At 63.5% G+C, this 50734-nt stretch carries 48 protein-coding genes (1 of these 48 only partly in view); 31 read left to right on the top strand and 17 right to left on the bottom strand.

Annotation, left to right across the window (positions count from 1 at the left end):
• A partial coding sequence (locus ACYPYD_RS27015) for a transposase (protein WP_459666850.1) occupies positions 1-273 on the bottom strand: 273 nt, incomplete at its 3' end.
• A 225-nt stretch (positions 274-498) separates the two neighbouring features.
• On the opposite strand from ACYPYD_RS27015, the gene ACYPYD_RS27010 reads away from it, so the two are divergent.
• The 3 genes from ACYPYD_RS27010 to ACYPYD_RS27000 all read left to right on the top strand — a co-directional run bounded on the left by ACYPYD_RS27010 (position 499) and on the right by ACYPYD_RS27000 (position 6812).
• The gene (locus tag ACYPYD_RS27010; RefSeq protein WP_459666849.1) at positions 499-3168 is read left to right on the top strand and encodes a RecB family exonuclease; all 2670 of its coding nucleotides are present in this window, start codon (positions 499-501) and stop codon (positions 3166-3168) included.
• Positions 3168-6332, top strand: a complete 3165-nt coding sequence (locus ACYPYD_RS27005; RefSeq protein ID WP_459666847.1) for a UvrD-helicase domain-containing protein — start codon at positions 3168-3170, stop codon at positions 6330-6332. Before ACYPYD_RS27010 ends, ACYPYD_RS27005 begins: the two co-directional genes overlap by 1 nt.
• Positions 6333-6446: 114 nt before the next feature.
• Positions 6447-6812: a 3'-5' exonuclease gene (locus tag ACYPYD_RS27000; protein WP_459666864.1), complete on the top strand. Its 366-nt coding sequence runs from the start codon at positions 6447-6449 to the stop codon at positions 6810-6812.
• Here ACYPYD_RS27000 and ACYPYD_RS26995 read toward each other — a convergent pair.
• A complete protein-coding gene (locus tag ACYPYD_RS26995) occupies positions 6713-6997 on the bottom strand; it encodes a hypothetical protein (RefSeq protein ID WP_459666845.1) in 285 nt (94 codons plus the stop codon). The genes ACYPYD_RS27000 and ACYPYD_RS26995 overlap by 100 nt on opposite strands.
• Positions 6998-7306: 309 nt before the next feature.
• Here ACYPYD_RS26995 and ACYPYD_RS26990 point away from each other — a divergent pair, with 309 nt between their 5' ends.
• The 3 genes from ACYPYD_RS26990 to ACYPYD_RS26980 are packed head-to-tail and all read left to right on the top strand — an operon-like array spanning position 7307 to position 9688.
• A complete protein-coding gene (locus ACYPYD_RS26990; RefSeq protein ID WP_459666843.1) occupies positions 7307-8056 on the top strand; it encodes a multiubiquitin domain-containing protein in 750 nt (249 codons plus the stop codon).
• Complete coding sequence (locus tag ACYPYD_RS26985; RefSeq protein WP_459666842.1) at positions 8031-9215, top strand: ThiF family adenylyltransferase; 1185 nt, start codon at positions 8031-8033, stop codon at positions 9213-9215. The genes ACYPYD_RS26990 and ACYPYD_RS26985 overlap by 26 nt, the downstream gene beginning before the upstream one ends.
• Positions 9215-9688, top strand: coding sequence for a DUF6527 family protein (locus ACYPYD_RS26980; protein ID WP_459666840.1), 474 nt, complete (start codon positions 9215-9217; stop codon positions 9686-9688). Before ACYPYD_RS26985 ends, ACYPYD_RS26980 begins: the two co-directional genes overlap by 1 nt.
• Before the next feature lie 505 nt (positions 9689-10193).
• On the opposite strand, the gene ACYPYD_RS26975 is transcribed toward ACYPYD_RS26980, so the two are convergent.
• The 3 genes from ACYPYD_RS26975 to ACYPYD_RS26965 all read right to left on the bottom strand — a co-directional run bounded on the left by ACYPYD_RS26975 (position 10194) and on the right by ACYPYD_RS26965 (position 13750).
• Entirely contained in the window at positions 10194-11387 is a 1194-nt protein-coding gene (locus ACYPYD_RS26975; RefSeq protein ID WP_459666838.1) for an IS91 family transposase, read from the bottom strand.
• A 3-nt stretch (positions 11388-11390) separates the two neighbouring features.
• Positions 11391-12302 carry a tyrosine-type recombinase/integrase gene (locus tag ACYPYD_RS26970; protein ID WP_459666836.1) on the bottom strand — a complete coding sequence of 304 codons (912 nt, stop codon included), beginning with the start codon at positions 12300-12302 and terminating at the stop codon, positions 11391-11393.
• Between the two features lie 410 nt (positions 12303-12712).
• The gene (locus tag ACYPYD_RS26965) at positions 12713-13750 is read right to left on the bottom strand and encodes an IS110 family RNA-guided transposase (RefSeq protein ID WP_459666834.1); all 1038 of its coding nucleotides are present in this window, start codon (positions 13748-13750) and stop codon (positions 12713-12715) included.
• A gap of 741 nt (positions 13751-14491) precedes the next feature.
• Between ACYPYD_RS26965 and ACYPYD_RS26960 the strand changes: the two genes are divergently transcribed.
• The 4 genes from ACYPYD_RS26960 to ACYPYD_RS26945 all read left to right on the top strand — a co-directional run bounded on the left by ACYPYD_RS26960 (position 14492) and on the right by ACYPYD_RS26945 (position 20775).
• Positions 14492-15043: an RNA polymerase sigma factor gene (locus ACYPYD_RS26960; protein WP_459666832.1), complete on the top strand. Its 552-nt coding sequence runs from the start codon at positions 14492-14494 to the stop codon at positions 15041-15043.
• A complete protein-coding gene (locus ACYPYD_RS26955) occupies positions 15040-16059 on the top strand; it encodes a FecR family protein (RefSeq protein ID WP_459666831.1) in 1020 nt (339 codons plus the stop codon). The genes ACYPYD_RS26960 and ACYPYD_RS26955 overlap by 4 nt, the downstream gene beginning before the upstream one ends.
• A 154-nt stretch (positions 16060-16213) precedes the next feature.
• The gene (locus tag ACYPYD_RS26950; RefSeq protein ID WP_459666829.1) at positions 16214-18694 is read left to right on the top strand and encodes a TonB-dependent receptor plug domain-containing protein; all 2481 of its coding nucleotides are present in this window, start codon (positions 16214-16216) and stop codon (positions 18692-18694) included.
• A 47-nt stretch (positions 18695-18741) separates the two neighbouring features.
• Positions 18742-20775 (top strand): Atxe2 family lasso peptide isopeptidase, encoded by a 2034-nt coding sequence (locus ACYPYD_RS26945; RefSeq protein WP_459666828.1) that lies wholly within the window; start codon positions 18742-18744, stop codon positions 20773-20775.
• On the opposite strand, the gene ACYPYD_RS26940 is transcribed toward ACYPYD_RS26945, so the two are convergent.
• The 6 genes from ACYPYD_RS26940 to ACYPYD_RS26915 form a co-directional block, all read right to left on the bottom strand.
• Entirely contained in the window at positions 20763-22460 is a 1698-nt protein-coding gene (locus ACYPYD_RS26940) for an asparagine synthase-related protein (protein ID WP_459666826.1), read from the bottom strand. The genes ACYPYD_RS26945 and ACYPYD_RS26940 overlap by 13 nt on opposite strands.
• Positions 22457-23143, bottom strand: coding sequence for a lasso peptide biosynthesis B2 protein (locus ACYPYD_RS26935; protein WP_459666824.1), 687 nt, complete (start codon positions 23141-23143; stop codon positions 22457-22459). The genes ACYPYD_RS26940 and ACYPYD_RS26935 overlap by 4 nt, the downstream gene beginning before the upstream one ends.
• Before the next feature lie 61 nt (positions 23144-23204).
• Positions 23205-23339: a benenodin family lasso peptide gene (locus ACYPYD_RS26930; protein WP_285019028.1), complete on the bottom strand. Its 135-nt coding sequence runs from the start codon at positions 23337-23339 to the stop codon at positions 23205-23207.
• A 159-nt stretch (positions 23340-23498) separates the two neighbouring features.
• Complete coding sequence (locus tag ACYPYD_RS26925; RefSeq protein WP_459666822.1) at positions 23499-24134, bottom strand: GntR family transcriptional regulator; 636 nt, start codon at positions 24132-24134, stop codon at positions 23499-23501.
• Positions 24135-24140: 6 nt separating this feature from the next.
• Positions 24141-24563 (bottom strand): helix-turn-helix domain-containing protein, encoded by a 423-nt coding sequence (locus tag ACYPYD_RS26920; protein ID WP_285019032.1) that lies wholly within the window; start codon positions 24561-24563, stop codon positions 24141-24143.
• A 140-nt stretch (positions 24564-24703) separates the two neighbouring features.
• Positions 24704-25120: a hypothetical protein gene (locus ACYPYD_RS26915; protein ID WP_459666821.1), complete on the bottom strand. Its 417-nt coding sequence runs from the start codon at positions 25118-25120 to the stop codon at positions 24704-24706.
• A 313-nt stretch (positions 25121-25433) separates the two neighbouring features.
• On the opposite strand from ACYPYD_RS26915, the gene ACYPYD_RS26910 reads away from it, so the two are divergent.
• The 11 genes from ACYPYD_RS26910 to ACYPYD_RS26860 all read left to right on the top strand — a co-directional run bounded on the left by ACYPYD_RS26910 (position 25434) and on the right by ACYPYD_RS26860 (position 34523).
• Positions 25434-26384, top strand: a complete 951-nt coding sequence (locus tag ACYPYD_RS26910) for a DsbC family protein (RefSeq protein WP_459666862.1) — start codon at positions 25434-25436, stop codon at positions 26382-26384.
• A gap of 196 nt (positions 26385-26580) precedes the next feature.
• Positions 26581-26895, top strand: a complete 315-nt coding sequence (locus tag ACYPYD_RS26905) for a hypothetical protein (protein ID WP_207081237.1) — start codon at positions 26581-26583, stop codon at positions 26893-26895.
• Between the two features lie 132 nt (positions 26896-27027).
• Positions 27028-27294: a type IV conjugative transfer system protein TraL gene (locus tag ACYPYD_RS26900; RefSeq protein WP_008827576.1), complete on the top strand. Its 267-nt coding sequence runs from the start codon at positions 27028-27030 to the stop codon at positions 27292-27294.
• Between the two features lie 5 nt (positions 27295-27299).
• Complete coding sequence (locus tag ACYPYD_RS26895) at positions 27300-27935, top strand: TraE/TraK family type IV conjugative transfer system protein (protein ID WP_459666820.1); 636 nt, start codon at positions 27300-27302, stop codon at positions 27933-27935.
• A 46-nt stretch (positions 27936-27981) separates the two neighbouring features.
• Positions 27982-28758, top strand: a complete 777-nt coding sequence (locus tag ACYPYD_RS26890; RefSeq protein ID WP_459666818.1) for a type-F conjugative transfer system secretin TraK — start codon at positions 27982-27984, stop codon at positions 28756-28758.
• Positions 28755-30104, top strand: coding sequence for a TraB/VirB10 family protein (locus ACYPYD_RS26885; protein WP_459666816.1), 1350 nt, complete (start codon positions 28755-28757; stop codon positions 30102-30104). The genes ACYPYD_RS26890 and ACYPYD_RS26885 overlap by 4 nt, the downstream gene beginning before the upstream one ends.
• A gap of 23 nt (positions 30105-30127) precedes the next feature.
• A complete protein-coding gene (locus ACYPYD_RS26880) occupies positions 30128-30778 on the top strand; it encodes a TraV family lipoprotein (protein ID WP_459666814.1) in 651 nt (216 codons plus the stop codon).
• Positions 30775-33321 carry a TraC family protein gene (locus ACYPYD_RS26875; RefSeq protein WP_459666813.1) on the top strand — a complete coding sequence of 849 codons (2547 nt, stop codon included), beginning with the start codon at positions 30775-30777 and terminating at the stop codon, positions 33319-33321. Before ACYPYD_RS26880 ends, ACYPYD_RS26875 begins: the two co-directional genes overlap by 4 nt.
• Positions 33318-33647 (top strand): hypothetical protein, encoded by a 330-nt coding sequence (locus tag ACYPYD_RS26870; protein WP_459666811.1) that lies wholly within the window; start codon positions 33318-33320, stop codon positions 33645-33647. Before ACYPYD_RS26875 ends, ACYPYD_RS26870 begins: the two co-directional genes overlap by 4 nt.
• Positions 33644-33880 (top strand): hypothetical protein, encoded by a 237-nt coding sequence (locus ACYPYD_RS26865; protein ID WP_459666810.1) that lies wholly within the window; start codon positions 33644-33646, stop codon positions 33878-33880. The genes ACYPYD_RS26870 and ACYPYD_RS26865 overlap by 4 nt, the downstream gene beginning before the upstream one ends.
• Positions 33870-34523 carry a conjugal transfer protein TraW gene (locus tag ACYPYD_RS26860; RefSeq protein ID WP_459666860.1) on the top strand — a complete coding sequence of 218 codons (654 nt, stop codon included), beginning with the start codon at positions 33870-33872 and terminating at the stop codon, positions 34521-34523. Before ACYPYD_RS26865 ends, ACYPYD_RS26860 begins: the two co-directional genes overlap by 11 nt.
• Positions 34524-34555: 32 nt before the next feature.
• Here ACYPYD_RS26860 and ACYPYD_RS26855 read toward each other — a convergent pair whose 3' ends face one another.
• Together ACYPYD_RS26855 and ACYPYD_RS26850 are read right to left on the bottom strand one after the other, a co-directional pair.
• Positions 34556-35086 (bottom strand): GNAT family N-acetyltransferase, encoded by a 531-nt coding sequence (locus ACYPYD_RS26855; RefSeq protein ID WP_459666808.1) that lies wholly within the window; start codon positions 35084-35086, stop codon positions 34556-34558.
• A 15-nt stretch (positions 35087-35101) separates the two neighbouring features.
• Entirely contained in the window at positions 35102-35410 is a 309-nt protein-coding gene (locus ACYPYD_RS26850) for a type II toxin-antitoxin system TacA family antitoxin (protein ID WP_459666806.1), read from the bottom strand.
• A 99-nt stretch (positions 35411-35509) separates the two neighbouring features.
• On the opposite strand from ACYPYD_RS26850, the gene ACYPYD_RS26845 reads away from it, so the two are divergent.
• The 7 genes from ACYPYD_RS26845 to ACYPYD_RS26815 all read left to right on the top strand — a co-directional run bounded on the left by ACYPYD_RS26845 (position 35510) and on the right by ACYPYD_RS26815 (position 42200).
• A complete protein-coding gene (locus tag ACYPYD_RS26845) occupies positions 35510-36526 on the top strand; it encodes a TraU family protein (protein WP_459666804.1) in 1017 nt (338 codons plus the stop codon).
• A gap of 137 nt (positions 36527-36663) precedes the next feature.
• Positions 36664-36852, top strand: a complete 189-nt coding sequence (locus tag ACYPYD_RS26840) for a hypothetical protein (protein WP_459666802.1) — start codon at positions 36664-36666, stop codon at positions 36850-36852.
• Entirely contained in the window at positions 36849-38780 is a 1932-nt protein-coding gene (locus tag ACYPYD_RS26835; protein WP_459666800.1) for a hypothetical protein, read from the top strand. Before ACYPYD_RS26840 ends, ACYPYD_RS26835 begins: the two co-directional genes overlap by 4 nt.
• Positions 38777-39871 carry a conjugal transfer protein TraN gene (traN, locus tag ACYPYD_RS26830; RefSeq protein ID WP_459666797.1) on the top strand — a complete coding sequence of 365 codons (1095 nt, stop codon included), beginning with the start codon at positions 38777-38779 and terminating at the stop codon, positions 39869-39871. The genes ACYPYD_RS26835 and traN overlap by 4 nt, the downstream gene beginning before the upstream one ends.
• 37 nt (positions 39872-39908) lie before the next feature.
• A complete protein-coding gene (locus ACYPYD_RS26825; RefSeq protein ID WP_459666795.1) occupies positions 39909-40733 on the top strand; it encodes a type-F conjugative transfer system pilin assembly protein TrbC in 825 nt (274 codons plus the stop codon).
• Positions 40705-41301, top strand: a complete 597-nt coding sequence (locus tag ACYPYD_RS26820) for a S26 family signal peptidase (RefSeq protein ID WP_459666793.1) — start codon at positions 40705-40707, stop codon at positions 41299-41301. Before ACYPYD_RS26825 ends, ACYPYD_RS26820 begins: the two co-directional genes overlap by 29 nt.
• Positions 41298-42200, top strand: a complete 903-nt coding sequence (locus ACYPYD_RS26815; protein WP_459666791.1) for a conjugal transfer protein TraF — start codon at positions 41298-41300, stop codon at positions 42198-42200. Before ACYPYD_RS26820 ends, ACYPYD_RS26815 begins: the two co-directional genes overlap by 4 nt.
• A 32-nt stretch (positions 42201-42232) precedes the next feature.
• Here ACYPYD_RS26815 and ACYPYD_RS26810 read toward each other — a convergent pair whose 3' ends face one another.
• On the bottom strand, positions 42233-42631 hold the full coding sequence (locus ACYPYD_RS26810; RefSeq protein ID WP_008827560.1) for a type II toxin-antitoxin system VapC family toxin: 399 nt from the start codon (positions 42629-42631) through the stop codon (positions 42233-42235).
• A complete protein-coding gene (locus ACYPYD_RS26805) occupies positions 42628-42996 on the bottom strand; it encodes an AbrB/MazE/SpoVT family DNA-binding domain-containing protein (RefSeq protein WP_459666789.1) in 369 nt (122 codons plus the stop codon). Before ACYPYD_RS26805 ends, ACYPYD_RS26810 begins: the two co-directional genes overlap by 4 nt.
• Between ACYPYD_RS26805 and ACYPYD_RS26800 the strand changes: the two genes are divergently transcribed.
• From ACYPYD_RS26800 to ACYPYD_RS26790, 3 genes are read left to right on the top strand one after another with little or no spacing between them, the layout of a single operon-like run.
• On the top strand, positions 42983-43528 hold the full coding sequence (locus tag ACYPYD_RS26800) for a hypothetical protein (RefSeq protein WP_459666786.1): 546 nt from the start codon (positions 42983-42985) through the stop codon (positions 43526-43528). The two genes, ACYPYD_RS26805 and ACYPYD_RS26800, sit on opposite strands and share 14 nt — an antisense overlap.
• 46 nt (positions 43529-43574) lie before the next feature.
• On the top strand, positions 43575-45014 hold the full coding sequence (locus ACYPYD_RS26795) for a conjugal transfer protein TraH (protein WP_459666784.1): 1440 nt from the start codon (positions 43575-43577) through the stop codon (positions 45012-45014).
• 8 nt (positions 45015-45022) lie between these two features.
• Positions 45023-48757 carry a conjugal transfer protein TraG N-terminal domain-containing protein gene (locus ACYPYD_RS26790; RefSeq protein ID WP_459666783.1) on the top strand — a complete coding sequence of 1245 codons (3735 nt, stop codon included), beginning with the start codon at positions 45023-45025 and terminating at the stop codon, positions 48755-48757.
• Between the two features lie 2 nt (positions 48758-48759).
• On the opposite strand, the gene ACYPYD_RS26785 is transcribed toward ACYPYD_RS26790, so the two are convergent.
• The gene (locus ACYPYD_RS26785; protein ID WP_459666780.1) at positions 48760-49395 is read right to left on the bottom strand and encodes a hypothetical protein; all 636 of its coding nucleotides are present in this window, start codon (positions 49393-49395) and stop codon (positions 48760-48762) included.
• A gap of 393 nt (positions 49396-49788) precedes the next feature.
• A protein-coding gene (rpoD, locus tag ACYPYD_RS26780) for an RNA polymerase sigma factor RpoD (RefSeq protein WP_459666858.1) crosses the window boundary here: on the bottom strand, positions 49789-50734 show its 3' portion. 716 nt of this gene lie beyond the right edge of the window; only the last 946 of its 1662 coding nucleotides appear in the window; its start codon lies off the right edge, out of view — the gene reads right to left on this strand; its stop codon occupies positions 49789-49791.

Below are 50734 nucleotides of genomic sequence, written 5' to 3'. Positions count from 1 at the left end.
AGGTGCTGTCCCCTGCGGCTCGGCGGCCAACTCAACCGGCACGAACCCGGCCATCGCGCCGCGGAGCAATTGCTTACGCCAAGTGTAAAGCTGACCGGTCCCGATCCCGTACCGACGCGCGACCACGGCCATGATGGCACCCGGCTGAGTGGTCTCCTTCAGGATCGCCAGCTTCTCTTCGTCGCTCCAGTGCCGGCGCCGTTCCACTCGAACGACCGCTCCGCCATCTCGGCGTGCGCTCATACGAGGCTCGTTTGACTGCTCGATATCCACTCGCAAGGCCTCCATCTGCCCCGCGAAATTCACGCCCACCCCAATCCGCACAAGGCCGGGTTCCGTCGGCGCTTACGGTTGTCATGCTTCCGGGACCCGCCAAGCCGCATGAATGCACACCAAAATGGAACGAATCGCTATGTTGTACCATCTTCCCGTGCCATCCCCTGCCGTGGCAGGCTGGTTGTTGCATGCGATAGGGCGGGTGGAGGCATCATGCTGACAATGGACATCATTTTCGGCATCCATGCCGATCCCGGTGCCTTTCCAAGCCATGGCGGCGGATCGACGGGCGGGCTTGGCGTGCCTGTCGTGGGACCGCAGGGCCTTCTCGATATACTGGAGACCGCTTTGGGCCTCGGATCTCCCAGAGCGTCCCAGGTGGTCCGTCTTGCCTCGATCCAGGCAAAGCTCCAGCGACTGGAAGGGGCGCCGCCATTTTGGGCATCGTCGTTCGCGGTCGATCCTTGGGCCACTAGCCGGACAATCCTGCGCTGGCGTGACGAGCTTGTGGATGCGGGATGGAGCGGAAGCGGCGTCTGGAACGCACTGCGGCTCGCTGATCTTGCGCGCCTCGAGCAGACGCCAGGTCGCGTGCCTCCCGGAATTGCCGATCGCCTCTCCCAGCTCTGCGTCCGGCTCGCCGATGGACCGCAGCTGCCTGTCGGCCGAATTCGCCTCATCGATCCGCGACCGGAATTGCCTCCTGGCTGGGGCCGCCTGATCGACGCAATCGCTGCGAGTGGCGTCATCGTCGAGGAGCTCGCCACGACGCCGGCGGCGCCGGCGCACACCGCGCTCGGCGCTCTGCAACGATGGATGGTCGAAGACAACGAGGTCAGCGGCGAAGCAGATGGCACGATTACGATCGCACACGCATCCAGCGCGCTGCTGGCCGCTGAAGTCACGGCCCAGTGGCTCAGGGCGCGGGGCTCTGCCTGCGCTTTGCTCATCGCGCAAGGCGGGAATACCCATCTGCTTGACGAAGCGTTGGCTCTCGCGGGCCAGCCGCGGATCGGGCGCAGCGCGGCATCTGGTCATCGCGGTTCGCTGCAGCTCCTGCTGCTGGGGTTCAAGGCGATCTGGTCACCGTTCGATGCCGAGGCACTGATGGAGCTACTCGTTCTTGCAGCTTCGCCGATCCCCCCTCGCGCCGCGCGGCATCTGGCGCATGCGCTTGAGGAAGCCCCCGGTCGCGGAAGCGCAGCATGGGTCACGGCCTGGGAAACCATCGAGGCAGCGGAAGTCGCGGCGGCCGGAGACGATGATGCAGCGATCGCCAAGGCAACGCGGCGCATTGAGACGTGGCGGGCCTGGGCGGACCCACAGCTAGCGCATCCCCGACAAGGCATTCCGGTCGAACAGGCGCTTGCGATCTGCGATCGCACCCGCGACTGGGCCCGAGCGCGGTACAGTATTGCGCAGGATCCCCTTCTGCACGCAACGGCCCGCCTCGCTGAAGAAGTGCGCGATGCTCTGGTGGCGCTTGAGCGCCCCTTCATCGGGCGGAACCTTGTCGACCGCATCATTGATGAAACGCTCTCGATCGGCGAGACCAATCCCGAGGCCATCGCCGAAGCCTCGCAATGGCATTCGGTTGCACATCCCGGCGCGGTCTGGGCCCCGGCTGACACGCTCGTCTGGTGGAATTTCTCGGCAACGAGCGAAGGAGCAGGCCGTCAACCATGGTCGGCTGCGGAACGGCATGAACTTGAACATGCCGGGGTCCCCGTCGCAGACGAGGGCCGAGCCGGACGCGTTGCGAGCGCGGCATGGGATCGCGCCATTCTCCAGGCGTGTGAGCGCATCCTCTTGATCTCGGCCGGGCCGGAGGAAGCATCTGAAGACGCCATGCATCCGCTCGTGCATCGCCTCGCGCCCGCACTAGACCGGCTCACGACCCATATCCGTCTTGAGGACGCGCTGTCCCAAGACAGCCTCACACTCGCCGGAAGCGAAATCCATCGCGTGCCCGTGGAAGTCTCTTCGGTGCCAGCGCCCCAGCCGCAATGGCGGACGCCGGCCGGCTACCCGACCCTCCTCGCTGAGCGGACGCAATCTGCGACAGCATTCGAAAATCTTTTGGCATGTCCGCTGAAATGGGCGCTCAGGCATGTCGCGAGGGTGCGCGCTGGCCATGTCCGTTCGATACCTGACGCAAAACGCCTCATCGGCAATCTGGCGCATGCCCTCGCGCGCGACATATTCACGCCCGGCGCTTCGCCTCCGCCCGATGCCGTCGCAGCGATGGCGATCGAGCGTCTCGACATGTTCATAGACAGGCTAGCAGCCCCGCTACGTCATCCCGCTCTCGCAACGGAACTGTCGGAAGCCCGCAGCCGACTTCCGAAAGCCCTTGCCGCCCTGGCGCAGACTTTACAGGACAATGGACTGGAGGTCGAAGGAACCGAACTCCAGATCAGCCGAGATTTCGAAGATGCGCTTTCGGTGCGCGGCGCTATCGATCTTGTAGCGAGGGACAGACATGGCGAGGTCGTGATCATCGACCTCAAATGGACGGGCTATGCCAAGGGCCGCCTTGATGAACTGCGGTCAGGAGCAGCTGTCCAGCTCGCGACTTATGGCGCGGTCTATGCCGATGGCGCCCCTTACCGGGCCGGCTATTTTCTGCTCAACCAGGCCCAGTTTGCGACGCTCGCAAGCTCGGGCTTGATCGGCCGGTCCGTTGCGGGCGTCCGCAGCCTGCCCGACATCTGGGACGGCGTCCTTCGCGATTGGCGTCGGCTGACTGCGCTTGCCGCCGACGGCACGCTCATCGCTCGCGGCGTCGAGGGCCACGAAGATGTGCTCGGAGCGCCATTGGAGATCGAACGCGAAGCCAATTGCAGATATTGCGATTATGCGAGGCTGTGTCGGCAGAGAGGATTGGGCTGATGACACTTTTCGACTGGACCGGGCACCGCGTCGACACGATTATCGCCTCGGCAGGAACCGGCAAGACGACCACGCTCGTCGATCGCGTGACCAACGAACTTGTCGGCGGTCTTGCGCCACAGCGGCTGCTGGTTACGACCTTCACCAAACGGGCGGCAGCCGAGCTGCGCGGGCGCATTCGGGAAAAGCTGATCCGACAGGGTCGACCGGACTTGGCTGCCGCCATGCTGGCGGCGAGAATTGGTACGGTTAACAGCGTTTGCGGTGGCCTGATCGAGGAGTTCGCCTTTACCCTTGGACGTTCGCCGGTAGCCGAGATCATTCCCGACGAGCAGCAGAAAGCCGTGTTCGCACGGTCGATCGGCGAGGCGTTGGCGCATCATTCGGATGTGATCAGGCCGCTCGCCGCCAACATCGGCATGGATGCGCAAAGTCGGACGATAGGAGGGGTCGAGAAGAAGGGCTGGCAGGACTATGTCCGCCTGATCGTCGACAGGTCGCGCTCGAACGGCATTGCGCAAAACGACCTCGCGCCGTCGGCCAGACATTCGGTCGATACGCTGCTCGCCCTCCTTCCCTCGCGGGAAGACGGCGTGGGCGCCGAAGCGCTGGATGAAGCCTTGCGCGTCGCGGTCGAGCAGTGCTGGCAGGCTCAATCGCCTGGGCGAGAGGGCCTGAAGAAAGGCAGCCAGGACGATCTCGGTACCATTGAGGAGCTCTTGCCCGCCCTTTCCCGCCGCGAGCCGATCGCCTGGTCAGCTTGGGCAAAGCTCAGTAAATTGGGCAAGGTCAAGGGCGAGGCCCATCTGTTCGCCGATGTTATGGCGGCTGCAACAGCGCATTCTGCGCATCCCAGGCTTCGCGACGACATTGCAGGCTTCATCACCGCGATCTTCGCGTGCGCCGCAGCCTGCATGGACGCTTACTCCGCTTACAAGCTTGAGCGCGGGCTGGTCGATTTCATCGATCAGGAAATGCTCGCAGTGGATATCCTGCGCAACCCCGCCAACCATGATGCCTTGCGCGAACGGATCGGGGCGGTCTTTGTTGACGAATATCAGGATTCCAGTCCCGTTCAGATCGCTATTTTCACTGCCCTCGCACAGATATCACCAAAGAATCTGTGGGTCGGCGATCCCAAGCAATCCATTTATGGGTTTCGCGGCGCCGATCCCGATCTGACGCAGGCGGCAGCAAAGGAGCTTTGTGCCACCACCGCAGGCGAGCTCAATTTTCTACAGACATCCTGGCGCAGCAGGCCGGACATCGGCGCCTTCGTCAATGCCGCCTTCGAACCCAATTTTCTGGCCCTTGGCATGACCCGGGAAGAAATCTGTTTCAATCGCTTCGCCCGTCCCGCGGCCGAGGCTGGAGCTTCGGCGCTGTCAGTCTGGGCAATGGGCGGGAAGAACAAGGGGGAACGGGTGGCGTTGCTGGCCGCGCGCGTAGCGGGCCTTCTCGCGCGTAGCGAGGCATGGCCGGTACAAGACAAGGGCCATGCCGCGACCCGCGCTGCGCGCGGCGGGGATATTGCGCTACTGTGCCGCAACAACAGCCAGGTCCTGGAGCTCGCTTTGGCCATGATAGCCAAGGGTCTCAAGGTCACCGTCGGTCGTGATGGCCTGCTCGACCAGCCTGAGGTCGAGCTGATGACCGCTGCGCTACGTTGGGTTTCGGATCCCTCCGACACGCTGGCGGGCGCCGAAATCATGCGCCTAACCGCTGCGGACGCGTCATGGCTTGAAGCGTCTTTCACGCCCGACAAGCGCGAGGCCTTCGCGGCGGAAATGCCCTTTGCCGAGTCACTCAACGCGCTACGGGAGAGCGCCGCGCAGCTTACGCCTGCGGAGATGCTCGATGCGATCATCCATATCCCTGGTTTTCAGTCCGCGACCCTGCGCTGGGGCATAGCCCAGAATCGCTCCGCCAATATCGAAGCCTTGCGTGGCTTGCTCGTTCGTTATCAGGACGAGCGAAGATCGGAACGGCAGGCGGCAACCTTGGCGGGCGCGTGCACATGGCTTGCGAGGCTGGACAAGGCGAGCCAGCCGCAGAGCCGCCATCCCGATAGCATCCACATCCTCAACTATCACCAGGCCAAAGGGCTTGAATGGCCGATCTGTGTCCTGACAGACCTCGACGACAAGGTGAAAGGCAGTCCCTTCGACCTGCATGTCGAGACGGATGGACAGACTGACCCTACCGATCCGCTGGCCGGTCGCCGCCTTCGGTTTTGGCCCCGCCCCTATGGCGCCCAATCGAAGGACATCGCGCTTTATGACGCGGCCGACAATTCGCAGCAGGGCATCGACGCGGTTGTGGCCGAACGCCACGAGCGAACCCGTCTGCTCTATGTCGGCATGACCCGCGCGCGCGATCACCTGTGTTTGGCGCTTGCGGCCGGAACGGAGTGGCTCGATGAGCTTCGGACAGCGCAAGACGCTTCCCTTGTTTCAATATCGCCCGACGCCTGCATTGTAGGGGGCGTATCCATCCCGCTAAGCGCCCAGCCGGACCCGTTGTTCGAGCCACCCCGGACAATCAGCCTGGACTATGCGCCACCCCGCCAGGAATCGGTCGTCCATTTGCCATTCTATATTCGGCCAAGTGCCGCATTTGCGACCGGGGCGGTTAGGATCGGGCACCAGCACCGGCTGGGCGACCGCCTTGCACTTATAGGCGATCCCGACATTACGGCCCTCGGCGAGGCGAGCCATCGGTTTATGGCGTGTGACGACCATCGGGCGGAGGCGCAATGGCGCTCTGAAACAGCCAAGAGCCTGCTCGATCGATGGGCCGTAACGCAGTTTAAACCGGCGGATCTTGTGACGGCCTCGGACCGTCTCGCCAATTTTCTGCAGACGCAGTTTCCCGCGGCGCGGCCGCGGCGCGAATGGCCGGTCTATGCACTACGCGGCGAGCAGGTCGTCACGGGCTGGATTGACCTTTTGCTCGAAGACGATGAAGGCTTTGTCATTATCGACCATAAGTCCTTCCCCGGATCTCTTGAGGTCGACGAAGATCGCCTGCGCAGTTTCGCTGGTCAGGTGACACTTTATGGCGAGGCACTGGATGCACTGTTTGGCCGGCCCTGCAGGGAATATTGGGTTCACCAGCCGATCGCCGGCCTTATCTCCCGAGTGGACATTGGCAATGCGCCCTGAGCCAGGCTGTGCGTTGATGTTGCGAGCTCGTCATTGCGCGCCGGCGTCTGGTCAACCGGTACTGCGCTTCCTCGACCGCATCCGTCGCCTTGTGGCGATCGGCGATGACCGGATATTCGGCAGCTTCCGGCAGCCGCGCAGGGGCTGAATGCTGTCCGACTGGTGACGATCCACGGATCGAAGGGGCTTGAGTTCGATTGCGTTCACCTGCCCGGACTGAACGGCGACACGTTGCCAGGACCTGCGAAGGCGCCACAATGCGTTCCGCCCGATGGGGTCATTGCCGCGGTCTCGGGTGATGTAAGGGAACACTGCGCGCTGGCGATGCCGAGGAGGGGGAATGACTTTTCTACGTGGCGACATCGAGAGCTCGCGATCATCTATTCCTTTATGCGGCGAACGCGGGGAGCTTCGTCGAACTCCGTGAAGTTGCAAAGAAACTGGTGCAGAGTTTCAGGACCTTGCGCGCCGCCCATGTAGCCGAGGCTCCGTCCGCCTTGGTGTTGGCCGTCGGATCCGATCAGATCGTATTTGCGCTGGATGACGTCCTGAGGGACGCTCTGGGGATGAGGAAGTTTCAGCGGGTGCGAACCGGCGTGCACCGCAAGGCTGATACCCAAGATCTCGGCGCTGCAATTGCTCTGCTCGCGGTTGCGGACAATCATCCCTCGTCCGCCATCTAAATTGTGCATCTTTCCAGTGGCATCGTCAGGCCTTTCTCACTCTCGTCAAAGGTGCTGGGCAGTCGGCGCAGCGCTCCGGCAGATGTGATGGAGGACATCCGCGCGGGACAGTTCCCATCTAAGCCGACGCAGCGCGTGTGCCCGCGCTGTCCTGCGTTCTTCGTGTGCGGTGAAATCCCTCCAGGCAGCCTGTCTAAAGTTTTTTGACGCTGCCTTTCCGGTTCGCCGATGCGACCCCGATTGACCTTTCGTAGCCGGTTAAATCGGCCCAGAACGAAAGGATTTCCGACAATGACTACCAACGACCATGGCGACTTCGATGACGTCGGTGACGCCATTCGGAGCGACCGCCCGCTCCGTCCCGCGGCCGCCTACCGCATTCTCTTCGCGCAGGACAATCTCGAATTCCAGCCTCTGCTGATCCCGGACCCCATCCCTGTCGGCAACCAGATCTTGGAAGCTGCTGGGCTCGAACGTCGCGGATACAGCCTCTTCGCGATCCTCGCTTCGGGCGACTTCGAAGACGTTCGTCTCGATGAGCAATTTGACCTGCGGGGCAAAGGAGCCGAGCAGTTCGTTGCGTTTCTCACGGATCGCGACTTCAAGCTCGAAGTCAACGACGACGAGATCAGGTGGGGTAAGCCGAGCATCAGCGGGCACGCCCTAGCACAACTCGCCAAGCCCGGTGAGGGCGAAGGGGTCTATCTCCAGGTTCGTGGCGGCACCGATCGGCTGATCGGGGCGCATGACCTGGTCGATCTCAATGAGCCTGGCATTGAGCGCTTCTTCACCGCAGCGCTGCCGCCCTTGGAGATCGAGATCATCGTCAATACGCGCAAGCGCACGGTTCCCCATGCCAATGTTTCGTTCGAGCAGATTGTAGCGCTCGCCTTTCCGGGCACGCACGATCCGAATGTCGTTTTCTCCATGACCTACCGCAAGGCGGCTTCGAAGCCCCACGCAGGCGAGCTCGGGGCAGGCGGCACGATTGAAGTCAAGAAGGGGAGCGTTTTCAATGTCACGCGCACTGTTCAGTCGTAACTCCGACCTCGCGCGGCTGCGCGAAGAAGGCTATTTCGTGCAGGTGATCGGGGGGTTTCTCGTGATGCGCGAAGTTCCATACGTCGCTGCGGACCGTTCGGTCCGCAGAGGCACCCTCATTTCCAGCTTGGCGCTGGCTGGTGATCAGACTCGGCCGCCGGATACCCATGTCATTCACTTCGACGGTGAATATCCGTGCCATGCAGACGGCACTTCCATCGCGGCCATCGCACACCAAACTCATCATTTTCAGTTTGGAAATGGGCTCACGGCCAAGCATGCCTTCTCCAGCAAGCCGGCCGAGGGGTATAGCGACTATTATCACAAGATGACGACCTATGCGTCGATCATTGCGGGTCCTGCTGCGGTAATCAACGAGACTGCGACTGCGCGAAGCTATCGTGCACTTGACGACGAAGAGGACGCCGATTGCGTCTTCAACTATGTGGAAACGGCATCGGATCGGGTTGGGATCGGCGCGCTAACCGCGCGTTTCTCCGGGATGAGGGTCGCTATCATCGGCCTCGGTGGCTCTGGCAGCTATATTCTCGACATGGTGGCAAAGACCCCTGTGATGGAAATCCGCCTGTTCGATGCCGACGAGTTCCTGCAGCACAACGCATTCCGGGCGCCTGGAGCTCCCAGCTTAGAAGAACTTCGGGATGCTCCGCTCAAAGTCGACTACTACAAGCGTATTTATGAGCGGATGCACCGTGGCATCGTGGCGGTACCCCATGCCGTCACCAGCGCCAACCTCAACTCGCTGGAAGGGATCGACTTCGCATTTCTCAGCCTTGATGCCGGAGAGGCAAAGGCTGCGATCGTCGAACGGCTTAGCCAGCTTGGTGTCGCTTTCATCGACATCGGCATGGGACTTGAACTGGGTGAAGCCGGGTTGGCGGGCGTTCTTAGGGTGACAACGAGCACCCCGGAACAACGGGCGAAGGCGGATTCGGTGCAGCGGATTCCGCTTGCGGGAGGCGGCGCGGCGGATCTTTATGCGTCGAATATTCAGGTTGCCGATCTCAACGCCCTCAATGCTGTGCTTGCGGTTATCAGGTGGAAAAAGCTGTGCGGCTTCTACTGCGATCTCGAGTGTGAGCACCACTCGACCTACACGCTGGATGGCAACATGCTGCTTAACGAAGACCAGTCATAATGCGGTACGACTGTCTTGAACATCGGTTCGTAGAGGCGTTTCCGGAACCATTGGAGCCGGGCATCCTATACGTATCGATAGAATACGGAAGCGTGGCGCACAGCTGTTGCTGCGGCTGTGGCGAGGAGATCGTGACACCGCTTACGCCGACCGATTGGAACATCAGGTATAATGGCGAGACAATCTCGCTTCATCCATCAGTCGGGAGCTGGACGCTGCCGTGCCGATCCCATTACGTTATCCGCGAGAATAGAGTAATCGCGGCACCACCTTGGTCGGAAAGGCAGGTCGATGCGGAGCGAAAGCGCGACCGGCGCGCCAAGGCACGCTATTACGGCACTGAGCCGGAATCGCAGGTTGTAGCCGAAGCTCAGACGCCTGAGGCAGAGGTCAGTGTATTGGTCACTGAGGCAGTTGCGAGGCCGAACTGGCTGCGTCGCTTTATTAATTGGCTAGGCGGGAGCGGCAGCTAAAGGCTGCGAGTGTCGGGAATTCGGGCGGGGGCGTGCAATCCGCTGAATTCCCGGTCCGCTTAACGTTTTCGGGCGGCACTAATAGCCAAGTGCGGGCTCCACGAACAACTCTAAGCCCACACCGATACCGGCGCAAAAATGATAGCTCGTGTGTTGCGAATGTCGGCTTTAGCTAAACTTGTTCGGGTAAGCTGCCATTCTGGAAAGTCGAAGGGTTTCGGGCGCCGTCAGGCGTACGTAAACCCGGACATGTACGACCCGCGGATGGTTCAGAGATGAGCTATGGGGGTTTCAGCTTCGGCGCGGTCTGGAGCCTTCCGGGCATCGTTGTCGGCTCGGGTATTGGGCCGCCATTGATGCAAGGCGATCGTGATCGGTGACGTTCCTGAGGGACTTTTATTCGGCGCCAGGCGACTCTTCTCGCGGCAAGTGGCGGTGGGCGCGAGTGCGCTCGTGTCCCGCAACTCAGGTTTTGCGGGAGGGATGGCAGTCGAGCCATGCCGGGTCATGACACGGTTTCCCGGATCGGTAGAAGCTTTCCCGGTGGCGCGCGCGGTTGCCGCCAGCGTTCAAAGGTCTCGATAATAATCATGCGACCGCCGCAACACGGGCATGGTGGGCGCAGGTCCGCCGGTTCTTGCTCACTGAGATCTTCAGGCTCGGGCGCAACGTTGAGCAGATCGCGAGCAAGGGCCAGGTTGGCCTTTCGGTATGCGCCAGCAAGCATGCCGTAGTGCCGGATGCGGTGGAAGCCGCGCGGTAGGACATGGGTCAGGAAGCGCCGGATGAACTCGTCGACCGGGAGGGCCATGACGCGCTGGCGATCGGCTCCATCGCGGCGGTAATCCTTGTAGCGCAAGGTGACGTTGGCGCCATCGAAGGCCAGTATCCGCCGGTTCGATATGGCAACCCGGTGCGTATAGCGCGACAGATAGGCCAAGACGGCCTCGGGTCCTGCGAACGGCGGCTTGGCGTAGACCACCCAGCGCTTCTTGCGGACCGGAGCGATATGACGCTGGAACGCCCGGCGATCGCTCAGCGGCAGGAGCGTTCCGAAGAAGGCCAGCTTGCCGCTGTCGTGGAGCTGGGTCAGCCGGGTAAGGAACAGCCGGCGGAACAGCTTGCCCAGAACCCGAACTGGCAGAAGGAAGGCGGGACGCGAGGATATCCAGCGCGTCCCGTCTGAGGCCAGGCCTCCACCCGGCACGACCATGTGAACATGCGGGTGGTGCGTCATGGACGAACCCCACGTGTGCAACACCGCGGTGATGCCGATGCGCGCGCCGAGATGTTTGGGATCGGCCGCGATCGTCAACATGGTTTCGGACGCAGTGCGGAACAGCAGGTCGTAGAGCAGCGCCTTGTTGTGGAAGGCGATCTCGGCGATCTGCGCTGGTAGCGTGAAGACGACGTGGAAGTAGCCCACTGGCAGCAGATCGGCCTCGCGTTCCGCCAGCCAGGTGCGCGCTGCCGCACCCTGGCACTTGGGGCAGTGCCGGTTGCGGCAACTGTTGTAGGCGATGCGCCAGTGCCCGCAGTCCTCGCAGGTCTCGACATGACCGCCCAAGGCAGCGGTGCGGCAGTTCTCGATCGCGGTCATCACCTTGAGCTGTATCAGGCTCAGATGGCCGATGTGGGCCGCCCGATAGGCCGGCCCAGCAGCGCGGAAGATGTCGGCGACCTCATGGTCGGTGCGCACGCCTCAGCCGTCTGGCGATGCCTGAGGTCGAGGGGCCGGAAGCACGGCCAGCTTGTCGAGTGGACTGACGACGTTTCTCAAGGTGCGGGTGGCCACCTGGGTATAGAGCGCCGTGGTGTTCAACTTGCCGTGTCCGAGCAACGCCTGGATAATGCGGATATCGATGCCGTCTTCAAGCAGGTGGGTGGCAAAGCTATGCCGCAGGGTATGCGGCCCGACCCGCTTCGTGATGCCGGCAGCACGTGCTGCCTCGGCCGCGATACGATGTATCTGGCGATAACATATGGGCTTGAGGTAATGCTGTCCCGGGAACAGCCAGCCATCGCGGTGCATGACGCCCTGGTCCCGTCCTTCCTTCCACCACGCGCGCAGGAGATACAGCAGGTCCTTCGGGAGCATGGCATTGCGATGCCCGCCGCCTTTGCCGCATTCCACCCGGAGCAGCATGCGCTCGCCATCAACATCCCTGACCCTGAGCTTGGATACCTCTGACGCGCGCAGGCCTGCGCCATACGCGACGGACAGGATTGCCTGATGCTTGAGGCTGGTCGTCGCCCCCAACATCCGCGTCACTTCTTCGCGGCTGAGCACCGTGGGCAAGGATCGGGGATGCTTTACCCGGTAGAGCTTGCGGGTCAGGTCCGGACGATCAATCGTATGCGTGTAGAAGAAGCGCAGCGCCGATACGATGCTGTTCAACGTTGGCCCACCAAGCCCTGCCTCCCGCTGATCCAGCTGAAACTGGCGCAGATCTTCTCCGCTGGCCGTGTCGGGAGGACGGCCCAGCCATGTAGCGAACCGCTCTACGTCTCGCAGGTAGTTGCGCTGCGTGGCACGCGACAGGTGGCGCAGGTCCATATCTTCGACCATGCGCTCGCGCAGGGTCCGGGGCGGCGTCATCACGGTAGTGTTCATTGTTCGACTCCTCAGTTGAAGGAGCCGATAGAGTCTGCCTGCGCTCGCCTGCGCTCAAGTCAGGCGCATCGCAGGCGTGGCCCGCACGACATCAAGGTCATAGGCCAATCCCGCGCAGCGGGTCGTCTAATCGCCCCTCGGTCAAGTCCAACGTATCGATCGTTCATAAAGATGCGCCGCGTGTGCCGGGTACAGGGTCGTCTACGCGGTCGATACAAATTTGATCGCCGCAGGATGGGTTCCGTAGCCGAGATCTTCCTATGTTCGTGACGCAATCTGCTCATAAGAGGCAGTTGCTTCCCGCTTCGCGGAATGATCCCAACCGCGTCCCGGCAGGGACGGCTCGGCACGCCCCGAACGGGCGCTAACTGAGGAAACGATAGATGATGCTGGTTCTGGCGTCCCTCTTCCTATTGGTCAGGCCGGGGAGTGGCCCCGGCATTTGGATCAAACAGCTCGCCCGTCTTCAGCATCGAGTGCATGATTACCGCCAGTTTGCGCGCAAGGGCGACAGCAGCCCGCTTGAATCCCAAACGCTCCTTCAGCGCGAGTGCCCATGTTCGCAACGCGCTGGTCTCTGACGACCTGTTCAAAATTACCGAGGCCGCCTCGTACAACAACGTGCGTAGCTTAGCGTCTCCACGACGCGAGATGTGACCTTCATAGTCAACCTCGCCTGACTGATATCGCTTCGGGGTCAGCCCGACCCAGGCGCCCACCGCGCGCGAGTTCTTGAAGTTGATCGAATCCTCCACTGCTGCTGCAAAGGCCGTGGCAGTGACCGTACCCACGCCAGGTACTGAGGTGAGTAGGCGACAGCGTTGATCCGTGCCGGCCATAACAACCAGCTGCTTGGTCAACTCCGCCACGCGAAGCCGAATATCGCCCCAGGCCTTAAGCAGTGGTAGGATGATGCGCGCCAAATTGTCTTCGCCTCCCAGAAGCGTAACGACGTTGCGCTCAAAGACGCTGCCTGCGCCTTTGGGTATTACGAGACCGAACGTCTTCATCAGCCCGCGGATCTGGTTCGACATCTGCACCCGCATCTTCATAAGTTGGCGTCGTGCTGCAATCAGCGTTCTCATCAGCATGCTGTCGAAGCCTTTGACGCGGATCTCCCGAAAGAAACCTACCTCGGCCAAATGCGCCAGACCGTCAGCGTCGTTCGCGTCGGTCTTGTTCGCAGCCATGTCGAGAGCTGCCTTGGCATGGCGAGCGTCTATGCAGATCGCTGGCAAACCCTCCGCAGTCAGCGCATGAAAAAACCAAACCGAAAGAGGCCCTGTCTCGAACACCACGCGCTTTGCATTCGGCGCGCGTTTGCGGATCACTTCCGCGAGTAGCTTCGGATCCGACGGGCACTTGCCACGCCAAACGCGCTTGCCATCCTGACGAACCGAAATCGAAGTGTCTTTCAGGGAAACATCGAGTCCTATATGCTGGTCCACGGTTGTCCTCCATCTGATGCTGGGCCCGGTCCAAAATCGTGAGCCCGTTCTTCATCTAGCGGGGGGCAACCAACCTTCCAGTAATCTCGAGCCCGTTGCCCATGGCCGGCGCTCCCGCGATTACGTCATGTTCGTACATGTCCCAGTTTCGGAAATGAAAACCGCAGTGCATGGCGGTCGAGAATAGGCGCTTTTCCGGCGGGGTCTCTTACTCAAATCGCGCAATGCCCCCTGCTCTAAGCTGGCTTTCCTCCTTAGGGCCATCAAACTTGGCCGCCCGACCCCGCCATCAAGGTGCGCACACTTCTCACCTCGTTGCCCCGGAACCAGGAAGAGGTGCGCTCGCATATCATACCCCGGGCCAAGGGAGCTCCTCAACGCGAAACGGTGTTCGATACATAGCGTGTCAATTCCTGCTTGCCTCCCTGCCCCTTCCATGTGCAAATGGCTCCGCTCCCGTGAAAGCCGGGAGTTGGGGCGTGGAAACCCTAGCTTAGAGGAACTCGGTCGGTTTTGCGGCCGGGTGGCATGTGCGTATGTCCAGCCGGCAACGGTAAAGGCGCATGCGCCTGTCTCTAAGCAGGTTTCCAACATCCGGCTTCGGCCGTCGCCCCGAGTGGACATAGGTGCGACGGATGGGGCCTCGACGACAATCAGGTGTGAGTAGAATGCCGGCAAGCGGGATAGCGCGTTGCGCTCCGCTTTCACCGTGCTTTGATGGTACGCGCCATGGTGTCTACCATGGCCAATGACATCCACGCCGGTAGCGACACCAATGATGGGTTCGATCGCGCGACGACCGATGAATTCGCGCGCTTCTACCGCGAGGAACGTCGGTGGCTGGTCCGCTATTTCCATCGTAACTCAGTTTGCCGCGCAGAAGCGGATGAACTCGCGCAGGAAACCTTTCTCCGCTTCCTCAGGAGCGGCACCGCGACGATACTACGAACCCCGCAGGGCTATTTGCGTCGCATCGCGATCAACCTGCTGCGAGACCATGCGGATTTATCCTCAAGCCGCGTAAGCACGCTCAAGAGCCCACTCTCCGAGGCAACCGAGCTTCCCACTCCTTTTGATCCGCTTCGTGTCCTTGAGGCGCGAACCGACGTCGCCGCAATCGCAAACATACTTGAGACGCTCGATCCGCTCGATCGGGAAATGTTTTTGCTCAACCGCGTGGAGGGCTATAGTTTTCGCGAGATCGGACGAACGAAGGGGCTCAGCGAATGGGCCGTCAAACGTAGGGTCTTCAAGACGCTGGACCATCTGATGGAGTGCATGGAAGGCCGATGACCCAGACTGATCCCCCGCTTACCATCAAGCAGCAGGCACGGCGCTGGGTGCTGGAAAGTCAGGAAAGCCCGGCATTGCACGCCGCGGCGATGCGCTGGTGTGCCCAGGACCCCGAGCACCGCCGGGAATTCGACATCGTGGAAGCCGCACTGGCAGGCACGATTGACCCCGCAGCCAGAACCGTACGCGCGCGGCAGAAGCATCGGCGTGCCAAACTGCTGAGCAGGGTTGCGATCGCGGCCTCTGTAGCGGCCATCCTCCTTTTCGGGGCGCACATCTTTTCGGGACAGAACCTGCGCCGGCATGCGGATACCGGGCCGCTTGCCTCGTCTGCGCCCCGGAGCGGCGACGGCCCGCTCGTTCTCACCACGAGGACAGGCGAAGTTCGACAGATCGCACTGGCAGACGGATCAATCGTGACGCTCGATTCCGATAGCCGACTGACGGTTTCGTTCCGCAGTGACCGACGTGATATCACGCTCGATCATGGCCGGGCCATTTTCTCCGTTGCCCATGATCGCTCCCGCCCATTTATCGTTGCAACGGAAGAAGGTACGACTACCGCGCTCGGCACCCGGTTCAGTGTCGAACGACGAAGCCGCTGCCAGATGGACGTTGTCCTGTATACGGGACATGTCGCCGTCACACCCCCGTGCCAAGGGACAACGAAGGACACCGCCGGGACAGCGCGCTATCTTAATCCCGGACAGCGAATTCGCTATTCCGCAGCCATCTTGCAAAGCGGGACGGCTACCGTAGAGCCGGCACCGGTCAATGACGAGCAGTGGATCACCGGCGTGAAAAGCTATGACAATGAAACCATTGGCGCCATCCTTGCAGAGGTTAACCTCTATTCGAACGTCAAGCTGATCGCAGCTTCGCCCGATGTCGCCGAGATGCGCGTCAGCGCGGAACTGCACATCCGTAATCCGCAGAGCGTCGCCAAACATCTTTCCCGCGCTCTGGGACTGACGCTGGAGTCTCGAGGAGCAGAACGCATAATTCTCAAGAAATGACGTCGGCGCCGCTCGCTGCGAAATTTCTCCCGTCTAGCTCCACATGGCCGCCATTGGGTGCGCCATCTGGACAATGGGGGATAGAATGCGAGCGCTTCGTTGCAGCTTTCTTGTAGGTGTCGGTTCTTGCGCGTTGGCAACTGGCGTGCCCGTGATGGCTCAAGCCGATCGGGCGGTGGCTTTAGACCTGCCCGCTCAATCCTTGACGGAGACGCTGCGAGCAATCGCTCGCCAGAGCGGCCTTGAATTTTCGGCACCGGCCGATCCACTACAGGACAAATTCGCCAAGCCACTGAAAGGGCGCTTCCTACCGGTCGATGCCGCGAAGCGAGTGCTGCACGGTACGCGGCTGACGGCAGAAGTGATCGATGGAGCGCTCATCATACGCGCCATTGGCAGCCCGGCGCTGGCGGGAAACGACGATGAGATCGTCGTCACGGGAACGCATATCAAGTCGCAGGACAGTGCGTCACCGACCATCAGGCTGCAGGCCTCGGACATCCGTTCGGCTGGGCAGGTCGATCTCGGCGAGGCGATACGTGCCCTGCCGCAGAACTTCAGCGGTGGGCAGAACCCCGGTGTATCGCCCGGCGCCAATGGCATCGCCAATCAGAACATGGATGCGAGTTCGATGCCGAACCTGCGCGGCCTGGGCGGAGACGCGACGCTGGTACTGCTGAACGGACATCGCTTGTCATACGGGTCATTCGTCCAGGCCGTCGATATAAGCGCGGTGCCGCTGGCGGGGGTCGAGAGGATCGATGTCGTCGCCGATGGCGCATCGGCGATCTACGGCTCGGACGCGGTCGGCGGGGTGATAAACGTCGTTCTCAAGCGGGATTACGACGGCGCAAATCTGACCACCACGGTGGGCGGAGCGACCGATGGCGACGATTTCACGAAGCAGTTTTCCGGCGTCGCAGGCAAAACCTGGGCGAGCGGCGGCGTGACACTGGCCTACAGCCATCAGGCCAACAGCGCCATTTACTCGGATGATCGCGAGTATACGGCAGACATGCCCAATGGCGGGACGCTCTATCCCCGCGTCAACCAGGACAGCATCGTCGCCAGCGCGCATCAGGCTATTTCCTCGACGGCGGAGTTTTCCATCGACGCCGCATACAGCAACCGGCAATCCTTCATGTCGCAGGTCACTGACTACGGCGTGGCCTATCAGAACCGGCCCGATGTGACCTCCTATTCCGCGACCCCGTCTGTTCGTATCGACCTCGGGGCCGGATGGGATGCCCATGCCTCGGTCACATACGGCAAAAGCAAGCTGAACTACGATCAGACCACGCTCTTAAATGACGATGTCGCCTCCCGGTCTACCGGCTACTACAAAAACGAGGTCGTCAACCCGGAAGGTTATGTCGCCGGAGCCATCACCGGTTTCGGTCCTCACGCTGTCGATGTCGTAGTAGGCGCAGGCTATCGGTATAATAGCTACGAATATTCGCCCTCGTCCGCCCAATTTCGGTATGGCGGCACGATCGACAGCTATTACGGGTTCTCGGAATTCAGGATGCCGGTCCTTTTGCCAGTCGACGCATCCCCATTGGGCGAACGATTCATCCTGAGTGCAGCGCTGCGCTACGAACACTATCCTCACATGGGTTCCGTTGCGGTGCCCAAGCTTGGCCTCATTTATGGCCCTTCCCCCGATTTCAGCGTCAAGCTGAGTTGGGGCAAGTCGTTCAAGGCACCCACGCTCAGCCAGCGTTATCAATACCGCAGCGCCTACCTCGATCCGACCAGCTATATGGGAGGCGAACGCTTTCCGGCGGGATCTACCGTCCTTACCGACTACGGCGGCAATAGCGACCTCAAGCCGGAACATGCCAACACATGGTCAGCAGCCATAGACATCCACCCTCGCCTTATTGACCAGCTTCGCGCTTCCATCGGCTATTTCCACATCGGATATCGCGACCGCATTATCCAGCCAGTCTCCGGCGCCGCCATGTTCACCGCGCTCAGCGATCCGGCATATGATCCCGCCGTCAACTACTCGCCTACCCTCGCCGACATCGAAGACGTCTTGTCCAATGCCTTGGATTTCTACAACTTCGCGGGAGAGTACGATCCTGCCAAGATCGTTGCGATCATCAACAGTCGATATACGAACGCCGCGCATCAAACGATTGAAGGCGTAGATCTCGCCGTCGATTTCCGACTGCCTGTCAACGGCACGTCGGCGGTGACGTTTGCAGCAAGTGGTGCCTGGCTATGGTCCAACCAGAACTTCACCGGGGATTCTGCGAATATCGCGCTCGCGGGCACGGTCTTCAATCCGCCGCGCTTTCGGTCGAGGGGAAGCGTGACCTGGTCTGACCGGAGACTGACCGTCGGTGCCTACGTCAGCCATCAATCCGGGCTTTCCGACAACAGGCAGAATCCGGCGGCGTGGGTCGCTGCGCTGACCACGCTCGACTTCTCCGCAGGATACAAGATTCCGCGAGGACGAGGTCCACTGGGCGGGCTTGGATTTCAGGTCAATGTTCAGAACGCCTTCGACAGGCATCCGCCATACGCGGCACCGAGCGGCGGCTACACCTATTACGTCAAATACGATTCGACCAATGCCTCACCGGTCGGACGCTTCGTCAGCTTGACGATTTCCAAGGACTGGTAAGGCTCTGCAGCGGCGAGCGCCGCTGCGGTTCTCGATTGGACTCTCCCATGAACCTGCAAGCAATCGCGCGCTTCGGCTGCGCTCTCATGGTGTGCGCCGGTGCTCCAGCGCAGGCAAAATCGCGCGAGGTCGCGCCCTGCACTTTGGCACTCGATTCCCCGAAGCCCTCAACGGGTCGCACCGTTACCGCGAAAGACCTTGTTGATCTGCGGGATTTCGGCGCCATCGGCCTGGGCAGCGCACCGGCACCCTTCAGCCTGTCGGCGAAGGGCAATACGGCTGCATTGCAACTTCGCCAGGCCGACGCCGAGAATGATCGGTATTGCACGGCGATCGTGCTCGTCGGGCTGGATGCGCCTTACACCCCGACGGTGATCGACACCGGAGGCGAGATCGTCGCCGCCAGCTCAACTCGCTACGGAATGACAGACCTTCCCCTCGGCATCCCGAAGCCGGTGCTGCTTCGATGGTCACTCGATGGCAGGCGGCTCGCCTACACCAAGACCTTCACCGACCGTTCCGAAATCTGGATCTACGATCGAGTAAGCCGGCGCACCAACCGCGTGTTGACGAGCGCGGTGGACATACTCGAGATGGCCCTTTCTGACGATGGACAACGTCTGCTCTATTCCAGTCAGCCCGGCTTGGTTGCTGCTCGTTCCGCAATCGCTGCGGAAGGCAAGGATGGCTATCGCTACGACCAGCGGTTCTGGCCATTATCAGCCGACGGACCAATGCCCCCTTCGGACATTCCGGTCATCGACAGTGCCTGGGATATCGAAAGCGGCGGAGCGACCGCGTTGTCGCAGCAGGATGCGCGAACCCTTCATCCATCGCGCCTCTGGCCCAGTGGTGCTCTCGCGGCTGCGATCGCCAAGGAAGGCGGGCTCGTTGCCTGGATCGTTCCGCGCAGTGACGCGCTCGACGCCGTGACCGAGATCAGGCTCAAATCTCACGGGACCGCAGGGAGCATATGCCCCTTTGCAGCCTGCACGGCTGTCACCGGTCTGTGGTGGGCATCGGACGGGAAGCGGCTTATCTTCCAGCGTCGCTCGGGGCCAGCGGACAGCCGTACGGAATTCTACTCCTGGGGGCTGGGCAAAGAGGCACCTGTACGCCTGCTGGAAACGTCGGACGCGCTATTCGGATGCGCTTCGAGGGATGCGGACCTCGTTTGCGCGCAGGAGACGTCCAGCCGGCCGCGAAAAGTGGTCGAACTGGACACGAGTACGGGCAAGCGCCGCGATGTGTTCGACCCGAACCCGGCATTTTCGTCGCTGCGATTGGGTAGTATCCAGAGGCGCACTTGGCAGAATGCCTTCGGACTGACGACATTCGCCGATCTCGTCCTGCCTCCGGGCTGGAAGCCGGGAACACGCCTTCCTCTTGTCGTCGTCCAGTATGAATCGCGTGGATTCCTGCGCGGCGGCACCGGCGACGAATACCCGATCCAGGCGATGGCCGGGCAAGGCCTCGCGGTGATCAGCTTCAACAGGCCGACGTGGTTCGGGCTGACGAGCCATCCAAGAACGGACGCGGAGTTCTACGCCCGCAACAACGAGAATTTTGCTGATCGCAGGAGTAATCTCTCGTCGCTCGAGCGGGTAATCACCCAGCTGGACCGGGAGGGCATCATCGATCCAAACAGGATCGCCATCACCGGGCAGAGCGACGGCGCGGTGACTGCGACCTTTGCCCTTGCCAATTCGTCGCTGTTCTCGGCAGCCATCCTCAGCACGTGCTGCGAGAGCGAGCCCGCGCAGGAAGCCAGCGGACCGGCACTCGACGAATTTTATGTCGCGATGGGCTACCCCGGGACGCGCGATGCCGCGCCGGGGTTCTGGCGCACAAATTCCATAGTCGATGCGCCGGATGCGAGAAAGGTTCCCATCCTTGTCCAGGCCGCATCGAGCGAGTTCAGGATGGGTCTTGCGACATACCGCGACCTTCACCGCAAAGGGTGGCCGATCGAGATGTACGTGTACCCGGATGAGGGGCATGTGAAACTTCATCCGGCCCATCGATCCGCCGTCTACAACCGCAATCTCGTCTGGCTCAGAGAGCGCCTTCAGCACCAGTGACGGCACCACATCTCCACCTCATGAAGATGGAGGGTTCGTATGGCGTGGACTTCGTTGCTCCCATTCCCGCCCATAACCGAACCTACGGCTTCCAGGTCAATGAGGCCCTGGCTCGCCAGCACCCCGTTCTTCAGATCCTCCAGTATAGCGGCGCGATTGAGATCGACGATCTGATATACCAGACCGTCAAAAGCCCCCTTGAGCTTGCGCTCCAGGATGCCGGCCGGGAGGTGAACTTTCATGGCAGCGCGGGCGACGGCGCGATCGCGCCCCCCCTCGAACCAGAACCAGGTCGGAAGAGACAGGCACAATTCGACGAGTGGCTGCGAAAGCAAAGGATAGATTGTCGGCAAAGCGCCCTCGATATGGAGGTGATCAGTGCCTGCCGTCGCACGCGCGATATTCCTGATGAGCTGCTTTTGCGCTGGCCAAAGAGGGGTTTCCGTATAGAGCCAAGGATGCAAGCTGTCGTCACGCATGTCGATCGCCCTGCGCGACAACAGTTCGGTGGCGCCCGGCCATGCCTTGCCGGGCAACCGGCCCGACACAGCCGCCAATGCCTGCCGCAGCACCGAGGGCAGCGAAGCACCGGTCGCGCCGCATATGTCGGTCGCGGTGCGCGGGAGATGTCGGGTCAGTCCTTCATGCAAATACCGATCAGCCAGAGGGTAGGCCGAATGGAGTTTCCCGAACACGTTGTCTCCGCCCCCACCGTTGAAGTGCGCGGCGGTGCCAAGCGCTTCGCCGTGCATCTCGGCATGCCGGTCGAATACCTGGGTAAAGGCCCGGGCTGATGGGCGCGGACGCGCGGCCGAGAGGTTTCGGCTCACCTGTGCATGCCGGGGATCGCAATACTCGGCGTGAAGTCCGAGGCCCAGGTGCTTTGCAACTTGCCCGGCATAGCTCCGCTCATCCGCCAGAGGGGATCGCGCAAAATACACCAGAAGGTCGATCGGTCCCGATTGCGCTGCCAGCGCGGCGATCGACGAGGAATCGAAGCCGCCGGACACGGCAACGAGTGGATGCGGATATCGCTGGCTCCACACCGCGACTGCCTGCGCCAATGTCGTCTCGATAAGGCTGGCAGCATCGCCGAAACGGATTTCCAGGTTGCGCCCCGCGTAATCCGCCGGCTTCCAGATGAGTTCCCGGCGCGCACCATCTCGCCCGACACGCACGAGTTCGCCCGGAAGGACCTCCGTGATGCCGTCCAAGCAGGTCCTGCTTTGACGCCGATCGGGGGCAAGAAGATGATTTGCAATGCTTGACCAGTCGATCGTCGGTCGGATGCCCAACTGCGCGGATATAGACACCGCATCCGTCGCGATCGAGACACGTCTCTCGGAGTGACCGTAGTAGCACGGAACCATGCCCGATGGATCGCGATAGATTGCCAGTTCGCCCGTCTCCGGATTACGGGCAAGACCGACGTATCGCCCCCAATAGGCGCCGGCGAAGGCGGCCAGGAAATCAAGCGGATCGCTGCCGCTGCCTTCGAACGCAGCGACAGACGGGCTCCGTGCAGCGGGAAATACATCGCCGATGATGACGACGTCACCGTGGCACAGGAGCTGGATTTTCAGGTCCGAACTATGCACCAGCCTCCGGCTAAGGGTATGTCCGGGAGATCCATCCTGATCCGGGGCGGCAGTGAGATCCGCCAGGATCGAGAACGTGGTGTTCATGGCGATGCCAGGATGGGGCGAAAGCCCGTCACGACGTCCAGTCCCTGACCCAGCACGACCTTGTCCAACTGGACCCAGCAGTGCGCCTGGAACGGGTCGGCCTGGACGCCGAAAACGATTTTCGAGCAAGCAGTGTGCCGCGAGGCAAGGCGTTGCAACGCCAGTGCATCGGGCAGGCAACGTGATGTGCGAGGGAAGAGCAGTGACGCACAGCTGAATGCCGTGAGGCAGATCATCAGACCAGGGGGACTGGCGCTTGGACTGTGCGCCGTACCTTGCGCTCGATATTGCGCTCGCGCGTTCGCGATCTTCAGAAGGAAACGCAGACTGCGCCGCCGCATGCTCCAGTGAAAGAAAGAGAGCCAGACGAGCGCACGGGCATAATTGAGGACGAAGCGAACTCCGATTTCGACGGGCGCCTCCGTGCCGACGATGGCGCGTTCAGCCAGCCGGCGATCATGGCCATGACGGAGCCCGGCGGTTTCCGAAACGCCGAAAAGGCCGGATTTCATCAACGCCTCGGTTTGCGAGAATGTGAGCTCGAATCCTTCGAGCCACCTGCGGACCAATCCCGTAAGCTCCGGCTTGAGCTCGAAATAACGATCGCGGTCGATGTCGAGGGCAAGGACCCGATCCTGATAATCGCAAAGGCCCACTCCGGCGCGAAGATCAACGAACGGCATTGTCTTCCTCCCCAAAGAAAAGCCTGGCCCGCGGCGGCGCCGCGAGCCAGGCCATCTATGCTCAGTCGTCGAGCATGCCGATCAGGGACTGGCCTTGCGGATTGTCGATCCGCCGGTCCCCGGACCCGTGAGTGACCTCGCTGGCGACTCCCAGTTCGATCACACCGTTGTCGGCGGCTTCATGTTCGCGTTCCATATTTGCCTCCTTCTGTTTGCCACTCGGTTCGTGGCCCACAAAGGCTATGGCTGGGAGCTGATATATTCAGCACCATACGCTTTCAGCATGAAAGTACTCTCGCCGCGCTCTATTGTGATCCAGGTTTTACTACCCTGCCGACGATCTTACTGACGCAAATCAGCAGGGTACGGATTTCCGGACTGCTTCGCATAGTCCTCTGACGGCACGAATTCGCCGGCGGTGATAGTTCCACAAGGCCTCGCGAAGAGCTCGTCCGGTTCCGGATCTCGCCAATGTATTGGCGGCAAGCAATTCATCGCCGCAGTCGGACCAGCGCTCCGTCTCGACGAGTCGTACCACCCGAAGCCGCTCACCGGCGTTTTTGACGGCGGCGGCAAGTTCGTTCGATCCCGAGCTCTCCGCGATACGCAGAAACAGGGTTTCGGCGCTTTCGACGATCCGGGCGGGCGCGCTACAGTCGATGGCAGAGCTTCTGAGGACTGCCGGATCATCGAGCCGCCTGGATTTCCGGGCCTTGACGGCCATGCGGATTAAATGTCCGTGCCATGTGTAACAGTCGCGCAAGGCCGCCTCGCTCCAGCCCATGACGCGAAATCCGCGATGCTCGCCCATCGCGAGCAGCCCCTCTCCGTAGAGCCGGTGCAGCGCATCGCGGACGGGCGAGATACTGGTTCCCATGTCTGCTGCCAGCTGCGTCACCGACAGTTCGCGATCCGCGAGGTAGCTGGGGGAAAGCAGAACCTGCTTGAGCTGAACATAGGCCGCTTCATGCTGGCGGGCTCCCGGCGACATCGTCGTTTAGTCACCCTCCCGGTTACCGGGGAGATGATCGGCATCGCGGGCGAGGAGTTGAAACGAAAGCATGTCGATATTGTGCCGGGCGATCGCATCGATGCACACGGTTTCGATTTTCGAGATATCCCCTTCGAGCAGACCGTGCGGAAATACCCGCTGGTGTTCCATGAAAAGCAGCGGAATGATGAGATGCCCGGTCGAAAGTCCCAGTGCATGAGCGCAGCGGAAATGGTCGTCGAGCCGGGATTTGGGGTTGCCGGCCTCGATCTCGCGCAGCCAGCGCGCGCCAATCCCGACCTGCGCGGCAAACCGCTCCTGGGTGATCTTCTCGGTTCGTCGTTTCATTTCGATGCGCCTCCCCGACATCTGCTTGATCGCCTCGAGTACGGAAGGATCGCGTGCGTTGGGTATCGCCCGAAGCGGCATGACCAGGTCTCCCTTGCCAATGGCTCAAGCTCCCACGCGCAGCCCGTATGAGGAGGATGTTGTTGATAACGCCAGGGGTCAAACAGTAATGCTTTCATGATGAAAGTATTTAATCCGAAATCGAAGATCTCATCGTCGCTTTACCGCGTTCTTTTTGCCGGAATGATCGCCGAGGCACTTTCGTAGATGGCCTGCAACTCGGCATCGTCCAGACTCAGGAGTAGGCTGAGTCCCGCATTGTAAAGGCGCCATGTCGCAACCGGACGCCCGTATTGCCCACTCTCGGCAAGACGCTTGCCTGTACGTTCCACAAGTTCGGCAAGCCGGGTTGTCGCCCCGACAAAACGCGTTGATGTCCCGCCCAGCACTTCACAATCGGGCGATTCCAGTTCGGCCGCGATATCGGCCGGATCGCTGGAATCGAGTATGCTCATGGCGACGTAAAGCGTCAGTCCGTAGGGAATGAACTCGCGCGTCAGGCGCGCAAGCCGGCAGTGGCAGGCAAGGAACGCATCGACGCCTTTCCCGGAGAGTTGCAGCTTGTAGCTCCTGGACATCCTCACACCGTCACTCCCTCGCCTGATTCGGTCACGAAGCAATGCGCCTCGGCCAGCGCTTCCACAGACAAGACGGCAAAAACAGCCGAAGAAAGCACCATATCCGGCAATGGGCTGCCGATTGCGGTACTGTATTTCCGATCCGGTATCTCAGTGCCCTGCCCATTGCAGCGGCGAATTGCTCGCATCATCCTTCATCCATCCGATCATCATGGTGACGGCGAGCGCAGCCCTTATCCACGCTCCTAGCCCGAACCGCATGACAAAACCCGTCGCGCTACCGCTGCGCGCCGGAAGAAGGAGGCATGTGTCAATGTTCCACGATCCTCGTGAATTGGCGATGACTGCCAGAATGCATCTTGGGGCCAGGGCCGGACACGCCGCGAAGCGGCGGGAAGACTCGATCGCGTCCCCATCGTGGCCGAAGCGGCCTGCCTTGTTTCTTGGCGCGGCTAGTATCGCAGCGCTGGCGCTCATATCGCCTGGCTCGGCCTATCCCCGTGAGCAGGATCAGGCATCAAACCAACCCGAAGTCGCGGCACGAAATCCGACGGAACGCGATCCGCTGGGAGATGCGCAGGCTGAAGCCGAGCGGCAGCTCCACCAGACCTTCACCAACCTGCGCTTCGAAGACTTCGGCCCCGCGCCCGTCAAGGGGCCGATCTACGAAGCCTCCGCGGGCGGCAAGATCATCTATTTCGCGCCGCAGAGCGAACACCTGCTGTTCGCCATGGTCTACGATCGCAACGGCGTGAACCTGACGGCGCTCGCCCAGGAACAAGGTGCGAGCCGGCGCCTGAAGGCGATCGATCCTGCCAAGGCGCTGGCGATCGGGCCGGTCGATGCGCCGACGGTGATCGAATTCACCGATCCCGATTGCCCCTACTGCCAGGCGCTCGACCGCTACTGGAACGCCAAGCTTGCCGAAGGCAAGCCGGTCCGGCGGCTCATCTTCTTCGTAAGCGGCATTCATCCGGCCGCTGCCGCCAAGGCGGAGCATATTCTGTGCTCGCCCGATCGCGAGGCAGCTTTCAAGGCCGCCTATGCGGGCCAGACCCTGCCGGTTCTGCGCCAATGCGCGGCCGGCCGCGACAAGGTCGCCGCCGATGCCGAACTGGTCGCCAGGGTGGGTGTCTCGGGAACGCCGACCCTCATCGCGGACGGCAAGCTCATCTCGGGCTTCCAGCAGGCCGAGCTCGAGGCGTTCCTCGACCGGCACGCGAAGCCCGTGCTGGCGAAGGTCGCGACCGATGCGCCGCGCTGAGTTCACACGCACCGCAGCGCGAAGCGACGTTCTCTTTTCCGGAGGGCATCCAGTCCGGCCGATCCCGGCCCGGCGGATGAACCAGGATGCCGGCGGCGGCGGGCTCATGGAGCCGTCCACCGACGCCCCGGCCGACACCGATCCTCGTCGATGCCGGCAGGCGAATGTCCGGACGGCTCCTCTTTGGAGCAATGCCATGATGCGTACATTCGGTAAAAAGGCTCTCGCGGCTGCGAATATCGGCCTCCCTTTGGGCGTGATGGCCCTGATCGCCGGCCCGGCTCATGCCTTCTCGGCACCGGCCCAGGGCGATCTCGGCTACGACATCTACGATATCGTCGTGAACAAGGGCGTGAAGGGGCCGCTGGGCTTCGTGGGCGGCGTCGCCGCCTTCCTGTTCGGAGTCTCACGCCTCTTCTCGAACATCATGATCGGCATCCCGACCATCGTCGCAGCTGTCTGCCTGATCAAGGCGGACTCGATCCTGCAGACGTTCGGGATGGTCGTCTGAGACGCTGCGCGCGGGGTGCGCCTGGCCGACCGGCCAGGTCCGTCCCGCGCCGGTACCGTGCTGGGGGCCGATGGTCGGTCCCCGGAAACCGACACCTTCGCAAGGTGTCATGAAGCAGGAGGAGAAGGGCACATGGACGAGCGCCTTCCGCAATATCTGCATCGGCCGGTTCAGATCCTGTGGTTCGGATCGGACGAGTTCCTGCTCGCGACCTCGAGTGTTTTCGTGGCCGCGATCGTGGGCGGATTTGTCGGCTGGGCGCTCATCGCCGCCCTTCTCCTTTTCATCCCGTGGAAGCGGAGCAAGCCCAGGGGCTACCTGTCCCATCTCGCCTGGCGCTGGGGCCTGGTTTCCTTCCCTCACTATCCGGGTCCGACGCAGACCCGCTTCTTCGAGTAGACGCGATGGGTATCCTCTCACGCGGGCAAGCGGCCGAAGACCCGTTGCTGGGCAAACCGGCGAGTTTCGGCATCCATCGCTATCTGCAGGGCTCGGCCAACCTCTTCGAGGAGAACCGGCTGCTCAAGGTCGCGGTGGCCGGCTTGTTCGGCGTCACGGTGGTGCTGGGAGCGGTCATCTACACGACCAACCAGAACGCGCGCACCGTGGTCGTGCCCTTCGGCGCTACCGGCGATCTCTACGTCTCGGGCAGCAAGCCGTCCGAAGCCTACCTGGTCGCGATGACGCGCAACATCGTCGCGCTGTCGGGAACCTGGTCGGCCTATTCGGCCGATCGCCAGTTCCAGGAGCTGCTGGGGCTGGTCCATCCGTCCGCCTACGGCGCAATGCGCGACAGCCTGAACGGCGTGCTCGACGAACTGGCCGATAATCCGACCCTGTCGATCGCCACTTACATCCGGGGTGACCAGCCTGTGCGCTGGACGCCCCATGAAATCCTCGTGCCGGTGGAGAAGGTCCGCGTCATCGGCGGGGTGATCCGCAAATTCCGGGGCATTCTGCGGATCGGTTACCGGATCGAGAATGGCCGCTTCTGGCTGACCCGTCTTTCCGAGGAACAGTTCGATGCCGAAACACGCTGACGCGATGTCACGGCGGCCAGCCATGGCCGCAGGTTCGCATAGAGACATGACGCACCTGGGCCACAGCGCGTGCTTTCGAGCAGTGCTTGCCCTGGTTTCCTCGCTCATCGTGCCCGCTCCGGCATCGGCCCAGAGCATCCAGGCACTGCCGGACCAGACCAGCCATATCCGTCTCTCCAATCGCGACATCAATCATGTCGTGTGCGAGGGCGGCGAGATCGAGGACGTCAAGTTCTCGGCCGAAAAGGGTCTCGCTGTCGAGAAGGGCGGCGCGGACGCCTGGATAAAGTTCCTGACGCGCGAGGTCGACGACGGCGGCCAGGTCACGCGGACCTATGTGACCCAGCCTGCAGAATTCTTCGTCACCTGCAACGGCGCGACGTACCCACTCTATGGCGAGCCCGCCGAGATCCCGGCGCAGACCGTGCAGCTTGTGCCCGGCGCCCGCCAGCGCGCACAGGCCAACAGCGATCTGCTCGCCGCGCTCGCCGACGAGGACCGCGCGGTTTCGGTGACGATGGCACTCCTTGACGATCATGTCCCGGCGACCTTCAGCGAAGTCGCGCCATCGGGCATGGCGGTACGGCTTTCATCGCTGCCTGCCCTTTCGCTTACCGAGCAGCGCCGGATCGCCATCGAAGGCACCGGGCTGTCCGCCTCGGAATATCGGCTGCAGGCCGGCGCGCCGATCGTGCTCGACGAGCGCCAACTGGTCGATGCCGGTCTCGGCGAGCGTATCTTCGCGATCACCCTCGATCGTGTGCGCCTCGCCGCCGGAGAAGCCGCCCGCCTCGTGGTCGTGCGCCGGGGAGCGGTTCAATGAACGGCGCGGACGACAAGGCAACGGGAACCTCTGAGCCGCGCTCGGCCTACCAGGCGCACCTGGCCGAACAGTCGGCGCGCGAAGGCGAGGATGCGCTGGCCCGTGCCGGGATTGGCGCATTCCTTGGCCTGCCCGACTGGAAGGCCAGGTGGGACCGGCTGTCCGCGAAGCAGAAGCTGCGCGCGCGGCAGTTCGCGGTCGCCGTCGCAGTCGGTGCGCTCGGTTTCGCGCTCTACCTGGCCTCGGGGCGCAAGGAAGAGGTGAAAAGCGCCGATCCCGCCGCCTCGCTCAATATGGGCGCGGGGCTGCGCGGCGACAGCCTCGAGGTGAAGCTGCGCGGCGATCTCAAGAAAGTGCTCGACGGCCAGCAGCTGCTCGGAGACCGGGTGAGCGCCATCGAGGAAGGCAAGGTGGTTCCCGGCAGCAAATCGGCTGCGGGTAACCAGAGCAGCGATGGCGATCTGCCGCCCGCACTCCCGGATACCGTTCCGGCCCTGCCCTATCCGCCCGAGACCGGCGACATTTCCGCAGACGCCGACAGATTGCCCGCACCGCCGACGGGTCCATCGGTATCCGCGGCGCCGCCCGCCCCGCCGGTCGAGAAGACGGTCGGCGCGATCGGCTCGGCGACCGGCGCGGTTATAGGCACGGGCGGCCCACAGGGCACCGCCGATGCCTCGGCGTCGTCCAAAAAAAAGAATCGGACGATCTATTTACCGCCTGGTTTCATGAAGGCGCGGCTCCTGACCGGGATCGACGCGCTGGCGAGCCGGGACGCCACGAGCAATCCCGAGCCGATCATCGCGAGGGTCCAGGCGCCGGCAGTCCTGCCCAATGAGGTCAAGGCGAACCTTGCCGGCTGCTTCGTCATCGGCAACGCCACCGGCAGCCTCGCCAAGGAGCGGGTGGAAATCCAGCTCGTCTCGCTGTCCTGTGTCGATTTCGACGAGCATTCTGTGGTCGATCAGCCGGTCAAAGGCTTCTTCGTCGACACCGACGGCAAGAAGGGGCTCTCGGGCAAGGTGGTGACCCGCGCCGGCGCGACGCTCGCCCGTGCCTTCATCGCCGGCACCATCAGCGGCATTTCGCAATCGGTCGAAAGTACGTTCGGCAGCACGTCGACCTCGGCGCTGGGCTCGGTGCGCACTCTCGATGCCGCGGACGCCGCCAAGACCGGAATCGCCGGGGGCCTTTCCAAGTCGTCGGATAAACTCACCGACTTCTACCTCGATCTCGCCCGGCAGGCGGGGCCCATCGTCGAGGTCGGCGCCGCCAAGGACGTCGTCGTGGTGATCCAGGAGGGCGTGACCCTCGAGATCAAGCCCGGCGCCGCCGCCAAATTCTGACCCTCGCCAACGGAGACAGGAACATGACCGTGCTACGTCCCGCCTTGCTGGCTCTCCCCCTCCCCCTCATCGGCCTGTCCCTGTCGGGCTGCGCTGCGGTCGGTTCGGTGATGTCGCCCTACAGCGAGAAGTTCTCCTGCAAGAACAGCGACCATGGCCAGTGCATCCATCCCGACCAGGCCTATGCCGACGCGCTGGCCGGAAGGCCGTCCAAGTCCGATCCGGCCGTCATCAACGATCGCAAGCTGCTCGACCAAGAAAAGGCGCACCCTATAGACGGGCGCACCCTGCCCGCTGCTCAACACGCCCCAGCGGCGCCCGCCTCCAATCGCCGGGGTACGAAGCTTCCTGCCGCCGCCCGACCCGCTGAGCCCAGCATCGGCGCAGTGGTCGAGAGCCCTGCCTCGCCAATGCTGCGCCCCTCGCGCACGGTGCGCACGCTGATCCTTCCCTATGCGGACAAGCAGCGGCCGGGCCGCCTCTATATGCCGCGCTACATCTATTCGATCGTCGACAGACCTGCTTGGGTTGTCGGCGACTATCTCGTCGAACCCGGCGGCCGGGTTCCCGCACCGCCCGTGCTGCGCACCACGCGCGAGAGCGATCCGGAAGAAGCCGCCGACCCATCTACCGGCGCGAGCCCCAAGGCTCTCGAACCGGAGAGCCGGCCATGAGCGCGAGGGATTCCCGAGGCGGTCTCAGCTGCCGGCGCCTGCGCGCTGCGGTGACGCGCGATGCCTATTCCGACTTCCTGCCAATGCTGGCCTGGGTCGAGGAGGAGGAAGCCTTCCTGTGCATCGACGATGGCTGGGGCCAGGCCTGGGAGCTCGTACCCGCCGCCTACATGTTCGCTCATGTCCAGCAGGCGCTGCTTGGGCTGCTCAATGTCCACTTCCCCGAAGGGACGGTGCTGCAGCTCATCACCTTCGCCGATCCCCTCATAGACCCTGCGCTCGATGCTTACCTCGACCTCAAGGTCCGGCCCGATCCGCTGGTGCAGGCCTCGGCGCGGCGGACCGCCGACTACCTGCGCGCCGGAACACGCGGGCTCGACTCCCTGCACGGTATCCCGGTGCGTGACTTTCGCCTGTTCCTCGCGGTGAAAACGCGAGTGAAGCTGGGCGCCGATCTGCGCCGGCAGGTCGAGGAGCAGCTGGCGAAGATGGGCATTCGCCGTCTGCCGCCATCGGAGCTTGTCAGTTTCTACCGGCGGATCTTCAACGGCGTGTTCGCGTCTGCGCCCGGCGTTTTTCTGCAGGACGGCGTCGGCGGCATGCCCGCGCCCTCGGTGGCGCGCCAGATCATCGAGGCGGGGCCCGACCTCTTTTTCGAGGGGCCGGAGGTTTTTCTCGGCAACCAGGTCGCGCGCTGCCTGACGCCCAAGGCGCCGGCGCGGCGCATCACCGCCGAGCGCGCCAACCGTCTCATGGGCGGAATGCGCGGAAGCGCGGAGGACAGCGACCAGATTGGCGGCCCGTTCCTCTCCTGTCTCACGGTGCTGTTCGACCATTCGCAGTTCGAGATTCACAAGCGCGCCCAGATCCTTTCCGCGCAGAAGGCAGCGGGCAGCTTCGCGGTCGAGGTGGGCAAGCAGATCGAGGAGATCGGCTGGATCCTCGACGAGGCCTCGAACAGCCGGTTCGTTTCGGTGATCCCGACGATGTGGGTGCTGGGCCGCGACAGCGGCCAGGCGCGCGACATGGCCGCGCGTGCCAAGCGGCTGTGGGAGTCCGAACCGCTGCCCTTCATGGTCCAGGAGGAGAGCTATCTGCTGCCGGTGCTGCTCGCCGCCAGCCTGCCTTTCGGGCTTTATCCCGAAAAGCGCACGCTGAAGCTGCTCGAGCGCGACTTCCGGATGCCAGTGAAAGCCGCGACGCTGATGGCGCCGGTGCAGACTGATTTTCGCGGGGGCGGGCGCCCGGCACTCCTCTACGTCGGCCGCAAGGGTCAGCTGATCACGCTCGACCTCTTCGATCCGCGGATCAACAACTACAACTTCATCGTCTCGGCCGAATCCGGCGCGGGCAAGAGCTTCCTGCTCAACAACCTGTGCCAGCAATATTACGCGCAAGGCGCGCTCATCCGGATCATCGATATCGGCGGCAGCTATAGGAAGCTCTGCACGCTGTGCTCGGGCCGCTACATCGACATCGGTGAGGAACGCCTTGTCCTCAACCCCTTCGACATGGGGCTCGCGCTCGATGGCGAGGACAAGCAGTCGGCGATCGCCATGGCGGTCGCGATCGTCGCGGAAATGGCGAATGCCGCAACCCGCAAACCCGTTACCACCTCGCAGTGGAATCTCCTCAAATCCGCTGTCCAGTGGACGGTCGATGGCGGACGCGGCGAGGACGGCATCGATGCGGTGCGCGAGTGGCTGGGCCGCTATCCCGAGAACGCTGTCTCGGATCTCGACCGCGTCGAGCATCTCGTGCCGGTCGCGCGCGAGCTCGCCTTCAACCTGCGCGATTTCGGGTCGGGGGGCGCCTACGGCCATTTCTTCAACGGCCCATCGACCTTCGACATCCGCAGCGACGAGTTCGTCGTGCTCGAGCTCGAACGGCTCAAGGCACTGCCGGACCTCTTCAATGTCATCGTCATGGTGGTGGTCAACGCCGTCACCCAGGAGCTCTATCTCTCCGACCGCGGTCGTCCTCGCTTCGTGCTATGCGACGAGGCCGCCCAGTTCATGACGCGCAGCGAGGGGCAGGATCTCTCGCGTCTCGCCGAGGCCTTCGGTCAGGGGTATCGCCGGGCGCGCAAATACCAGGGCAGCTTCGGCATCGTCCTTCAGAGCATGAACGATCTGACGCTCTTCGGCGGCACCGGCCAGGTGATCCTCGAGAACGCGGCGACGAAGTTCCTGCTGCAGGGCTCGACCTACGACAAGGCAGTCGACAACAAGATCCTCGACTATTCGGGCTTCGTCCTCGACCTCCTCAAATCGGTCCGCAACGCCAAGCCGAACTATTCCGAGGTGTTCATAGATTCTCCGCTTGGCCTCGGCATCGCGAGGCTCGTGGTCGATCCCTTCAGCTACTGGATAAACACCTCGGCGCCAGGCGAGGTCGCCGCCTTCGAAGCGCTGCTGCGCGCCGGGCGCAGCCCGCTGGAAGCGGTGTGCGAACTCGCCGGTGTCGACCCCGTGCAGATCCTGGGCGATGCGGGCCGGCAGGAGCGCCAGTGGGACGGTCAATCGGATGGGGCCTCGACATGACACGCGCGCCGTCCTCGCATCCCGACCAGCTGCTGCTCGACTGGGAGCAGGACCGGGCCGTGCAGGCCGCCATCGAAGCGCGCGTGACCCAGCGTGCGGAGGCTGCTGCCTTCCGCTGGCGGCTGCGGCTCGTCGCTATCGAAACCTTCATGATGGGCGCGCTGGTGACGATCGCCGGCATCGCGCTTCATCAGCCTTCCCTCTCCGCGCTGCGCGCCGGGATCATCGTCGCCGCCGCCTGCTTTGCGAGCGGCATGCTGCTGATCGGTCTTTCCGGCGCCTGCGGGAAGCTGGTGTCGCGGGTTCGGCAGTGGAGGCATCGGTGAACGGCCTCTTCTCCTCGACCCCAGGCCCTGGGCCTGTCCGCCTGATGGTCGGCAGCCAGGGTCTGCTGCTGGTGCAGTCCTGCATCGCCTGGCAGCTGCCCGGCGTACCCGATCGGTTCCGCCTGCTCGTCTTCATTACCACGCTCATTGCGAGTGCAGCGCTGATCCGCGCGGCGATCGGCGAGGATATCGATGGTGGTCAGCGTGGCTGGAGGCGTCGCCATGGTCGCTAGTTCTGTATGTCGTCATGCCCTGCGTAGAGCGGTATCGCTTGCCGCCATTGTCGCCACCCCGACGGCCGTCCTGGCCGCGACCAGCACCATCGGTCGCACCTGGCCCATCGCCGAACCCGACGCTCTGAGCGAGATCGAAGGCCAGGCCTTGCGCGTTCCCGATATGACGACGGCCTTCGGGCCGCGCGAACGCTGGTCGGCGATGAAGGCGGCGTCGCTCGGAATTGCCCGCGCGGATCGGACCCGCACGGTGGTCCCGTTCTACACGCTTGAGCAGGATATCCGGCTACCAGAGGGCAAACTGCTCTATGCGAAGGGCTTCAGCTTCAACCCGCTTGCCTATGTGTCGCTTCCCCAGCGGCTGATTGTCGTACACCCGCGCGAGCTCGACTGGGCGCTGCGCACCGCAAGGCCCGCCGATTTCATCCTGCTCGCGGCCGGCGACCCCGGCGATGCCGATGCGATCACTCTCGGCGAACGCCATGGCCGGACGCTGTTTCTACTCGAAGAGCGCGTCAAGGCGCGGCTCGGTCTGACGGCCGCGCCGGTAATCGTCGCGCAGGACGGCCAGAAGCTGGTGCTTACCGAAGTAGGCCTGGTTGAAGCGGACAGGGCCAAAATCGCGCGAAAGGCGCCGCGATGATTATCCTTATCGCCCAGAGGTTCGGCCGCGGATCAATGTCCGATCAGTTCGCGCAGCGTTGCGATCGGCAGGAACAGACGAAGGGGCTGCCCCGGAAGCTCCGCGAATCCATGTCGCAGATAGAAGTCCTTTCGCCGGGTGACCTGGACAGCATCTCCGCAATCGAGAACATCGATCAGGACCAGCGCTATTCCGACCGAGCGTTCGGCCTCGACGATGCGCCAGAGGCTGTCGACGAGCAGGTCACGACCAAGGCCCCTGCCCTGGACGCGCCGGTCGACGCCGATCATCGAAATGAAGACAGCCGGAATTTCTCCATGGCCGGGTCGCGACCTTGCATAACGTGCCGGCAGATCGCGGTACGCGATGGCCGAAGCGTTCTGGGCATAGAGGCCCAGCACCTGGCCCTGCCCACCGTCCAGGACGATCGTTTGCACATTCGCGGCGCGGGTCAGCTTGGCGGCGGCCCTGCGGAAGAAATTATCGACCTGACCGATGCCGCTTTGGAATGTCGAACGATCGTGCCGGGCGACATCGAGCGGCTCGGTAATGGGGCGGTGCATGCACCTGCGCGCCGTTCAGTTGGACAAGTAACGATCGCGATACTGGGCAAATCCACTGCGCATCGCCTCAGTCGGCTGAGGGGGATTCTCGAGGGCATCGAGCAGAGCGGCCGCGTCTTCTCCGCGAAGAACCGTCCGCTCCTGCGCCTCGATGACCTCGAGCGCGGCCTTGTAAGCCGCGTTCATGGCGAAAGTGGAACCATCGACGCCCGACACCGCCGCCGCGTACCGGATGGCCTCCTTGATGCGCGGCTTCGTCCGGAAGCTCATACGCTCGGTGGCGCGCTCGTCGATCTTCGAAGCAATATCCACGAACTTGTTCATCACTCTCGCCTTCGATCCATTACGAACCCAATGTACAAAAATTTGGCACGCATTTCGACGCCGCTAGGCAATGCTATGCGTTCCTGCCGCGTAGGAAAGATGGTCGCATTTCGATCGCGACGCGGCATCTTCGCTCTTGGCGCCGCCCTTGCGGCGCTGGCGATCGCCTCTCCCGCCCATGCGTCCAAATGCGAAGCGGGCACGGTGTTCAACCCGATCACCAAAGTGCGCTGGAACTGCATCTTCCCGATCACGATCGGCGGCGTGAAGGTCGGCCCCAGTGAGCCGCTCGGCAAGGCGCTCGATGCCCAGTCGGCGTCCAAGCCGCTCTGCGCCTGCCGCAAGGGCGTGACCTTCTGGTTCGGGGTGAAAGTCAGCTTCTGGTCCCCCAACCGCATGGTCGATGTCGTGACCGAACCGGGCTGCATGATGGCGCTCGGCGCGGACATCATGCCGACCGGAGGCAAGCTGCAGGGGAGCCAGAGCAGCCTCGCCGACGGCACCAACACGCGCAAGATGTTCGCGCAGATGCACTACTACATCTCGCCGGTCTGGAAGATGCTCGACATGTTCACCGACCTGCCGTGCATCGAGGACGACGGCTTCGACGTCGCCCTCATCACCGAGGTCCTGCCGACTTGGCAATCGGCGACGCTGGGCGCGATCATCCAGCCCGAGGCGATCCTGTTCGGCAATCCGGCCGCGGGGCTTGCCTGCATGGCCGACAGCGCCGCCGCAGCCGCGGGCAAGGTCGTCGATCCGCTGTTCTGGTGCATGGGCTCGTGGGGCGCGACCTATCCGGTTGCGGGCGACATTCATTTCGGGGACAGCGTCGAGGCCTGGGCGGGGCTTGCCGCGCGCGGCCTGTTCATGATGGGGCGGCTCGGCGCGCTCACCATCAGTTCGGCCGACGGCTGCTCCTTCATCCCCCAGCCGGTGTGGACCAAGAGCCGCTACAAGTTCCAGCTGATGGAGCCGGTCAAGGGCGGCAGCTGCGTCAATGTCGGCCGGCCCGGTGCGCTCTGGACCAGCGCGAAGCATGCGCCCGGCAAGGACAACGCCCAGTTCATGCTCTTCGAAAAGACGATCTGCTGCGCCGGAGTATCGACGCCGTGAGCAGGTCGCCTTCCGACAACCGCGTGAAAACGCCCGGGATCAGCCGGTGGCCTGCCCGTCAGCCCCTCAGCCCGGGCGTTTCCATCGCGGTCAGACCGGCGCCGTTTCCCCCCTGCGGTGTCGGTCGGGCGGTCGGCGTGGCCTTCAACACAGACGATGGACAGGCGGTGCTCCCCTCCTCGCCGTCTGTCGTCGCGGCCACGCTGACCGTCTTCGAGGGGCAAGCCGTGTTCAGGGCCGAGAGGCCGCTCAGCGACGGCGACGTCCCGCTGTTTCGTTTGCCTCGCGGCTCGCGCGGCGTCGTTCCAGGCGAGATCCAGCCATGAAGGCGCGCGCCCTGGTCCTTGTCACGGTGCTCGGGCTTTGCGCGCCGCTGGACGCGCAGACGCCGGAGGACCGCGCCCGCGCCGCGGCCGCCGCCGCGCGCGCCAAAAGCTCTGAAAGCGATGCGCTGCTCGATAACTACGTGACGCCGGTTATGGCGGGCCGGAGCATCACCACGGTGGACTCCTCCAAAGCGTTCACTCCCGATCTCGCCTGCCAGAAGACCGCGACCTATCTGGAACTGCTCGCTCAGCCAGGCGCCACCGGCGATATCGCCACGCTCCGCATTTCGCGGGACAGCGATCTCGACGGCAGCTTCGACGAGGCGCTGACGGTGCCCGTCGTGACCTCGGGCATCTGCGCGAACGGGATCATCTCCTGCACCCCGGGGACGTGGGATGCCTGCCGGTTCTTCCGCTGGGACACCGCGACTTCGGGAGCGCTCAAGCTCAGCGAGGTCGATCTGACCGAGCTTGCCGGCTGTTACTGCGTCAACAACAGCTGCGGCAGCAACCTGGCGTGGGGCAACATCGCCTCGGTGCTGAAGGACCTCGGTGGCGGCGTGGTCGGCGCGCTCACCACGTCGGACGCCCGCATCGCCATTACGCAAGCGTCGATCGATGGGCCGGTCATCCGTTACACCGGCGCCCAGACGACCTCGTGCACAGCGCAGTCCGATGTCGGCGCCGCCGCGTACAAGAGCAATCCCGGCGCCATCTCCAGCGACGCCGCCGCCGCCGCGCAGGCCAGCAGCGTGTTCCAGGCGCTCGCCGCCTCTTCGACCGGCACCGGCACTTCCGAGGTCAGCCGCAGCTGCACCATCACCCGGCAGATCGCCCAGGAAGAAATAACAACCGAAAAGGTCATCGACCGGATCGCAGGTGGCTATGCGACGTCCGTCACGGGCACCGGGAACGTCACCTTTCTCATGGGCTCGCCGTCCGACAACAGCCTCACGGGCGGATCCTGCTCGATCTTCGACTTCCACATGACGCTGCGGGTAAAGGACACCGATCGCCTGCGACAGGTTCTGCTCACCCGCTTCGGCGCGGATGACTGGGCGCAGATCCGTGTCGACGGCGAACTGATGGGTTCCGGGCCGCAGACCTGGACCGGAACCGGATTGCCGCCGGGCAAGTGCGAGAAGAAGGGCGCTTTCTACCTGAACCCCGCGCTCGACCTGACCTCGCGGATGACACAGGGCGACCACGACATCTGGCTGCGCGTCGCAGTCGCCGAGGGCGGCGAAGCCTATGCCGCGATCGAAGCGAGCGTCGATACCGGATGCAAGACGAGCGAGCAGCTTGTCGATACCTGTTCCGGCTATGGGGCAAACGATGCCTGCCGGCTGCAGGATGACGTGGTCGACGGGGTCACGACGTTTCGCGGCGGCGTCAACACCGGCCTCTCGCCGCTGCCCCAGACGCGGGTATTCGGAACCGGCGCCTGCACCGCGCAGATCGCCCGCGACTTCTTCCTGCGCGAGCGCACCTACCGGTGCACCGTCGATCTGGGAGCGGCGGCCCAGCCCGATCTCTCGCGCGGCGCCTATATCATCGATCACTCGGCCGAGACCCTGCTTGCCGACCGGTTGGCGAACGCCGACGGCAGCTACCGCCTCACCACCCGCAGCTTCTCCATGCCCGATCGCGGCAGCGTCAGCGCCTGCGAGCCGATCTGCAAAACCCGCAAGGCGCAGGCGAACACGGCAGTCGCCCTCGATGGCGTGACCGGTTCGAAGCAGACCGATCCGACAGGCTGGGACTATTACTACCGCACCTGCCAGGACAGCAACGTCTGCCCGGCCGGGGAAGGCGAGGACCTCGTGGAGGGCTGCGGATGCCTCGATGATTTTCCCGAAGCGGCGGTGATGATGCAGTCGGTGCGCCTCGGCGGGGCGGACATGGTCTGCACGAGCAGCGTGCGATGAGCGCCGCGCGGTCCCACCTTGCAGCAGCCGTGCTGCTCATCGCCAGCGTGCTGTTGCTTCCGGCGAGCGCCGCCGCCCAGCAGCTTTGCGCGGCCGATCTCGACGGCAACGGCGATGCGGCCGACGAAGGCGAGACGGCCGCCTGCCATCTGACCGCTTCGGGTGGGTGGATGTGTCCGATCGGCCAGACGACGTGCGAGGCGGACACGGCAGGCGCGCTCCATTGCCCGCTCGGCGATCAATATGCCTGCGAGGTTCCCGCGAGCGGCGGCGCGGCCGCCTGCTCTGCCAACCCCTGCATCGACACCGGTGCCAATCCCGTCGTCGAGGAAGCCGCGCTCGGCGATCCCGGTGTCGAGGCCGATGGCGAGGTCGATGCGGACGGCAATTGCCTGGGTACGATCGAGATATTCTCGGGCCGCGCCGCGCGCTGTCGTCCCGCAGGTCTCAGCACCACATTCCAGAACTGCTGCAAGGACAAGGGCAAGATCGTCAAGGACGGCATGGGTGGTTCGATCTCGTCGATCTCGACCAAGATCGCCGTCGCCAAGGGCGTCTTCACGGGCCTCAAGGCGGCCTACACCGCATTCAAGGCGGGGGCGACCGCGAGCCAGGCGGCAAGCGCAGGCGCCAATGCGATCATCGTCGGCATCGATCCCACCTCGATCGCGATCAGCCTGGCCGTCAATTTCATGATCGAGGTGCTGCTGCAGGGCTGCGACCAGGAGGACATGGAAGTGGGCATGCTGCACGGCTCGGGAATGTGTCATGAGGTCGGCAGCTATTGCTCGTCGAAGATTCTGGGCATCTGCGTGCAGAAGGCGAAAGGCCACTGCTGCTTCAACACCAAGCTCGGCCGCATCATCCAGGAACAGGGGCGCCCGCAGCTCAAGAGCTTCGCCGAGAAGGGCTGGGGCACGGCGAAGAACCCTTATTGCCGCGGCTTCACCGCGGAAGAATTCCAGGCGCTCGATTTCAGCAGGATGGATCTCTCCGAATACTACGAGGAGATCGAAGCGCGCGCGCAGAGCGAAATCCAGATCGACATGAAGGACAAGATCGATGCCTATATGCAGACGATCAGCAACTAGGCGCGGCCTGCTCGTGGCCTGCCTTGCCTGTGCGCCCATGGGCGCAGGCGCAAGCGAGCCGCCCGCCGCGACCGTGCAGGCGCAGCCGGAGAGCGCCCGCACGCGGATCGAGGACCAGGGTGCGGACGCCATGGAGCGCGTCAAGCGCGTCGCCGGCAAGGCGAAGGCCACCGCGGTCCCCTCGCCCGTTCTGACCGCGAAGCCAGACACCGCCACGCAGCGCCGCGCCTTCGAGGGTTTTCGCCGCGGCAAGACGGATCCTGCCATGGTCAAACGCGCGGAAAAAGATGTCGCGGCGGCGCGCGAAGCGCTCGCCGCCGAGCGGGAAGCTGCCGGTCGCCGGGTCGCGCAGGCGCTGGGACTGGAACAGCCCGAAGCCGCGGCGCTGGCCGGCGTGGTCTCCGCTGGTGGTGAGACGCGCTGGGTGCCGGTGCTGTTCGTGTCGTCCGCCATGCCGGTCGCGACGCTGCGGACTTATGCGGGCCAACTCGAGCGTGCCGGCGGCGTCATGGCGTTTCGGGGAATGCCAGGCGGGATGCGGAAGGTCGCGCCGATGGCGAAATTGTCGGCGGCGATCCTGCGCATCGATCCGGGCTGCGAAGGGCCCGGCTGCGCCATGCGTAACGTGCAGCTGATCGTCGATCCGCTGGTCTTCCGCCAGCATGGCGTCACCCGGGTGCCGGCACTGGCGATGGTCCCCGGCGATCCCACCCGGCCCTATTGCGAGCGTGACGAGGTGCCCCTGCGGCCCGCGCATCTCGTGTTCGGCGACGCGGCGCTTACCGGGCTGCTCGAGGAATATGGCCGCCTCGGCGGCGAAAAGGAGGTGCGGGATGCTCTCGCTCGCCTGGCGCGCCGGTAAGCGGCTTTATCGTGATGGGAGGGATCTGCCGCTACGCGCCGCCGTGGCGCTCGGCGCCAGTGGTCTTGGCCAGCCGGCGCGCCCCGCGCAGCTGCTCAAGGCTTACGGTATCGTACTCCCGATCGGTCTCTTCGCATGGTGGGCGATGCCCCACATGACGCTGGTGATGACCCCGTCGATCGACGCCTGGGTGGTGCATCGCGCGCCCGGCCCGATCGGGCGCGGCGATCTCGTATCGTTCATGCTGTCAGACCCGGTGGCGGGTCCAAGGCCCGTCAACGTCACCAAATATGCGCTGTGCATGCCGGGTGAGCCGATTGTCATGATCGAGAAGGCCGTTCGCCTGGGCCAACCCGGCAATGGCTGGTACTATTGCAACGGCCGCCTGATGGGCGTCAGCAAGCCGATCGGCCGCGGCGGCAAGGTGCTGACGCACTGGCGCCCGGGCATCACGCGCATTCCCGATGGCATGATCTTCGTCGGCTCCCGCCATCCCGACGGATACGACAGCCGCTATTACGGGCCGGTCGCGATCGATCGTCTGACGCGAATGGAGAAGCTGCTGTGAGACGGCAGCTTGCCCTCGCCGCAGCCCTTTTGCTGCCTACCCAGGCAGTGCAGGCGCAGGCCTCCGTCGGCGCAGGCGCGCAGAGCGGCACCCGCGGCTACTGGTGGTATGAGGCGCCGCCCAAGGTGGAGGAGGCCGGGGGCGAGGAGGAGCAGCCCGATCCGGACGCGCTTGTAAAACCGGTGATCCCGCCGATGGCGGAGCTCGCGACCTGGACCCCGCCGAAAATCCGCACGCTGATCGAACAGCAGCGCGACTATGCCGCCACCGTGCTCACCGTCGAGGCCGTATCGGACTTCTGGCGGCTGCAGGACTTCGCGCGTCGTAAGGCCCGCGCTTTCGCAGGCGTCACCCAGCTCGCCATGCTCACGCATCCCGAGCTCAATGCGAGGGCGGCGAACCCGATGGTCGGCGAGGCGCGCGATGTGCTCGGCGCACACAAGGATCAGCTGCGCCGCCAGTATCTGCGCTCGAAAGCGAGCGAATTCGCGCTCGTCATGTTCGCGCGCGCGTCCTGCGGCTATTGCCGCGTGCAGTGGCCGATCGTCCAGCGCTTCCAGGACGAGATGGGCTGGCAGGCAAGCCTCGTGGATCTCGACCGCAAGCCTGAACTGGGGCAGCGCTTCGGGGTCGAGGTCACGCCGACGACCATGGTCATTCGCCGGAACAGCGCCCAGCGCATGGTCATCGCCGCCGGGGTCGAGACTTACCCCAACATCGCGCAGATGGCCTACCAGGCGGTGCGGCTGCTGAGCGGCGACATCCGGCCAGAGCAGTGGCTGACCGCCGCGGGCGAGGAAAATGGTTTCTTCGATGCACTCGCCAACGGGCCGGTTTCCGCGGCCGATCCGCGCGGCACCGGTCGTGAATTGGCCGATCCACCGGGTGTGCGGCCATGAGCCCCTGGCGCGCGGCCGTGACCGCTGGACATTCAGGATGGCAGAAGCACCGCTTCGCCCTGGTCCTTCAACAACGCGATCGCCTTGCGATCGAACGAGACGAAAGTCTCGCCGCCAAGCCATTTGCCCTCGTGCGCGATCGCGCCGTCGCCAAAGTCGCCGCCTGCCTCCAAGAGCGCCAGCCCGGCCTCGACCGCGCCAAGATCCGTCTCGACATTGTCTGCGTGAACAAGCGCGCGCATGGATCGCGCGATGTCGGACCTTGCGAAACCATAGGCCCGGCTCAGCACCCAGACGAATTCGCACAGCGCCGGGATCGGTATGGCGACGAGCGTCGCCTCAGCCAGCAAGCGCTGGGCGATCGGCGCCTGCACCGGATCGTCCTCGGTCACCGCCCGGACGAGGATATTCGTATCCGCCGTGATTTTCACAGGTCGCCGGCCCAGCCCTGCTCGATCGCAGCGTTCATGTCCTCGATCGATACAGGCTTCTGCCCGTCCCGCTTCAACATCCCGAAGGCCTCGGTGATCTTGCCCTTCGGGCGAGCGACTTCGACCTCGAGCCGTCCATTGGGCAGCTTGTGGATCGTCAGCTTGGCCCCGGCATGGACGCCCAGGTGCTGCAACAGGTCCTTGCGCAGCGTGATCTGCCCCTTTGCAGTTACCGTCAGGGTCGTATCCCTCGCGGGTACTTTGAGAGCCGTCATCGCAGGATTCCTTTCTACCGCCCGAAAGGTAATGCTAAACTCCATTACCTGCAAGCCACTGCTGGCCACGGTCACGATGACGATGGCCACTCCAGCCGACGCGCAAATCCGCCCGACCCCGGCGATGCGTGCAGCCATCCATCCGGTATCGACGGTCCGGGAAATGGAAGCGTGGCTTTCGCGCGCACCGCTCACCCGTGACTTTCCACCGGACTTCGCTGTCATGCTGCGCAGCCAGGCGTCGCTTTACGTGATCGAGATCACCACTGCTCCGGGCTGCGTTCCGTGCGGTGACCTCTGGACCAAGCTGGTGCAATTTCGAGGCCGCTTTGGCTGGCGGGTCCAGACCATCGACCAGGAGGAGGCGAGATTGCGATCGGGGAGGCTTGGCCTGCCCTGGGTTGGACATCCCGTCGCCTGGGTGCGTCCGCTTGGCGATCCTGGCCGCATGGTTCCCATCGCGATCGGAACCGATCACGAAGTCAACATCGCGCGCAATGCCTGGCTTGCCGCCAGGATGCTCACCGGGGCCAGAGCTGCCGTCGGCGTGCGCGCCATGTCCAGGTTCACAGGGATCGTCGGCGTGAGGGCGCCGGTCTCCTCCAACCCGAAGGGACGCTGATCATGGCGGGGCTGCGTCACCTTTCCACCTCACCGGGATGCCCGCAATGGATTTCGATCTACGTCGACTGAAACGTCGCGCTTCTGCCTACCTGCTCTTCCTGGTGGTCGCATCGTGTGGCCACGCGGTCCCCGCGCATGCGCAGAGCTGGGCAGAAAGCTGGTTCGACAATGTCACCTACACTGCTCCCGGAAGCTTCGAGGACCAGACCCGCGGTTATGTGACCGCGGGCGGGATGTCGGGCCGGGTCGACGTCCATGACGACTATCTCATGAGCCTGACACTGCCCAAGGTGAAGGCGGGCTGCGGCGGCATCGACATGTTCCTCGGCGGTATGTCGTTCCTCGATCCGGAATACCTCGTCGAGAAGCTGGAAACGATCCTCCAGGCAGCCCCTGCGGTCGCCTTCCAGTATCTTCTGGAAACCCTTGACGAGAAAATGGGCAATATAATTTCAAAAATGGAAGCGGCGACCAATTACCTGAACTCGATCCAGGTGAACGACTGCCGCCTCGCCAACCGCATGGTCCAGATCGCCAAGGGCGACGACAACATGTCGGGGATCGTCGAGGAGATGACCGGCTACAAGTCGATCCGCGAGGGCTACGCCAATAACTGGCAGCAGAGCCGCGAGAAGATCCAGTCGAACAAGGGCAACCCGACCGAGGATCTGAAGGACGCGCTCGAGAATTGCCCGGCGGAAGTGACCGAGATCTTCAGGACCGGCTCGCTCCTTGCCCACGCCGCCGCCAGGGTCGGCGCCTCCGACTGGGCGGGCGTCATGCGGGCCCGGGTCGGCGACGTCTACATGCGCTGGGATGCGAACGACAAGGTACCGGTCTTCTCCGCCATCCCCGCCTGCCCGCGCCAGGATACCGAGAGTGCCGACGATTTCCTGACCGGCCGCGTGCCGACCCGTGCGCTCAACATTCCCGCCACTGCCTCGGACTGCTCGGTGAACGGGAGCGGGCGCGGCGCGCTGGTGCTGGCCCGCGAGAAGATGGAATCGGTCGCCGCGAAGATCCGCACCCGCTCGGCGCTGACGAGCGAGGAGAAGCAGTTCGTCGCCAACGTGCGCACCCTGCCGGTCTATCGTCTGCTCGAATGGGGCGTGCGCCAGGGTCTTACCGACAGCGTCATTGCCGACACCGACGAACTGGTGGCGCTCACCCTCGCCTACCAGATGCTCAACGACCTGACCCGCTCGATCGACTTCGCCCTTCAGAACGCCGAGCGCGGCGTCACCACGGCGGGTGCGGCCGATGCCGAGAACACGAACGTGTGCCAGACGCGGATTCTCACCAAGGGTATCGAGCAGCTTCGCGAACTCCGGGACGAGGTGCTGCGCCAGCGCGCGCAGATGCGTCAGTCCTACATGGCAGCCATGAACCAGGCGAACCTGTCGGCAAGCTACGCCGGGGTCGTGCGCCAGCGCGACCGCGACGCCCGCGATGCCGCGGGCGCGAATGCCAATCGTAATCGGTGAGGCCCGCCATGCGCTCCTTCCTTCGCCTGCTGATCGTCCTCGCCGGCTCGCTTTTCGCGACGCCCGCGCTGGCGATCGATTCCAGTTACTACACCTGGGACGGCTTTTCCGAGACCGTCGATGCCTTTCACCTGATCGCGATGATCTTCGGCGATCCGCGCTATGAGACGCTGGTGGTGATCATCGCGGTGGCAGGCATCGCCTTCGGCGCGGTGATCGCCAGCATCCGGGGCTCGGGAATGGGTCTTGTCGCATTCGGCTTCCAGATGCTCGTCGGCATCGGCCTGTTCGCCGGGATGATCGCCACGACCGGCACGGTCCATGTCTACGACCGGGTTCGCAACGCCTACCAGCCGGTAGGCGATGTTCCCAATCTCATCGTGCTGGTCGCGGGCGTCACCAATCTGATGGAGCGGGCGCTTGCCGAGACGATCGACGACAATACCACCGATCCCAATGCCAAGCTGGAGTTCGGAGCGGGTGGTCACGCGTTCGACCTGTTCCTGAACGCGGTGTCTCCGCGCAGCCCGATGGTCGACACCTTCCTCGATGCGACGGTGAAGGACTATGTGCGCCAGTGCTATCCGGTGGCGCGCGTCTCTCCGGCGTACGGCGTCGACGACGACCAGCTCTTCCGGACCTCGACCGACCTTCCCGCCTCTTTCGCGGCGATGGCTGGACCGGCCACCTTCTCGACCGTGTTCACGGCGAGCGACAAGGCGGGAAAGACGGTGAGCTGCGAGGCGGCGTGGAGCCACATTTCCGAGCGCCTGTCGGATTCCACGCTGTTCGATGCCTACAGCGATCAGGTCTGCGCGCGCACAGGCTTCGACGTGACCCAGACGGCCCAGCGCGATCGCTGCCGCCAACAGATCGACGGCCTGGGCGAATTGATGCTGGGGCAAGCGATGAACCGGCAGAAGTTCCTCACCAACATCCTGCTCGGCCAGACCGTGGGCGACGTCCTGTTCGAGGATTCGCCGGCGGCGACCGCACGGGTGATGGCCAACCGCGCGATCGAGTCCAACGGGCTCGCCACGCTCTCGACGGCCAACGAGTGGATGCCGACCATCCGCGCCTCGGTCTTCGCGATCATGCTGATGATGATGCCGATTGCGCTGCTCTTCATCCTGACGCCGATCAACCTTCGGGTCGCGAGCTTTGCGCTTGGCCTCTTCGTCTTCGTCGCGCTGTGGGGCGTGATCGATGCCGGCATCTACCAGCTGACCCTCGGCCGCGCGATGGACGTTCTGGCCGAACTGCGCGCGACCAGTGTCGCCGCCGACAGCTGGATCCTCGCGCCCTCGGCGGCGATGAAAGCACTCGCGATCTTCGGCTCGTTCCGTACTGCTGCCGCTGGCCTGGCGGGCGCGTTCGTGTTCACGGTGTTCCGCTTCTCGGGCAACATGTTCACCGCCTTCACCTCGGGCATGCTCGGGGTCCAGAGCCAGGGTAGCATGGCAGCGGCCACTGTCGGGACCAGCGAGGGCTACGCCTCGGCGCTTGAAGCGCAGGCGTCGGCGAGCGGCACGGCTGCGCGGCGATCGGCGTCCTCCGGGTTCGGCGACTTCGGCGAGCGCAGCAGTTTCGGTCTCGACCGGGCATTCGCCTCCTCCGGTACCGTGCTCGGCGAACAGGGCGGCGGAGCGAGCGGCACCGCCGCATTCGGGCTTGGGCGGACCGACGCCGCGCGCGAACTGGGCGGCCTGTCCCCTGCCCTCCTTGGGCGGGACCTCGGCGATCCGGCGACGGCCCGCGTCGTTCGCGCCAATGCGGCGACATCGGCCATCCATAACTTCGCCCAGGGCGATGCCTTGCGAAAGCTGGGCACGACGTATTTCGGGGAAGGACAGCCGGGCGAGCGGGCCTTTGCCGCCTTCGCTCAGAACATGGTGCAGTGGAAGGCGTTCGGCGACAGCCAAGCCTACGAGATGATGCAGTCGGGCGCGCAGCGGCATTTCGAGCGTAGCGGCTATGACGCCAAGGACGCAGCGCTCAAGGCTTCCACCGTCATTGCCCAGGCAGGGGCCGATCCGACTTTCGCCAAGCTGACCGCCAACGCCTTCGAGCAGGACCAGATGCTGCGCAACGACCTCACCGCGGCTGAGACGCAGGTCGGCGCGATGGAGGGACGGCGCGACTACGCGGGGAACCGGGTCGCTGCCGTCGAGCGCGGCAATGTCGCGACCGAGCAGGCGCATCGCACCGGCGGCAATCAGGGCCAGCGCCAGGCAGCCGCTATGCTCGGGCTGTCCGTCACCGAAACCAGCCGCCGCATCGGCTTTATCAACGCCCTCTCGGGAGAAGCGCGATCGACGGCGATCAGCCAACTCGCGCGCGCGACCGGGCGCAATGAGGCGCAGGTGCTGCGCGCGCTGGAAAGTTACAGTGCCGCCGTTCAAGTCGGGACCGCCGATGGCGCCAGCGCAGAAGCGGCGCGCGAGGGTACGAGCGTCTATGGACGCACGCGCGAGGCCGCGGGCTACGACTTCGCCGAGCGCTCGGGCAAGCTCGACGCCCAGCGCGAGATCGGGCTCGACGGGGCGCGCGGCAACGCGCAGATCGGCGAACAGCGACGGCAGGCGGACAATGCCGGTTTTGCCGAAGGCGCCGCGGCTGCGGGCGTTTCCGTGCGAGAAGCCGCGCGTCTCGATTCCTTCATCCGCGCGCTTGCCGGGACCGCCGGTAACCAGGTCGACATGACCGAGGGCGGCGCGGAAGGTATCGCCGATCGTGCGCGCAACGAGCGCCTGACCGGGATCGTCGAGCGGGAACGCCTCACCCGCACCCAGCAGCTGCTGCGCGCGCATGGTGTCGAGATGTCGAAGCGCCACATCGCCATGGACCAGAATGGCGATGTCAGCCTCAATCTGACGCCCGAACTTGCAGCGCAGATGTGGCGCGGTGGTCTTGTCAACGAAAGCCAGCTTGGCGCCATAGCCAATGGCGGCCATGCCCGCTTCAGTTTCGCGCACAACGATCTGCTCGTTTCCAGCAGCACCGGATTTAGCCAATCGGCCCGTAATGACACCAGCACGCGCTTCGAGGCCGGCAAGCAGGCGGGCCCCGACACGATCGAGCACTTCCTGGGCAGCGGCAAGGAAGGGCAGGCGGCCATGGCCAACTGGCTGCGCGGCGGGTTCGAGATGGATCGGCGGGGCAATTGGCGGCTGAAGCCGCAGGTAGCCGATACGCTGGAACGCGATGTCACAGCGATCATCGCGCAGACCGGGTGGCAACGGTCGCTTTCTCGAAACGCCGAACATCAAACCTCTGATAGCCAAAGCGTTTCTGGAAGTTTGACGGCCTCAGCGACCCGCGGTCTTGGATCGCAAAACAACGGCCAAGCAAAGGGCGCGGGCGGTGCGACGGGATCGCTGAGCGCAAAACTGGACGCGAATATTGTCGATCGAGGAAGCGCGTCGGTTTCCGCGCGATCTTCGATTGACGTCGTGAACTATGATGTTCGCGAAGCAATCGCATCTGCAGAAAAGGCATCAGCTAGGTCTAGTCGTCCAGAGGAGACGTTTGCGCGAGAGCTTGGGCAGCAGGTGCTTGGGAGTGAAGGGCTGCGTAACCGCTATTTGAAACAAGCAGACGCCGGTCGCGGCGTAGTAGATCTAACGGGTCCGATCGTCTCGATGGAGCAGTCTTCGATCCTGAGTTCAGGTAGATTGCTATTGGATTGGGAGGATGGCCCAGCGGATGGGGATTCGAGCTTCAAAGAGCGGCGCGATCCATAATGTCAGCACTTGATCACGCCAATGTGCTGAAGGTGAATATCTCCGGATCGGCAATCGAATGGGTCGGTGTAAGGATCGATCAAGGGACTCTGCGACGGTGGCCCCGGCGTAATCACCCATTCCCCGCACGCGACCTTGGCCTTGAGGAAGCCATAACCCAGGGCTGCGATCACCGTAACCGGATTGAACACGAAGATCACCAGCACCATCGTGTTGACGAGATAGATGTTCAGCCGATCATAGGGGATGGTGATCATCAACTCGAGGCCGATCCAGTAGAGCAGCGCCAGGGCAAGATAGAGTTTGGCATACCACGGGTGCCAGAACCAGTCGGCAGCACGCGGCGACGGCGGGGCCGCCTCTTCTGCCGGTTCGACGTGATCAACATCCTGCATGTGCAGAGCCTTTCCGAAGCGGAAGATAACACAACGACGCTTGGCGTGGAAACAGGACAAGACAGTGTTCAGTACGGGAACGCCGATACAAATTTCCCGCAAGGCGAGCTGCAGCCTTTCCCTCCCCCTCCACTTCGGACTTGCTCGCCATCCACGATCCCACATCACCTGCGCATCGACAGTGAAAGGCCAAGGCCATGAAAAGCCAACGCCCGCCTCCCGCCGCGCTTCCTGAACTTTCACCAAGTGCGAATGCCGCTATATTGCGTCTTGCCCGCCTTCTCGGCCGGCAGATAGCGCGTGAACAACACGAAGCGCGAAGGCAGCGGGAGAACCACGAAGACGTTCCCCCTGCACCCCATAAATAGCGACGCCGATCGGCCATGGGCCAAGGGAGGACATCATCCGGCCATGAGGCGTCCGATATGCAAGTTGGTCGTCGACACGTGCTCGCTTGCGGGACAAACGGTGTTCAGCCGCTATGGTCTCTGTCACGAGATCGCATCAAGACCGGCACGGCGCCCGCAGCTATGCGTCGCCGCGACCGAGTTGTCGCATCTCCACCCGCAAGATCTGTGACCTGAAACCGCCGAAGCCGGCGTAGAATTCGGGCGCGAATGTCAGTGCAAATACGCGTCAATCCAGGAACGCGCGCATCGCGCGCGACCGGCTCGGGTGTTTGAGCTTGCGCAGTGCCTTGGCCTCGATCTGGCGGATACGTTCGCGCGTCACCGAGAACTGCTGGCCGACTTCCTCCAGCGTGTGATCGGTGTTCATGCCGATGCCGAAGCGCATGCGCAGCACGCGCTCCTCACGCGGAGTGAGCGAGGCAAGCGTGCGGGTGATCATTTCCTTCAGATTGGCCTGGATCGCCGCATCGACCGGGATGACCGCGTTCTCGTCCCTGATGAAATCGCCCAGGTGGCTGTCTTCCTCGTCGCCCACGGGAGTTTCGAGCGAAACCGGCTCTTTCGCGATCTTGAGCACGCGTTTGACCTTGTCGAGCGGCATCGAGAGCTGTTCTGCCATCTCCTCGGGCGTGGGCTCGCGGCCATGCTCGTGCAGGAAGCGCCGGTTTGCCCGGACCAGCTTGTTGATCGTCTCGATCATGTGAACCGGGATGCGGATCGTGCGGGCCTGGTCCGCGATCGAACGGGTGATAGCCTGCCTGATCCACCAGGTCGCATAAGTCGAGAACTTGTAGCCGCGCCGGTACTCGAACTTGTCCACGGCCTTCATCAGCCCGATGTTGCCCTCCTGGATCAGGTCGAGGAACTGTAGTCCCCGGTTGAGGTACTTCTTGGCGATCGAGATCACCAGGCGCAGGTTCGCCTCGACCATCTCCTTCTTGGCGATACGCGCCTCGCGCTCGCCCTTCTGGACCATGTTGACGATGCGGCGAAACTCGGGGAGCGCCATGCCGATGGTCGCCGCGATTTCCGTGACCTCGTTACGGATACGCTCGGCGGGCTCGGCTTCGGCGGCGGCGAACGCAGCCCATTTCTTGTCCCTGCCTGCCATCTCGGCCACCCAGGTGTCATCCAGTTCACGGCCAACGTAGGCTTCAAGGAAATCGGCGCGC

The sequence above is a fragment of the Novosphingobium sp. 11B genome, from assembly GCF_054589055.1.
Note: the sequence above shows the minus strand (reverse complement) of the source record. Positions and strands in the feature narration are given on the sequence as shown.

Bases quoted from the DNA above. Each gene is read 5' to 3' on its own strand.
- ACYPYD_RS26920 (WP_285019032.1), bottom strand. From the start codon at position 24,563: ATGCCGCTTCGGGCGATACCCAACGCACGCGATCCTTCCGTACTCGAG.
- ACYPYD_RS26870 (WP_459666811.1), top strand. From the start codon at position 33,318: ATGACACGCGCGCCGTCCTCGCATCCCGACCAGCTGCTGCTCGACTGG.
- ACYPYD_RS26900 (WP_008827576.1), top strand. From the start codon at position 27,028: ATGGACGAGCGCCTTCCGCAATATCTGCATCGGCCGGTTCAGATCCTG.
- ACYPYD_RS26970 (WP_459666836.1), bottom strand. From the start codon at position 12,302: ATGAACACTACCGTGATGACGCCGCCCCGGACCCTGCGCGAGCGCATG.
- ACYPYD_RS26930 (WP_285019028.1), bottom strand. From the start codon at position 23,339: ATGGAACGCGAACATGAAGCCGCCGACAACGGTGTGATCGAACTGGGA.
- ACYPYD_RS26940 (WP_459666826.1), bottom strand. From the start codon at position 22,460: ATGAACACCACGTTCTCGATCCTGGCGGATCTCACTGCCGCCCCGGAT.
- ACYPYD_RS26925 (WP_459666822.1), bottom strand. From the start codon at position 24,134: ATGTCGCCGGGAGCCCGCCAGCATGAAGCGGCCTATGTTCAGCTCAAG.
- traN (WP_459666797.1), top strand. From the start codon at position 38,777: ATGAGCGCCGCGCGGTCCCACCTTGCAGCAGCCGTGCTGCTCATCGCC.
- ACYPYD_RS26895 (WP_459666820.1), top strand. From the start codon at position 27,300: ATGGGTATCCTCTCACGCGGGCAAGCGGCCGAAGACCCGTTGCTGGGC.
- ACYPYD_RS26910 (WP_459666862.1), top strand. From the start codon at position 25,434: ATGTTCCACGATCCTCGTGAATTGGCGATGACTGCCAGAATGCATCTT.
- ACYPYD_RS26860 (WP_459666860.1), top strand. From the start codon at position 33,870: ATGGTCGCTAGTTCTGTATGTCGTCATGCCCTGCGTAGAGCGGTATCG.
- ACYPYD_RS26795 (WP_459666784.1), top strand. From the start codon at position 43,575: ATGGATTTCGATCTACGTCGACTGAAACGTCGCGCTTCTGCCTACCTG.
- ACYPYD_RS26950 (WP_459666829.1), top strand. From the start codon at position 16,214: ATGGCTCAAGCCGATCGGGCGGTGGCTTTAGACCTGCCCGCTCAATCC.
- ACYPYD_RS26845 (WP_459666804.1), top strand. From the start codon at position 35,510: ATGGTCGCATTTCGATCGCGACGCGGCATCTTCGCTCTTGGCGCCGCC.
- ACYPYD_RS26885 (WP_459666816.1), top strand. From the start codon at position 28,755: ATGAACGGCGCGGACGACAAGGCAACGGGAACCTCTGAGCCGCGCTCG.
- ACYPYD_RS26820 (WP_459666793.1), top strand. From the start codon at position 40,705: ATGCTCTCGCTCGCCTGGCGCGCCGGTAAGCGGCTTTATCGTGATGGG.
- ACYPYD_RS26995 (WP_459666845.1), bottom strand. From the start codon at position 6,997: ATGATTGTCCGCAACCGCGAGCAGAGCAATTGCAGCGCCGAGATCTTG.
- ACYPYD_RS26960 (WP_459666832.1), top strand. From the start codon at position 14,492: ATGGCCAATGACATCCACGCCGGTAGCGACACCAATGATGGGTTCGAT.
- ACYPYD_RS26855 (WP_459666808.1), bottom strand. From the start codon at position 35,086: ATGCACCGCCCCATTACCGAGCCGCTCGATGTCGCCCGGCACGATCGT.
- ACYPYD_RS26835 (WP_459666800.1), top strand. From the start codon at position 36,849: ATGAAGGCGCGCGCCCTGGTCCTTGTCACGGTGCTCGGGCTTTGCGCG.
- ACYPYD_RS26790 (WP_459666783.1), top strand. From the start codon at position 45,023: ATGCGCTCCTTCCTTCGCCTGCTGATCGTCCTCGCCGGCTCGCTTTTC.
- ACYPYD_RS26935 (WP_459666824.1), bottom strand. From the start codon at position 23,143: ATGCCGTTCGTTGATCTTCGCGCCGGAGTGGGCCTTTGCGATTATCAG.
- ACYPYD_RS26985 (WP_459666842.1), top strand. From the start codon at position 8,031: ATGTCACGCGCACTGTTCAGTCGTAACTCCGACCTCGCGCGGCTGCGC.
- ACYPYD_RS26825 (WP_459666795.1), top strand. From the start codon at position 39,909: ATGGGCGCAGGCGCAAGCGAGCCGCCCGCCGCGACCGTGCAGGCGCAG.
- ACYPYD_RS26955 (WP_459666831.1), top strand. From the start codon at position 15,040: ATGACCCAGACTGATCCCCCGCTTACCATCAAGCAGCAGGCACGGCGC.
- ACYPYD_RS26875 (WP_459666813.1), top strand. From the start codon at position 30,775: ATGAGCGCGAGGGATTCCCGAGGCGGTCTCAGCTGCCGGCGCCTGCGC.
- ACYPYD_RS26905 (WP_207081237.1), top strand. From the start codon at position 26,581: ATGATGCGTACATTCGGTAAAAAGGCTCTCGCGGCTGCGAATATCGGC.
- ACYPYD_RS26980 (WP_459666840.1), top strand. From the start codon at position 9,215: ATGCGGTACGACTGTCTTGAACATCGGTTCGTAGAGGCGTTTCCGGAA.
- ACYPYD_RS27005 (WP_459666847.1), top strand. From the start codon at position 3,168: ATGACACTTTTCGACTGGACCGGGCACCGCGTCGACACGATTATCGCC.
- ACYPYD_RS26945 (WP_459666828.1), top strand. From the start codon at position 18,742: ATGAACCTGCAAGCAATCGCGCGCTTCGGCTGCGCTCTCATGGTGTGC.
- ACYPYD_RS26890 (WP_459666818.1), top strand. From the start codon at position 27,982: ATGACGCACCTGGGCCACAGCGCGTGCTTTCGAGCAGTGCTTGCCCTG.
- ACYPYD_RS26915 (WP_459666821.1), bottom strand. From the start codon at position 25,120: ATGTCCAGGAGCTACAAGCTGCAACTCTCCGGGAAAGGCGTCGATGCG.
- ACYPYD_RS26880 (WP_459666814.1), top strand. From the start codon at position 30,128: ATGACCGTGCTACGTCCCGCCTTGCTGGCTCTCCCCCTCCCCCTCATC.
- ACYPYD_RS26850 (WP_459666806.1), bottom strand. From the start codon at position 35,410: ATGAACAAGTTCGTGGATATTGCTTCGAAGATCGACGAGCGCGCCACC.
- ACYPYD_RS26990 (WP_459666843.1), top strand. From the start codon at position 7,307: ATGACTACCAACGACCATGGCGACTTCGATGACGTCGGTGACGCCATT.
- ACYPYD_RS26800 (WP_459666786.1), top strand. From the start codon at position 42,983: ATGACGATGGCCACTCCAGCCGACGCGCAAATCCGCCCGACCCCGGCG.
- ACYPYD_RS27010 (WP_459666849.1), top strand. From the start codon at position 499: ATGGACATCATTTTCGGCATCCATGCCGATCCCGGTGCCTTTCCAAGC.